This is a genomic window from Kitasatospora sp. NPDC057904, from assembly GCF_042887925.1.
Classification (GTDB): Bacteria; Actinomycetota; Actinomycetes; order Streptomycetales; family Streptomycetaceae; genus Kitasatospora.
Genome location: NZ_JBHVOL010000014.1, coordinates 43,402 through 101,072 on the forward strand (window position 1 = coordinate 43,402; position 57,671 = coordinate 101,072).

General features: G+C 70.5%; 41 protein-coding genes and 1 pseudogene (1 of these 42 running past the window's edge). 12 read left to right on the forward strand and 30 right to left on the reverse strand.

All coding sequences use genetic code 11. The annotated features are described in order from the left end of the window. A partial coding sequence (locus ACFVSN_RS30235) for a WD40 repeat domain-containing protein (protein WP_387956918.1) occupies positions 1-1,079 on the reverse strand: 1,079 nt, incomplete at its 3' end. A gap of 67 nt (positions 1,080-1,146) precedes the next feature. Next, the gene (locus ACFVSN_RS30240) at positions 1,147-1,461 is read right to left on the reverse strand and encodes a serine hydrolase (protein WP_387956919.1); all 315 of its coding nucleotides are present in this window, start codon (positions 1,459-1,461) and stop codon (positions 1,147-1,149) included. Positions 1,462-1,896: 435 nt separating this feature from the next. Here ACFVSN_RS30240 and ACFVSN_RS30245 point away from each other — a divergent pair, with 435 nt between their 5' ends. From ACFVSN_RS30245 to ACFVSN_RS30255, 3 genes are read left to right on the forward strand one after another with little or no spacing between them, the layout of a single operon-like run. Beyond that, positions 1,897-2,988, forward strand: a complete 1,092-nt coding sequence (locus ACFVSN_RS30245) for a GNAT family N-acetyltransferase (RefSeq protein WP_387956920.1) — start codon at positions 1,897-1,899, stop codon at positions 2,986-2,988. After that, positions 2,985-4,160: an acyl-protein synthase gene (locus ACFVSN_RS30250; protein ID WP_387956921.1), complete on the forward strand. Its 1,176-nt coding sequence runs from the start codon at positions 2,985-2,987 to the stop codon at positions 4,158-4,160. Before ACFVSN_RS30245 ends, ACFVSN_RS30250 begins: the two co-directional genes overlap by 4 nt. Next, positions 4,157-6,658, forward strand: coding sequence for an acyl-CoA reductase (locus tag ACFVSN_RS30255; RefSeq protein WP_387956922.1), 2,502 nt, complete (start codon positions 4,157-4,159; stop codon positions 6,656-6,658). The genes ACFVSN_RS30250 and ACFVSN_RS30255 overlap by 4 nt, the downstream gene beginning before the upstream one ends. A gap of 108 nt (positions 6,659-6,766) precedes the next feature. Here ACFVSN_RS30255 and ACFVSN_RS30260 read toward each other — a convergent pair whose 3' ends face one another. Together ACFVSN_RS30260 and ACFVSN_RS30265 are read right to left on the reverse strand one after the other, a co-directional pair. Next, positions 6,767-8,020 (reverse strand): phenylacetate--CoA ligase family protein, encoded by a 1,254-nt coding sequence (locus ACFVSN_RS30260; RefSeq protein WP_387956923.1) that lies wholly within the window; start codon positions 8,018-8,020, stop codon positions 6,767-6,769. A 68-nt stretch (positions 8,021-8,088) separates the two neighbouring features. Further along, entirely contained in the window at positions 8,089-8,379 is a 291-nt protein-coding gene (locus ACFVSN_RS30265; protein WP_387956924.1) for a YciI family protein, read from the reverse strand. Between the two features lie 287 nt (positions 8,380-8,666). Here ACFVSN_RS30265 and ACFVSN_RS30270 point away from each other — a divergent pair, with 287 nt between their 5' ends. Beyond that, entirely contained in the window at positions 8,667-9,878 is a 1,212-nt protein-coding gene (locus ACFVSN_RS30270; protein WP_387956925.1) for a hypothetical protein, read from the forward strand. A gap of 303 nt (positions 9,879-10,181) precedes the next feature. Here the strand turns inward: ACFVSN_RS30270 and ACFVSN_RS30275 are convergent, their stop codons facing one another. Continuing rightward, entirely contained in the window at positions 10,182-11,894 is a 1,713-nt protein-coding gene (locus ACFVSN_RS30275) for a protein kinase (protein ID WP_387956926.1), read from the reverse strand. Between the two features lie 1,267 nt (positions 11,895-13,161). On the opposite strand from ACFVSN_RS30275, the gene ACFVSN_RS30280 reads away from it, so the two are divergent. The 4 genes from ACFVSN_RS30280 to ACFVSN_RS30295 are packed head-to-tail and all read left to right on the forward strand — an operon-like array spanning position 13,162 to position 16,211. Next, entirely contained in the window at positions 13,162-13,809 is a 648-nt protein-coding gene (locus ACFVSN_RS30280; protein WP_380506171.1) for a 2OG-Fe(II) oxygenase, read from the forward strand. After that, complete coding sequence (locus ACFVSN_RS30285) at positions 13,806-14,567, forward strand: hypothetical protein (protein WP_387594093.1); 762 nt, start codon at positions 13,806-13,808, stop codon at positions 14,565-14,567. Before ACFVSN_RS30280 ends, ACFVSN_RS30285 begins: the two co-directional genes overlap by 4 nt. Further along, entirely contained in the window at positions 14,564-15,325 is a 762-nt protein-coding gene (locus ACFVSN_RS30290; RefSeq protein WP_387594095.1) for a hypothetical protein, read from the forward strand. Before ACFVSN_RS30285 ends, ACFVSN_RS30290 begins: the two co-directional genes overlap by 4 nt. Before the next feature lie 19 nt (positions 15,326-15,344). Further along, entirely contained in the window at positions 15,345-16,211 is an 867-nt protein-coding gene (locus ACFVSN_RS30295; protein ID WP_387594097.1) for a glycosyltransferase family 2 protein, read from the forward strand. A gap of 249 nt (positions 16,212-16,460) precedes the next feature. On the opposite strand, the gene ACFVSN_RS30300 is transcribed toward ACFVSN_RS30295, so the two are convergent. From ACFVSN_RS30300 to ACFVSN_RS30350, 11 genes are all read right to left on the reverse strand, one after another. Next, complete coding sequence (locus ACFVSN_RS30300) at positions 16,461-16,931, reverse strand: hypothetical protein (RefSeq protein ID WP_387594099.1); 471 nt, start codon at positions 16,929-16,931, stop codon at positions 16,461-16,463. Between the two features lie 46 nt (positions 16,932-16,977). Further along, a complete protein-coding gene (locus tag ACFVSN_RS30305) occupies positions 16,978-17,199 on the reverse strand; it encodes a hypothetical protein (protein ID WP_387594101.1) in 222 nt (73 codons plus the stop codon). Positions 17,200-17,435: 236 nt separating this feature from the next. Then, entirely contained in the window at positions 17,436-18,851 is a 1,416-nt protein-coding gene (locus ACFVSN_RS30310) for a S8 family serine peptidase (RefSeq protein ID WP_387594102.1), read from the reverse strand. A 504-nt stretch (positions 18,852-19,355) separates the two neighbouring features. After that, complete coding sequence (locus ACFVSN_RS30315; protein WP_387594104.1) at positions 19,356-19,883, reverse strand: hypothetical protein; 528 nt, start codon at positions 19,881-19,883, stop codon at positions 19,356-19,358. A gap of 198 nt (positions 19,884-20,081) precedes the next feature. Next, positions 20,082-21,563, reverse strand: a complete 1,482-nt coding sequence (locus ACFVSN_RS30320) for a hypothetical protein (RefSeq protein WP_387594106.1) — start codon at positions 21,561-21,563, stop codon at positions 20,082-20,084. A 95-nt stretch (positions 21,564-21,658) separates the two neighbouring features. Then, on the reverse strand, positions 21,659-23,080 hold the full coding sequence (locus ACFVSN_RS30325) for a hypothetical protein (protein WP_387594108.1): 1,422 nt from the start codon (positions 23,078-23,080) through the stop codon (positions 21,659-21,661). A 13-nt stretch (positions 23,081-23,093) separates the two neighbouring features. Beyond that, positions 23,094-24,494: a hypothetical protein gene (locus ACFVSN_RS30330; protein WP_387594110.1), complete on the reverse strand. Its 1,401-nt coding sequence runs from the start codon at positions 24,492-24,494 to the stop codon at positions 23,094-23,096. After that, positions 24,491-29,455 (reverse strand): hemopexin repeat-containing protein, encoded by a 4,965-nt coding sequence (locus ACFVSN_RS30335; protein ID WP_387956927.1) that lies wholly within the window; start codon positions 29,453-29,455, stop codon positions 24,491-24,493. The genes ACFVSN_RS30330 and ACFVSN_RS30335 overlap by 4 nt, the downstream gene beginning before the upstream one ends. After that, positions 29,452-31,917, reverse strand: coding sequence for a hypothetical protein (locus tag ACFVSN_RS30340; RefSeq protein ID WP_387594113.1), 2,466 nt, complete (start codon positions 31,915-31,917; stop codon positions 29,452-29,454). The genes ACFVSN_RS30335 and ACFVSN_RS30340 overlap by 4 nt, the downstream gene beginning before the upstream one ends. Next, positions 31,917-37,487 carry a DUF6603 domain-containing protein gene (locus tag ACFVSN_RS30345; protein WP_387956928.1) on the reverse strand — a complete coding sequence of 1,857 codons (5,571 nt, stop codon included), beginning with the start codon at positions 37,485-37,487 and terminating at the stop codon, positions 31,917-31,919. Before ACFVSN_RS30345 ends, ACFVSN_RS30340 begins: the two co-directional genes overlap by 1 nt. A gap of 109 nt (positions 37,488-37,596) precedes the next feature. Then, the gene (locus ACFVSN_RS30350) at positions 37,597-39,657 is read right to left on the reverse strand and encodes a hypothetical protein (protein ID WP_387594116.1); all 2,061 of its coding nucleotides are present in this window, start codon (positions 39,655-39,657) and stop codon (positions 37,597-37,599) included. A 364-nt stretch (positions 39,658-40,021) separates the two neighbouring features. Here ACFVSN_RS30350 and ACFVSN_RS30355 point away from each other — a divergent pair, with 364 nt between their 5' ends. Further along, complete coding sequence (locus ACFVSN_RS30355) at positions 40,022-43,891, forward strand: discoidin domain-containing protein (protein ID WP_387594118.1); 3,870 nt, start codon at positions 40,022-40,024, stop codon at positions 43,889-43,891. Positions 43,892-43,955: 64 nt separating this feature from the next. Here ACFVSN_RS30355 and ACFVSN_RS30360 read toward each other — a convergent pair whose 3' ends face one another. From ACFVSN_RS30360 to ACFVSN_RS30375, 4 genes are all read right to left on the reverse strand, one after another. After that, positions 43,956-44,414 carry a hypothetical protein gene (locus tag ACFVSN_RS30360; protein ID WP_387594120.1) on the reverse strand — a complete coding sequence of 153 codons (459 nt, stop codon included), beginning with the start codon at positions 44,412-44,414 and terminating at the stop codon, positions 43,956-43,958. Between the two features lie 134 nt (positions 44,415-44,548). Next, positions 44,549-44,812: a helix-turn-helix domain-containing protein gene (locus ACFVSN_RS30365; RefSeq protein ID WP_387594122.1), complete on the reverse strand. Its 264-nt coding sequence runs from the start codon at positions 44,810-44,812 to the stop codon at positions 44,549-44,551. Between the two features lie 1,447 nt (positions 44,813-46,259). Then, on the reverse strand, positions 46,260-47,138 hold the full coding sequence (locus ACFVSN_RS30370; protein WP_387594124.1) for a GNAT family N-acetyltransferase: 879 nt from the start codon (positions 47,136-47,138) through the stop codon (positions 46,260-46,262). Positions 47,139-47,228: 90 nt separating this feature from the next. Further along, positions 47,229-47,843 (reverse strand): LuxR C-terminal-related transcriptional regulator, encoded by a 615-nt coding sequence (locus ACFVSN_RS30375; protein ID WP_387594126.1) that lies wholly within the window; start codon positions 47,841-47,843, stop codon positions 47,229-47,231. An 830-nt stretch (positions 47,844-48,673) separates the two neighbouring features. On the opposite strand from ACFVSN_RS30375, the pseudogene ACFVSN_RS30380 reads away from it, so the two are divergent. Together ACFVSN_RS30380 and ACFVSN_RS30385 are read left to right on the forward strand one after the other, a co-directional pair. Further along, positions 48,674-48,847, forward strand: a pseudogene (locus tag ACFVSN_RS30380) (ATP-binding cassette domain-containing protein); the annotation flags it as partial. Between the two features lie 13 nt (positions 48,848-48,860). After that, a complete protein-coding gene (locus ACFVSN_RS30385) occupies positions 48,861-49,343 on the forward strand; it encodes an ATP-binding cassette domain-containing protein (protein ID WP_387594128.1) in 483 nt (160 codons plus the stop codon). Between the two features lie 75 nt (positions 49,344-49,418). Here ACFVSN_RS30385 and ACFVSN_RS30390 read toward each other — a convergent pair whose 3' ends face one another. Genes ACFVSN_RS30390 through ACFVSN_RS30400 form a run of 3 tightly spaced genes read right to left on the reverse strand, consistent with a single transcriptional unit; the run spans position 49,419 to position 50,502 of the window. Further along, positions 49,419-50,216: an IS3 family transposase gene (locus tag ACFVSN_RS30390; protein ID WP_387594130.1), complete on the reverse strand. Its 798-nt coding sequence runs from the start codon at positions 50,214-50,216 to the stop codon at positions 49,419-49,421. Continuing rightward, positions 50,213-50,377: a hypothetical protein gene (locus tag ACFVSN_RS30395; RefSeq protein WP_387594132.1), complete on the reverse strand. Its 165-nt coding sequence runs from the start codon at positions 50,375-50,377 to the stop codon at positions 50,213-50,215. Before ACFVSN_RS30395 ends, ACFVSN_RS30390 begins: the two co-directional genes overlap by 4 nt. Further along, positions 50,374-50,502: a transposase gene (locus ACFVSN_RS30400; RefSeq protein WP_387594220.1), complete on the reverse strand. Its 129-nt coding sequence runs from the start codon at positions 50,500-50,502 to the stop codon at positions 50,374-50,376. Before ACFVSN_RS30400 ends, ACFVSN_RS30395 begins: the two co-directional genes overlap by 4 nt. Before the next feature lie 273 nt (positions 50,503-50,775). Here ACFVSN_RS30400 and ACFVSN_RS30405 point away from each other — a divergent pair, with 273 nt between their 5' ends. Beyond that, on the forward strand, positions 50,776-51,549 hold the full coding sequence (locus tag ACFVSN_RS30405; protein WP_387594134.1) for a hypothetical protein: 774 nt from the start codon (positions 50,776-50,778) through the stop codon (positions 51,547-51,549). 77 nt (positions 51,550-51,626) lie between these two features. Here the strand turns inward: ACFVSN_RS30405 and ACFVSN_RS30410 are convergent, their stop codons facing one another. The 7 genes in view from ACFVSN_RS30410 to ACFVSN_RS30440 are tightly spaced (at most 27 nt apart) and all read right to left on the reverse strand, a layout consistent with a single transcriptional unit that may run on beyond the window. Next, positions 51,627-52,355 carry a prepilin peptidase gene (locus ACFVSN_RS30410; protein WP_387594136.1) on the reverse strand — a complete coding sequence of 243 codons (729 nt, stop codon included), beginning with the start codon at positions 52,353-52,355 and terminating at the stop codon, positions 51,627-51,629. 13 nt (positions 52,356-52,368) lie between these two features. Continuing rightward, complete coding sequence (locus ACFVSN_RS30415) at positions 52,369-55,977, reverse strand: LysM peptidoglycan-binding domain-containing protein (RefSeq protein ID WP_387956929.1); 3,609 nt, start codon at positions 55,975-55,977, stop codon at positions 52,369-52,371. Positions 55,978-55,984: 7 nt separating this feature from the next. Further along, positions 55,985-56,434, reverse strand: coding sequence for a pilus assembly protein TadG-related protein (locus ACFVSN_RS30420; RefSeq protein ID WP_387594139.1), 450 nt, complete (start codon positions 56,432-56,434; stop codon positions 55,985-55,987). Further along, entirely contained in the window at positions 56,434-56,898 is a 465-nt protein-coding gene (locus tag ACFVSN_RS30425) for a TadE/TadG family type IV pilus assembly protein (protein WP_387956930.1), read from the reverse strand. The genes ACFVSN_RS30420 and ACFVSN_RS30425 overlap by 1 nt, the downstream gene beginning before the upstream one ends. Continuing rightward, the gene (locus ACFVSN_RS30430) at positions 56,895-57,314 is read right to left on the reverse strand and encodes a TadE/TadG family type IV pilus assembly protein (protein WP_387594143.1); all 420 of its coding nucleotides are present in this window, start codon (positions 57,312-57,314) and stop codon (positions 56,895-56,897) included. The genes ACFVSN_RS30425 and ACFVSN_RS30430 overlap by 4 nt, the downstream gene beginning before the upstream one ends. Positions 57,315-57,320: 6 nt before the next feature. After that, on the reverse strand, positions 57,321-57,545 hold the full coding sequence (locus ACFVSN_RS30435) for a hypothetical protein (RefSeq protein ID WP_387594144.1): 225 nt from the start codon (positions 57,543-57,545) through the stop codon (positions 57,321-57,323). Positions 57,546-57,572: 27 nt separating this feature from the next. Continuing rightward, positions 57,573-57,671, reverse strand: the end of a protein-coding gene (locus ACFVSN_RS30440) for a hypothetical protein (RefSeq protein WP_387594146.1). It continues 789 nt past the right edge of the window; only the last 99 of its 888 coding nucleotides appear in the window; its start codon lies beyond the right edge, outside the window — the gene reads right to left on this strand; it ends in the stop codon at positions 57,573-57,575.

The window sequence follows — 57,671 nt, forward strand, 5'->3', positions numbered from 1 at the left end:
CTCGTCGCCATGGCAGACACTGTGCGGTCGTGGCCGTGCAGGAGGGCGCCGATCTGCTCGCCGGTGGCCAGATCCCATACCCGTACTGTCTCGTCGTAGCTGCCGGTGACGGCGACCGGCCGGCCGTCCACCACGCTCGTCGCCATGGCAGACACTGTGCGGTCGTGGCCGTGCAGGAGGGCGCCGATCTGCTCGCCGGTGGCCAGATCCCATACCCGTACTGTCTCGTCGGCGCCGCCGGTGACGACGGCCGGCCGGCCCTCCACCACCGCCGTCGCCACCGCCCGCACCACGCCGTCGTGGCCGTGCAGGAGGGCGCTGGTCTGCTCGCCGGTGGCCAGATCCCATACCCGCACCGTCTCGTCGTCGCCGACGGTGACGGCGACCGGCCGGCCTTCCACCGCCCCGGTGGCCACCGCCCGCACCACGCCGTCGTGGCCCCGCAGCGGCTCGCCGACCTGCTCCCCGGTGGCCAGGTCCCACACCTGTACCGCGTTCCCGCCGGTGACGGCGACCGACCGGCCGTCCACCAGCGCCGTTGCCACCGCGTACACCACGCCGTCGTGGTCTATCAGGGGGTCGCCGATCTGGTCACCGGTGATCAGGTCCCACACATGTACCTCATCGGCCTCACAGATCTCGAGGGCGACCGGCCGGCCGTCCACCACCGCCGTCGCCACCGCGCACACACCCCCGCCGAACCCGGGGTCGTTGGAGGTCATGACGTGCCGGACCCGGGCGTCAACCTGGCTACCGGTCGACCACTCCACCTGCCACCGCGGCGCAGGCTCGCCCACCACCGGAACGGCACTGATTCGCGCCGCCAGCTCCATGTCCCCGTACCGAGCCGCGTCCAGCGCCAGCAACTGCCGACGCACTCCCGCCGTCTCATCCCGGTGAACATACGCCGACGCCCGGTACACCGCCGCCATCAAGCGAGCCTCCCGACCCGCTCCCGAATCCAGCAACCCCCACACCCGCGCCGGATCGCCATTCACCAACAACCCCAGGTCCGTCCACCACTCACCCGCCACCACCGGACCGGTACCCGAACCACCCTCACGCGCATCACCATTCATGACTGGCACCGTAGACGCACCCGCTGACAACCACTCAGGCACACCCCCGGGCCCGACATCACGAACATCACGTCGTTCCACCCACACCGGCAACCCCGCATCCCACCCCCGGGACACGTACCACAGTCGCGGCGCCGGACGGCTGACGCGCGGTGGCCGGGGGCGTGGTGGTCAGGACCTTGGTGACGGAACCGAAGAGGAAGCCAGTGTCCTCGCGCATCGGTGCGCCGGTGGCCGCGTTCGCGCAACCGTGGGCGACGACGACCTGCTCGCCCGCGTGGTAGACGCCGGCGACGAACCCGGGGACGTTGTTGGACTCGCAGTAGGCGGCGGCCTGCTCGCGGATCCGGGCTTCGACGGTGCTGAACGAGTTGTTGGTCATGCGGACCATCGTCGAACCCTGCCCCTGGGACAAGGTCAAGCCCGGAACCCGGAAAGCCTGCGCCTGGCCCGGCCACACCCCTCCGTGCCGCCTGGTCCGGCAAGGCCGGGCCGACGCTGCGGGAGCCCTGACGATCAGTCGGCGAATGGTCCGACAACGTTCAGCGGAAGTTCATTGGTTCAATTTCGTACACATTTCGCGTGCCTGTGATTCTCGTCGCATCCACGCCTCCTGACGGTCTTTTAGCACGGTTGCGGTCCGGTGCACCGATGCGTGAGCGTTACTGTGGTGGAGCGGCAACGTGGCTGCTCGGACCGGGCACGCCTACTTGCGACCTAAGTTTCTTTCGTGGTGCGCACGCGATGAACCGTGTTCGCGCCGCCTTTTGGGAGAGGCGACTTGGCCCTCGAATTCATTCCGGCCCGTCTTGATGACGTGGACGCTCTGTTGACGCTCTACCGCCAGGTGTACGGGCGGAGCTACGCGCTGCCGCTCGGCACCGACCCCGAGGTGATGGCCCGTGAGATCACGGCCCCGGACACCACCTGGCTGGTGGCACGGGAGCCCGGCGGCGACCGGTTGCTCGGGTCCATCCTCGGCACGGTCGACCCGGCCGCGCGGATCGGCAAGCTGCAGGGCCTGGTGATCCATCCCGATGCCCGTGGGCTCGGCCTGGCCAACCTCGCCGTACAGCAGCTCGCCGACCAGCTGCTGACGGGCGACCACCCGGTCGACTCCGTGTACGCGACCGCCCGGACCGACACCACCGCCCCGCAGCGCATCTGCCTGAAGTCCGGCTTCCGCGCGCTCGGCGTCCTGCCGAACCTGCGCAAGGCCGCCTGGCACGAGACCATGGTGCTGCTGGCCAAGCACCGCGCGGGCGTACTGGAGCAGCGGCTTCCGGTGTACAAGGTCCCGTCCGCGCTCGACGGGCTGGTACGGGCGCTGGCGGACCTGCCGGGGCCCGCGCAGCGACCGGAGCGCGTGGACGAGCCGCTGCCCAGGCCGAGGAAGGGCGGGCGCGCCGTCCGGGAGCTGGAGTTCATCGACGCGCCGGCCTTCGTGAGCCGCCGGTTCGACGGGCTGGGGGAGTGCTTCTACCCGTTCCACGAGCCGAACGTCATGCTCTCCGCCGCCGACGGCGCCTACGAGGTGTACGCGCACCTCAGCCCCGCCGACGGGTACTGCACGCTGATCGGCATCGAGCTCGCGGAGATCGGCGAGGAGCTGGACACCATCACCGACCGGCTGGCCGCGCACGGCGCCCGGTACATCGAGGCCCTGGTGCCGCTCGACAGTTACCACTCGCTGCGCCGGCTGCTCGGGCACGGCTTCCTGCCGGTGGCGGCCTACCCCGCGATGCGCCGGGAGGCCGAGGGCTTCCGCGACTACGTGGTGCTGGCCCGGATCCTGCAGCCGCTGGACTTCCGGGGCCTGGCCATCGACGCCGCGTTCCAGCCGTTCACCGAGCAGTACATCGAGCTGTGGAAGCAGCAGCACCTCGACACCCACGGGATATTCCAATGAACAAGTACCTCCAACCGGTCTCGGTACCGGACCCCGAAGCACTCGCCCGCGTACAGCAGCTGGCAGACCTGGCCGAGCCGTACCGCGCCGGGGACGACGTGGACGCCCTGTTCACCGCGGCGATGAACGAGATCAACGCCTGGCACGCCGAGCGTTCGCCCTACTTCGGCAAGCTGTGGGCGGCCGAGGGGCACACCCTGGAGTCCATCGAGGACCTCCACCGACTGCCGTTCGTACACGCCAACTTCTTCAAGCTGCACGAGGTGCTGTCGCTGCCGCGCGAGGAGACGCTGCTGACCCTGACCTCGTCCGGCACGACCGGCCAGAAGTCGCAGATGGCCTTCGACGACTTCACCCTGCGGGGCGGCCAGCGGATGGTCGCCCGGGTCTTCGACCACTACGGCTGGATCAAGTCCGAAGGCGACGAGCCGGTCAACTACCTGCTCTCCAACTACCAGCCCCGGCCGGGCCTGAACCTCGGCACCTCGTTCACCGACGAGTACCTGTGCCACTTCGCTCCCGTCCGCTCGGTCGAGTACGCGCTCAAGCACACCGGCAGCGGCCACGAGTTCGACCCGTTCGGCTGCGTCCGCGCGCTGATCCGCTTCGCCGAGGAGGGCGCGCCGGTCCGGATCCTCGGCTTCCCCGCCTTCCTCTCCTTCACACTGGACCGGATGCGCGAACTCGGGCTGCCGCCCCTGCGGTTGAACCCGGAGTCGCTGGTGGTCTTCGGCGGCGGCTGGAAGGGCAACGCGGACAAGCAGGTCGCCAAGCCGGAGCTGTACCGGCGCATCCACGAGCAGCTCGGCATCCCGGACGAGCGGATCCGCGACGGCTACGGCGCCGTGGAGCACTCCGTCCTGCACATGGAGTGCCCCAACCACCGTCTGCACGTCCCGGTCTGGGCCCGCCAGCTGGTCCGCGACGTGCGCACGCTCCAGCCGCTGCCGTACGGCCAGAGCGGCTACCCCCAGTTCATCTCGCCGTACATCACCTCGGTGCCGGCCCAGTCCGTGCTGATGGGCGACCTGGTCACCCAGCACGCACCGGAGGAGTGCGGCTGCGGCCTGCCCACGCCCTGGTTCGAGGTGCACGGGCGGGCCGGGATCAGCCGCAACCGCAGCTGCGCCGTCGCCGCCGCCGAACTGCTCAAGACCGAGGGGAAGAAGTGACTCAGCACTACTGGCAGGGCGCGTGGGTGGACGACGCGGAGGCGGCGGCCCGCCTGGAACGCCTCGACGAGTACGCCGCCGGCGCGCTGACCGAGCGGCTCAGCCCGATCACCGTGCTCGCCGCCTGCGACCGCCTGGCCGGCGCGCTGGCCGACCCGGCGAGCGAGCACTCCGTCCGGCTGGCGGGTCTGCTGCGCGAGGCGGGCGTGCCCGAGGACGAGACCTCGCGGACGATGCACGACCTGACCGAGGCGCTGTCCCGGGAGGAGCTGGAGGTCAAGCTGACCCGCGAGCTCGGCGGCATCGACCCCGGGCGGCTGGCGCGCTTCGACTTCCGCCGGGAGGTCTTCGAGGGCTGGCTGCCGGTCGGCCTGCTGGTGCACATCGCGCCGGGCAACGCACCCGCCGCCGGGGCGCTCACCGTGGTCGAGGGCCTGCTCGCGGGCAACCTCAATGTCGTCAAGACCAGCGGCGAGGGGCGGTTCACCCATGAACTGCTCGCCGCCCTGGCGCAGTTCGACGCCACCGGAGCGATCGCCCGGCAGGTCGTGGTGCTCGGCTTCCCGTCCTCGCGCACCGACTGGCTCGAGCGCCTGTGCGCGGCCGCCGACGCCGTCGCCGCCTGGGGCGGCGAGGAGGCCATCGCCTCGATCGCCGCGCTGATACCCGCCGGCTGCCGACTGGTCGACTGGGGACCGAAGCTCTCCTTCGCGTACCTGACGGCCGATGCCTGGTCCGCCCCCGAGACGCTGGACGGCATCGCCGACGACATCTGCCGCCTCGAACAGCAGGCCTGCGCCAGCCCGCAGGTGGTGTACCTGGACACCGAGGACCAGGACGAACTCTTCGCCTTCGCCGAGCGGTTCGCCGCCGTGCTCGCCGCCCGCGCACCCGCACCGCACGACCGCGAGCCGCTGGAGAGCGCCGAGATCACCAACACCGTCCTGGTGGCCCGGCTGGAGGAGCACCTCGGGCTCACCAAGGTGCACGCCGCTCCCGACGCGAGCTGGCACGTGCTCGCCGACACCCGCAGCGCGCTGCGTGCCTCGCCGCTGCACCGCACGGTCTGGGTCAAGCCGCTGCCGCGCAAGCGGATCGCCGAGGTGCTGCGCCCGATGCGCCGCTACCTGCAGACCGCCGGGATCGGCGCGAGCCGCACCGACACCGCGGAGCTGGCCGGTGCCGTGCTGGCGGCGGGCGTGCAGCGGGTGACGGTGCCGGGCGGAATGCTCGGCAGCTATGACGGCGAGCCGCACGACGGCGTGTACGCGCTGCAGCGCTACAGCCGCCGGGTGGACGTCCAGCTGGACGGGCGGTTCACCGGCGACGCCTGCCTGGACGACCTGGTCGGTGCGCGTGAACTCGCGCCCCCGGCGGTCGCGGTGACCGGCAAGACGGAGTTCGAGAAGCTGCAGAGCGACCTCAGCCGTGCGGAGGTCTTCTTCCGCAGCGGCGGCAGCTCCGGCGCGCCCAAGCTCTCCGCGTTCAGCTGGGACGACTACCACGAGCACATGCGGTCCGGCGCGGAGGGCCTGCTGGCGGCCGGGTTCGACCCGCGGACCGACCGGGCGATGAACCTCTTCTTCGGCGGGCAGCTGTACGGCGGGTTCTCCAGCTTCTTCTCGGTGCTGGAGACGCTCGGGGCGGTCCAGTTCCCGATGATGGCGCAGGACGACCACGCGGCGGTCGCCCGGTCGGTGGTCGAGCACGGGGTCAACACCCTGTTCGGCATGCCGAACTACCTGCTGCGGGTCTTCACCGAGGGCGCGGACCTGCTGCGCGAGTACCGAGGGGTTCGCAAGCTGTTCTACGGCGGCGAGCACTTCCCGGCACGCCAGCGTGAGTGGCTGCGCGAGGAGTTCGGGGTCGAGCTGGTGCGCGCCGGCGCGTACGGCAGCGTCGACGCGGGCCCGCTCGGCTACCAGTGCCCCACGGCGCCGGACCGGGTGTACCACCTGTTCAGCGGACTGCACACGCTGGAGATCCTCGACCGCGAGGCGGACCGGCCGGTGCCGGCGGGTGAGGCCGGGCGGCTGGTGTTCACCGCGCACACCCGGCGCGGGCAGCGGCTGGAGCGGTACGAGATCGGTGACCTCGGGCGCTGGCTGACCGAGGACTGCCCGTGCGGTCGGCGCACCCCGCGTTTCGAGCTGCTGGGGCGCTTCGGCGACATCTTCCGCAGCGGCAGCCACTTCCTGAACTACCGGCGGTTCGTCCAGGTCGCGGAGGAACGGCTGGAGCACCACGGTGCGCTGCAGATCCTGCTGGACGAGGACGACGCCGCCAACGAGACGCTGACCGTCCGGCTGGAGGGCCGGCCGCAGGACGGGCCGGACATCCGGGAATTCCTGGACGGGTACCCGGATCTCGCGGCGGCGGTGGAGCGGGACCGGCTGGTGGAGCTGCGCGTGGAGCGCGTACCGGCCGCGGACTTCGCGCAGACGGCGGCGAGCGGGAAGCTGCTGGCCGTCGTGGACCGACGGTCCAGGAACCGCTGACGTTCCGAAAGACGCGGAGGGACCGCGCGACCGGCCATGCGGCTTGGGATGCCGCATGGCCGGTCGCGCGGTCCCCGCGTTCCTGCCGGTCCGCCGCGAGCCCGGACGTCAGTTCGCGCGCTGGTCGACGAGACGGATCAGCTTGCCCGTGCGCGGGTTGATGTCCAGTCCGTCCGGGCCGACCCACTCGAAGGCGAGCGGGTGGATGTTCCCCTTCCGCACTTCCGCGCCGAACATCGGCCGGGCTTCGTCCAGCACGGCGAGCAACTCCCGCTCGAAGTCGGCCGACCGGGCCGGGCCGGCCAGCCGCAGGAGCAGTTCGTCCCTGGCCTCGCGGTGCCGGAGCACGACCTGCAGGTCGCCGACCGCACCCTGCCGGTCGGCCCGGGCGGCCATGGCGCGCAGGTCCTCCAGGTAGACGGTGACCACGCCGACCCGGGCACCCTCCTCGGAACGGCCGAGCAGCCGGAAGCGGCGTCGCGGGTAGTCGACCCACTCGGCGACGTCGCCGACCGGGTAGCGGATCACCGGCATCAGGCGACGCACCAGGTCGGTGGCGATGACCCGGCCCGCACGGCCCTCCTCGGTGATCGGCTCGCCGCTCTCGGGGTCGAGCAGCTCGATCACCTTGTCGGTGCCGAACACCTCGTGCACCCGGGTGTCCGGCTCGTCCGCCACCGGCCCGGCCAGGATACCCGCGTCCACGCTGGCGTAGCCGATCGAGCGGACCCGCGCGTTCGGGAAGGCGGCGGCCATGAGCGCCAACTGGTCGCCGTAGAAGGCCTCTCCGGCGAACAGCGCCAGCCGGACCTGCGGCAGCGTCCCCACGGTCTCGGCCACCTGACGGGCCAGCCGGCACAGCGAGGTCGGCGGCGCGGAGATCACCGTGGCGCGGAAGTCGCGCAGGGCCTCGATGGTGAAGTCCAGCGGCGCCGCACCGCCGATCGGCAGCTGCACCACCGGGACCGGCGCCTCCTGGAAGGCGTTGAGGGTGAAGACGAAGCTGGAGTACAGCTCCCCGGCGTAGAACAGATTGGCCACCCGGTCGCCCGCGCGCACCCCGGCGGCGGGCAGCCCACCGCCGAAGCGCCGGGCCATCGCACGCCACTCGTCGCGCGTGTAGACCGAGACGCGCGGTGCGCCGGTGGTGCCGCCGGTCTTGAAAACGATGCCGTCCTGGTGCGGGCCGGTGAGCAGATCGCTGCGCTCGATGCCGTGGGCGCCCCAGTAGGCGGTGTGGTCGATCAGCGGCAGCGCCGACAGGTCGGCGACGTCGCCGGGCAGTCCGGCGTAGAGGTCGCGGTAGAAGGGCGAGTGCTCGCGTACATGGGCCAGGAGATCAGCCAGCTGAGGGTCAGTCATGTCATCCAAACCTGCGATGGGATTACCAGTTGATCGTAGTCGCATCGTCGCGGGTCGGGCCGCCGCGGTCACCCGTCGAGGTGTCCGATCAGCGAGCCGATCACCGGGTACCACTCCTCGACGCGGACGCCGTCGATCACGCCCTCCCGCATGTACGGGTCGCCGTCCACCAGTTCCCGCACCTCCGCCTCGCTCCCGGCGCGGAAGATCAGCAGCCCGCCGGTGTCGCTTGCCAGCGGTCCGCACAATGCGATGCTGCCCCGTTCCGCCAGGTCGGCCAGGTACTCGCGGTGCGTGGGCCGTACCCGAAGGTGGCGGCGATCGGGAGTGAAGGTGTATTCGACGGCGTAGTAGGCCATGGCGTCCTCCGCACGGTTTCGTCCGACAACGCGTCACCCCCATGGTGTGAGGCGGGCGCGCCAGGTGAAACGCCGGCATGGCGGCGGCTATGCCCCGCAGGGACCGCCACCCTCGGGCGTTGCCGTCTCCCCGGCAGCGGATCGGCCGGCTGTGGGCAGATCGGCGATCGGGCTGCGGGGTGTGCCCGCGATGCCCGAGACTGATGTTCGGTCCGAGGACGGACAGTTGACACACAGTCAACTTGACGGTGTCTCCGTGATGCCGATTGAGACAGGAGCTGCCCATCATGAGCAAGCGCACCTCGCGATCGACCCCTCTCGCCACCGCCGTCGCCGCCACCGTCGTGGTCCTGGCCGTCGGCCCTGCGGCCGCGGTGGCCCCGGCGGCGGTGGCCGATACCGCTCCGGCGGCCCCGGCGCCCCTGGTGCTGGCGACCCCGGCCGGCACGCAGTTCAGCGAGCCCACCGGGGTCAACAACAACGGTGTCGTCGTCGGGTGGCTGTACGGAGAAGGCACCAACTCGGCGCGCCGCGCGATTCGGTGGAACGCGGACCTCACGCCCACCGTGCTCGCCCCACTGGAGGGTGACACCGAGGACCAGGCCTTCGGTGTCAACGACGCGGGCACCGTGGTCGGGTCCTCCCGCCGGCAGTCCGGGACGCACGCGGTGACCTGGGCCCCCGACGGCACGGCCACCGCCCTGGATCCGCTGCCCGGTGACACCAACGCCCGGGCCGCCGCGGTCAGCAGCACCGGCGTGGTGATCGGTTCCTCGTGGGCGGACGCCGAACAGCAGCACGCCGTGGCCTGGACTCCGGACGGGATGGCGGTCGAGCTGGAGCCGCTGGGCGACGACGTCCGCACCGTCGTGTCCGGGATCAACAGCTCGGGCGTGGCCGTCGGGTACTCCCAGGGCGCCGACAGCGTGGGTCCGCGGCACGCGGTGCTCTGGAGCCCGGACGGGACCCCCACCGCCCTGAACTCCCCGACGGGCTGGGCCGACAGCGGGGCCGTCGGGATCAACGACGCCGGTGTCGTGATCGGCTTCGGCGGGCCCAGCCCCGCGGCCACGCTCGGCCTGATCTGGCATGCCGACGGTTCCATCACGCAGGTGGCCGACTTCGGCTGGGTGACGGCGGTCAACGGCTCGGGCACGGTGGCGGGCACGGCCGCCTCGGTCGGCACGCTGGGGAGCGCCACGAAGTGGGCCCCGGACGGTACGGCGACGCTGCTCGGGCCGAAGGCGTCGGGCCCGGTTTCCAGCTCCGCCACCGCGATCAACGACGACGGCACCGTCGTCGGGTACTCCTGGACCGGCGACCCCGCCCGCGAGTTCCAGACGGCGCTGCGCTGGAACCCCGACGGGACGACCACCGTGCTGTCCCAGCCGGACGTCGCGTCGGCCAGGTTCGTCAACAACCCGGGACTCGTCGTGGGAGTCTCCCTGGTCCACGGCATGCGCGGCTACGCCGCGCACTTCGCAGCGGTCTGGAAGTAGCCCGCCCCGCCCGCCCCGCCCGGGCCGGCCCGCCCTACCGGCGCGGCACCGACAACCCCGACGGCTGGGACCACCACGGCGCGCGCCGACGCCCTCGCCGCGTTCGGCGATCTCGCACCGCACGGCCTGGTCGCCCCGGGACGCACCAAAAGACGCGGCGGCGGGAAGGCGCCGCCGGGCCGCCCGGACTGCCGGCCGGCCCGGAGGCGGTGGCGAAACGGGCTGTGGAGCCGATGACGGACTTCGATATCGCCGAGCTGCGGCGTCCGCGCGCCGCTCGGTGGCCGCAGAGGTGACCGGGTCTCAGCCGATCCGGAAGGTGGCCGACACGATCTGGAAGTAGCGGTTGGCCTCGTCGAGGCGACCGGTCGGTGCGGAGACCCAGAAGTCGTAGCTGCGGCCCTGCTCGGTCCAGGAGATGTCCTGCACGCGCCGGGCACCGAATCCGTCCTCCGGGTAGCCGTCCCAGGTCCACAGCCACAGGGCGGCGTCGGCGGTGCCGTGGAAGACCGTAGGCTGGACGCTGCCGCCGCGGTAGCCCGGGTTGGTCCGCGGGCCGGCGGCGTCCTGCTTCTGGAGTTCGGCCAGCATGCCCTGACCGCTCGGGGTGGTGGGGTGGACGCCGATCCGGAAGGCGTGGTCCGGCGAGAGGTAGAAGACCCGGCCGGCGGCGTCGGTGTCGCGCACCCAGCCGTCGGGGACGGCCAGCGAGAAGCCGGCCGGGTCCCGGCGGATGCTGGACCCGGCGGGGACGGCCACCGGGCCGGTGCCGCCCGGGACGGCCGCGGAGGACGCGGCCGGGGACGGCCCGGCCGGGCTCACGGACGACGCGCCGGCCGCGCCTGCCGGGGACGACGTCGCCGGGGACGGCACCGGTTCGGCCTGTGCCTCGTGCTTCCCGGGGCGCAGGCCGGGGTCCAGGACGAGGACACCGCCGGCTGCGGCGGCCGTTGCCAACGCGGCGGCGACGCTCCAGCGCAGTCCGGTTCGGCGGCGGGTCCGCCGCACGGCGGGGCGGGCTGCGGGCGCGGCAGGCAGCTGATCCCCGGCGAGGGCGCCGGGTGTGACGAGCGTGCCGGGAGGCTGCGCCACGGTGTGCGCGCCACTTGCGGCTGCGGGCCCGGGCACGGCGTGAACGGGGGCTCCACCGTTCCTGACGGTCAGGCCCGGGCCGTGCTCCGTCCCGTCTGCCGGCTTCGCGCACCCCGCCGCGGTGTCGTCGAGCAGCAGCTCCGCGACCTCGGCCGTGGGCCGCTCCAACGGTTCCTTCTCCAGCAGCGACCCGATCAGCGGCGTGAGCGGACCGGCGCGCAGCGGCGGCTCCGGCGGGTCGGCGGCGATCGCCATGACGGTCTCGATCGCGGTCGCCCTGCGGAACGGAGACAGCCCCTCCACGGCCTGGTACAGGGTGACGCCCAGCGCCCACAGGTCGGAGGCGGGGGTCGGGGTGCCGCCGCGGACCAGCTCCGGTGCCAGGTAGTCGACGGATCCCACCAGTTCGCCGGTCCTGGTCAGGCTGGAGGTGCCCGCGATGGTGGCGATGCCGAAGTCCGTCAGCACGACCCGGCCGTCGAGCGCGAGCAGGACGTTGCCGGGCTTGACGTCGCGGTGCACGACGCCGGCGGCGTGGGCGGCCCGCAGCCCGGCCAGGATCTCACGCCCGATCCGGGCGGCGTCCGCCGCGGGTAGCGGCCCGTCCTCGGCGAGGACCGCGGCAAGGGTGCGGGAGGGGACGTACTCCATCACCACGCAGGGGAGCCCCTCGTGCTCCACGACGTCGTGCACCACCACGACGTTGCGCTGGCTGATCCGGGCGGCGCTGCGCGCCTCGCGGAGGGTCCGCTCCAGCAGGGTCGCGGTCTCCTCGGGCGACAGCTCCGGGCGGATCCGCAGCTCCTTCACGGCCACGTCGCGGCCCAGCAGCTCGTCCTCGGCCCGCCACACGGTTCCCATGCCGCCGCTGCCGATCCGCTCCAGCAGCCGGTACCGGCCGGTGATCAACCGGTCCTCGCCCACCTGGGCACCTCTTTCGTCCTCTGCCCGCCCGCCGCGGTGATCCGCCCGTGACGGGTGATCCCCGAGATTCTCGGCCGCCGGGGGCGCGGACGCCAATTCCCGGGGAGATCCCACCTTGTTCCCGTGCGCGCCCGGGCCGGCGTCCCGCAGCGTCGTGCCGTGCCGGCACGCCAAGGAACCGACCAGCGACGCCGGTGACACCGTCGGGGCGGAGCCCGGTACTCAGATCTCCGGCGCAAACGAGCCCGAGCACGGCGAGCCGCCGGCCGGCCGTCAGGAAGCGGTGCCTGCCCGGCCGCGGCCCCCTACGCGCCTGACCTCACCCGCCCGCCGCCGAGCCGCCCTGCCGCGTCGGCGCCGCCTGCCTGCTGCTCGTCGGTCTCGTGCCGCGTCGTCGCCGTACCCGTCGGGCTCCTCGTCGCCGCACGCCGTCTGGGGCACTGTCGTTCGGCTGCGCATGACGATCAGCCCCGGTCGGGCGGTGCCGTCCTGGTGACGCCCGCGCAGCGTGAGGGCCCGCACGCTGGTGGTGATCTGCTCCAGGGCCGGGGTGCGCACGACGACGAACCGGGAGCGGTAGGCCAGGCGTTGGGCAGCGCCGCGCCGGGGTCGTTCGGGTGAGGGCGGCGCGGGCCGTTTGCGGTCGACGAAGCGTCGCCATTTCTCCCAGGTGGCGGGCGTTGCGTCCCCTGTCCGAGCCGCGGGCTGACGGACGTCCGGCGCCGGCCGGGTCCGGCCCACCGGGCCCGCTGCGCCGTGCCTACTGGTCGAAGCGCTCGGCCTCGGCGCTGTGCCCGGTGGTCCGGCGGCTGGGCTTCTGGGGAACGGCCGTGGCCTCGACCACCCGCTCGCAGGCCATCGGCTGGGCCGGGGTGCGGTCAGGACTCAGGGACGATGGCGAGTTCGGCTTCGGTGGCGCGGGTCAAGGCTCCGTGGCATGAACTGCTGGCGCATCCTGGGCATTGCGGTGTCGATGTCGTGGCTGTCGCCGGCGCCGCGAGATTCGGCGCGCGCCTCCGACAGCGGTCGGGGGCAGTGGGCCGGTGGTCGCCCGAACGCCTGCGGCGACCTGCCGCTGCCGGACGGCCGTGCGGCCCGTCCTGTCGGCGGTGGGCCCGGCCGGTCCCGGAAGGGGATGCGTGAGCCGACGACGGAGACACGGCACACTCCCGGACGATCACCTTCCATGACGATGCCATCACTGTTGGTTAACTTATCGCGCGGGTTTCCCGTTGCCGTCGCACGACCAACCGAGAGCGGGAGAAGGATGCGGACCGGTACTCCCAGCCGTGAAGAGCGCAACGAGGCGCAGCCGAGAATCTGGCGCAACGCGCTGTCACCGCAGGACTGCCGCGCCGCCGTCGAGGCCATGGCCCGGTCCGCCGCCATCACCGGCCCGGTGCTGCGCCGCAGCGAGGACGTGGTCGACCTGAGCATGCGCAGCTGCTCGGAGCACCTGCTGGCGCCCGAGCGGTCGAAGCCCGTCGTCGCCGCGATGCGGGAGGTGGCACGGAAGACGATCGAGGACGAGGGATGGCGACGGGCCGCACTGGACGGCCCGAAGTTCTGCAGCTATGCCGAGCGCGGACTCTTCCGCGCCCACCGGGACAGCTCCGACGACCCACTGGATCCCGCCGTCGTCCGCCATCGACGGCTGTCGATCGTCTGCCTGCTGAACGACGCGACACCGCACGACGGCCTCCCCTCCTTCGATGGCGGAGCGCTGGTCCTCTACGTTCCGCGGCCCGACGGCACCGTGGCGCCCGAGAACATCCGGCTGGAAGCCGGCTCCATCGTCACCTTCCGCTCCGATGTGCTGCACGAGGTGCGCCCGGTGCGTACCGGCGTGCGGTACTCGGCGGTGGCGTGGCTCTACGACGTGGACGACAGCAGTACCAGTGAGGAGAAGCGATGAACAACCTTCACGACGAGCTGAACGACCGTCTGGAACTGCGGATCACCACCGATCTCCTCGGCGAGTACCGGCCGGAGCTGGCCCACTTCCTCAGACGGCTCGGCCTCGGGCACCTGCTCGACGAGGTCCTCGCCCCGCTCACGGTGAGGGCCCGCACCAGGATCGCCGTGGCCTTCGAAGAGCGTCCGTGGCCGCCGTCCGGCATCGGCGCGAGGACCCTGCGCGGCATGGCGGTAGCGGTGGTCAGCGACAACGGGCAGTCGCTGCTCACCCCGGCGTTCCTCTCCGTGCGGGACGCCACCAATGTGGGGCTGGCGGCGGCGATGACGAAGTTCCTCTTCGAGGACCTGGCGGGCGCGGGCGTGGACTGGGTGTCCCTGTTCGTCAACGAGCAGTCGGCGGTCGTCTCCGGTGAGCTCGCCGACGTCGGCTTCGTGCCCCGGCAGGCCCGGATCCTGACCGGCGGGGCCGAGTTCACGGCGTATTCGGCGAGCCCGCCCGCGGTGCTGAAGGAGCTCGGCCTGGACGCCACCCGTCTCGGCGATGCGTTGGCCCTCAACCTCGACCGGGCCCGGATCTCCCGGCTCACGGGATTCCACCTCGCACTCGCGGCGGGGATCGCGCCGCACTGGGCCGGCGACACGCGGTGGGCCGAGGTGTTCCCCGGGTTCGACGAACTCCTGATGACGTTGCCGCCCGGCGGCATCACGGGCACTCCGGGACCCACGATCGGCATCGGGGACGAGCCCGTCGAGTGACCCCGAGCATCGACGTCTTCATCCGGTCCTACCACCGGGACCGGCAGTGGCTGGCCCTGGCGCTGCGCTCCATCGCCCTGCTCGCGTCGGGCCACCGCCAGGTCGTCGTGGTCGTGCCGCGGTCGAGTCTGGAACGTATGGAGCCGTCGGCGATCGAGTCGACGGGCGTGCGTCTGTCCACGTGCCGCGACTACGCCGACGACTACCTCGGCCAGCAGATCACCAAGCTCAACGCGGACCGCTACACGGACGCGGACATGATCCTGCACCTGGACTCGGACCAGGTGTTCACGGCGCCGTGCGAGCTGACGGACCGTCTGTTCGACTGCGGCCGGCCACGGATGGCCTTCGACTCGGGCGGTGCCCGGCCGGAGTCGGACGGCTGGCGGCGGTGCCCGGCCGCATTCTTCGGTGAACCGGTGCGGCCGGACGTGACCGAGCCGCCGCCCCTGGTCGTCCCCCGGCACGTGTACGCCGGGCTCCGTGCCCACTGCCGGGACGCACACGGCCAGTCGATCAGCGACTACGCGCACGCCGCCGGGTTCGGCAGGTTCTGCGAGTTCGCGCTGCTGCGCGGGTTCGCCCTGACCCGGGAACCGGAGCGGTACACCTGGGTGGACACCGCCCGGCACGGCCGTCTGCTGCCGGAGTGCCGAAGCTTCTGGAGCCGGGCCCGGACGCCCGCCTCGGTGGTCGGCGACCTGCCGCCGGAGCTTGCCGCCGCCGGTCCGCAACCCGCCGTTCCACCGCATCGGTGACGCCGGCATGCGCTCCTCGGTGCCCGTTTCCGTCGTCGTCTGCGCCTACCAGGAGGGTGACCGCGTCACCGAGACCATCCGGTCGGTGGCGAGCGCGTGCGTGCGGCCGCGGCAACTCGTCCTCGTCGACGACGGCAGCACGGACGGCGGCTGCGAGCGGGACTGGCCGTCGTGGGTGCGGACGCTGCGCGGGGACCATGTCGGCGTGGCCGCGGCCCGCAACCGCGGCGCGCGGGCTGCGGACCAACCGGTCCTCGTCTTCCTCGACGCCCACTGCGCGGTGGACGACCGGTGGCTGACACCGCTCGTGGCCGCGCTCGAGCGCACGCCGGACGCGCTGGTCGGACCCGCGGTGCGGGACGCCTCCGACAGCCGGTTCGTGGGCTGCGGGGCCGAACTCGTGGACGCCCTGCTGACCTACCGCTGGCGCCCGGTGGCCGGGCCCGGACCCATCGAGGTCGGTCTCCTCCCCGGCGGCTGCCTGGCGGTCGTCCGGGACCGCTTCCTCATGGAAGGAGGCTTCGCGGCCTTCAGCGGATTCGGGCTGGAGGACGTGGAGCTGGCACTGCGGTGGTGGCGGGCGGGGCGTCCCTCGCTCGGCATCCCCGGGGCCGTCGTCACCCACCGCTTCCGGACACTTCCGCCGTACCGGCCGGAGCAGCAGCCGTGGCTCCAGAACATCCTGCGCACCGGGCTCTTGCACCTGCCCGGTCCGCAGCTGCGGGCTTCCGCCCTGGCCTGCGCACGCTTTTCCACCTTCCCCGGCGCGATCGCCACCGTCCTCGCCGAGCCGTGGGTGGCGGCGCAGCAACGGCTCCTCATCACCGAGCTGCGGCCGATCGCCGACTACCTCGACCAGTGGGCACCCCGGGCCTTCGGCCCCTGAGGCCGGATCCACCTCGTCGCGTCCGTGTCGGCCGTGCCCGGGGTTCGACCGGCGGGAAGGCGGGCTCGGAGCCGGAGCTGCGAGGAGGTCGTCGCCGCCACGCCCGGAGAGCGGGCCGCCTCCTGCCGCCCGCCCCGACGAAGCGGGATCGCCGCAGCCGCCGAGCCGATCGCCGCGCGCTCCCGCCCGTGCAGCGGATGCGGGCTCAGCTGCCCGACAACGTCCTGCGTTTCCCCCCAGCCCTCACCTCTAGCAGGTGACGGTGGTGTACCAGCCGTTCTTGGTGGTTTGTTCGTAGTGCCAGTCGACGCCGTAGTCGACCGTCGGCTTGGCGTGCAGGTAGACGGCGTGGTCGATGAACACGTACAGCGGGCCGACGCCGTTGATGCGCACCGCCGGGCACACGGTGGTGACGTAGGAGCCGCAGTTCTCGTAGTAATGGTTCATCGCACGCCCGCCGGGGCTGGACGGGTCGAAGCTGGTCCAGCACGAGCTCGCCTGCGGCCAGTTCGACGGGTATTCGCCGACCGGCCCGTAGATGACCTCATTCGTCTGCGTCGCGTTGCCGTGGACGTAGATGACCCTGGTGCCGGTACTCGGGGCCCCCGTCGGAGCTGCCTGGGCAGGTGCGGCCCCGGCCGCGAACACCGGGGCACTGGCCAGGACGATCGAGGCCATCGTGACGGCACCGACCGCGAGTGCATTGAGTCCCTTGCGCATGCTCCCCCTCCAAATGCCGCTCCCTGCGGCACGGTTGCCCATGCTGTCAGGGATGCGTCATGATCACCATGGGGGCGGGGCCCGGTCCGCCGCCATCACCGGCCCGGTGCTGCGCTGCAGCAAGGACGTGGTTGGTCGATCCGGTCGCTGCACTGGTGACCTGCTTGACGCCAGCGGCGCACAGGCCACGCCAGCCGCCCCACCGGCCCGCCGAGTAGTCGCCCTCGACGTCGTGTAGACAGCCATCGGGGGTGATGTTCACCAGCACGGCCAGCAGGATGCGTGCCTGACCGTAACTCAGCGATCATATGGAGAACGTTCATTTGGTGGAGGAGAATGACCGAGCGGGTCACAGTGGTTCCGGCGACGGCCCGGACGCCGCAGAGCTCCGTCGGAAACGACCTCTGGCGGTAGGCGGACGGTCGCTCAGGGGAGCCCGTCACCGCCTCGTGCCAGGTTTTCCCGTGGCCCGGAACGAGGCGGCTCGGTCCTTCCGGCCGGCGGTCAGGGCGTGCCGGAGGATCCGGGACGGGTCTTGGGAGAAGCCGGTTCCGGTGAGGCCGGGGAGGCGATGGCCGGGGTCCGTAGTCCGAGCGCGGTGGGAGCGTCCGGCAAGCCGGCACCGGTGCGCCGCATCGGGTCGAGGGGAATCGGCTGGCAACTGGCGTGCAGCACGGTCCACAACGCCGTTGTGCGGGCGCTGTGGCGGGGGAGCGCGCGCAACTGCTCGTGATGGGCGAGGAGGACGGCTGCGAGGCCGGCGATGTGGGCGGCGGCCAGCGCGGTGCCGTCCGCGGGGGTGTAGCCGTAGGTGGGGGCGGTGGTGATCACTGCCACGCCGGGCGCGGCGAGGTCGACGCCGGGGCCGGGCGGGGTGAAGCTCGGGGCGTAGGAGCCGGGCCGGGTCGGCAGGGGACCGGCGTCGCGGGCTCGCGGGTCCGCGGGGTGGGCGACGGTGTGGCCGATGGCGCCCACGACGAGAACGGTGGACAGGCTCGCCGGGAAGGCCGGCGAGACGCCGTTGTCCCCTGCGGGGACGATGACGGCCGTTCCTGCGGTATGGGTGTCGAGGATCTTGAGCGCGAGCAACTGCGAGGCCGCCGCGCAACCGAGGTTGAGCTGGGCGATGTCGATGCCGTGGCCGATGCAGTAGTCCAGGGCCTGGAGCAGGTGGCTGACCCGCCCGCCCGGGTACAGCTTGCAGGCGTGCAGTTCGGCATCGGCGGCGACACCGGTGATCCCCGTGCCGTTGTCGGCCGCTGCGATGACCCCGGCGCACCACGTGCCGTGTCCGGTCGGATCGGACGCCCAGGTCTGATCGGAGCCGGCGACGAAGTCATACCCCGTCCGCGCAGCGTCCTTCAGGTCGGGGTGTTCCCGGCTGATGCCGGAGTCCAGCAGAGCGATCCTGATTCCGTCGCCCCGCTGGGACCGGGGGAGCTGGTGCGTCCGCATGGCCTGCTGGCCCCAGCCTGTCAGTGGTCGGTCCGGGAACTCGGCGGCCAGATCGCTGAGGGGCTGTACCTCCACAAGGACGGCCAGGTCTCCATCGTCCGAAATCGTGGGCCACTCGATCCGGGCGGGCCAGTAGCCGTTCCGCGGCCGGACGTGCAGGGCCCGCAGCGTCGTCGCCGTATCGGTGGGAAGAGCCAGCAGGGCGTTGCCGTAGGCATCGCTAACCGCGTGCGTCGGCGCGGTGGACCCAACCGCCCACACGTGGACGCCTTCCAGGGCCGGACCGTCGGCCCCCCTGACTTGGACCGTCAGGCGCACGCTCTCCGCGAGCGGAACGGCCACGGCCGGGTCGGTCGCCGGTACGGCCTGGACGAGCGGGCTGACGACGTCGTAGACGAGCGGCTGGTCGGGTTCGAGGAACACCTGCGGGTTCGCGGCCAGGGCTGCCGCGTGTGCCTTCGTCATCTCCGCCACCATCACGGGCGGGCACAACGGGCGCGGCCCGTCGGTCGCCTGCGCCTGGTCGGCGCTTGTGGCATGCACCCGGGCGAGCACCCTGACCTCGGGATCCTCCTCCAACTGTGCGAACAGCCTGGCCGATTCGGGTGGCGCCACTCCGGCCGGGAGGAAGAGCGGGGGGCGAGGAGCGAGGAGGTACCGGCCTCGGCCCGATGCGGCCAGGAGCGTGTCGGACTCCGGCTGCCGGGCGGTGGGAGACGCGGTGGGAGAGGCGGGGGGCGAAGGCGCCTGGGCATCTCGTGTTCCGGGTTCGGCCCCGTTGGGCTTGTTGCCGGAAGTCCTCGGGGAGACCTTTCCCGTGCTGTCACTCATGTACTTGACCAACCTTCGGATCTGGAGACGGGACGCGTGCCGTCCCGTGCGAGGCCCTGCGCCTCGCACGGGACAGCAGGTGTGATCAGGGGAGCTGGCCGGCCGTGCCTCGGTCAGGCCACGCCGCGCACCGGTACGTCAGATCGTGAGGCCGGAGAACCCCGTCGCCGAGGCGGGCCATGACTGTCCTGCCACCGGGCGGCCGTTCAGCTGGGCCAGCGTGAGGTGGATGACGGGGGCCACCCGGCGTGCGCACTCCACCAGCACGCTCGACACCAGGTGCGCCGGAATCTGTCCCTGCGTCTGGATCCCGACCAGTGCCTGGGGCTCGATCCGCAGCTGCTCGATGACCGCGGCGGCCGTGGCGGCCGCGCACTTCAGCGCGAGGTCCGTCACGATCTGCGGCAACAGGCCCTGGAGCGGGGCCTCCTGGAGCAGCGGCAGGCCCGGGAGGCCGTGTCCCCAGGCCTTGGTGTCCCACGGGAGGGTCGACGGCAGCGGCTGGGTGAACGGCATGCCGCCCAGTCCCGGAGAGGCCGTCGGGAACTGCCCGAACAGGTCCTGCTGCTGGAGGTACGACGGCTGGACGAACGGGTGGGCGTATCCATTGGACTGCTGCGGGTACTGCTGCCCCAGTTGCGGTGACATGGTGGTGTAGACGGACATCGAGGATTCTCCTGGGTCTTGTTGGGTCACGTCACGAGAGGGTTTGTTCACGACCCCCTATGCGTACGCCAATCCTGCGCAGCAGTCGTCCGGATCGCCACGGGGAAAACGCCAACTGGATGGCTTTTCTCCGAGATTCCCCAGTTGCTGCTCGCAATTCCCCAGTCGGTTTCATCGTCAACCTCGCGGGAGCACGGCTCAGGATTCTAAGTCCGCGTCTCCGGAAGGTGCTTGTCCGGTGGCCGGTTCGGACGGCGGTTCCCTGTCCCGCGTTGTCGCGGGGAGTGGGCCGATCCCTATCGGGATCCAGTAGCAGGGGGTATTCTGTGCTGTTTCGGCAGCACACTGGTAGCCCTCATTGACCGGCAGGCAAACCGATCCTTTGAGATCCCGGTAGTCCCGTTCGATCGCGGAGGTGAGCTCCAGATTGCCGGAGCTGGTGACCCATCCGGTGTTGGATTCCTCCTGGAAGAATCCGTTGGTGGGGGCCATGGCCCAGTCGGCCGTTCCACGGCGGTTCTGGACGGGGCCGAGGATCTGCACGTGCCCGCCGTCCTTGATGGACAGCAGCTCCTCGGTGGTGAGTTCGCCCGCCACCTCCAGTGCGCTGGCCTCGACGGTGGAAGAAGAGCCGGCCGACAGTTCCGTGGTCGTGCCGGTTCCGGTCTGGACCGTTTCGGTGTGGCCCGCGGTGATGCTCTTGTCGGGTGGCACGACGAACGAGTTCCGTGCCGTCAGCGTGCCCATGACGTCGAGGGCGTGCTCCTCGACGACCGGAGCGCCGATGGTGAGCTCGGGAACACCGGTGAGGGTGTCGAGGGTGAGGGCCGGCAGGACCGGGGCGTCGACGGTGACGGTGAGCGTGGCGAAGTAGTGTTCGCGTCCGAGTGCGGTGTCCAGGGTGAAGGTGGTGTCGCGGGTCAGCCGTGGCGTCTCGTACGGGAAGGACACGGGGAACCCTTCGGGACTGCCGTCATGGTAGAGCCGATGAGTGGCCCCAGCGGGTCCGAGCCAGTCGAGGACGACCGGGGTGTTCACCGGGACGAGGGTGGCCGGTTCAGGGTTGGTCCCACTGTCGGCGGTGGGCAGGTGGGCGGAGAAGTTCCCGGCGATCTTCTTGCCGGACCCTTCGCGTTCCGAGGGGAACGTGCCGATGGGGATCTCCAGATGGCGCGGGCCCATCTGGTCCCCCGAATCCTCACCTGCCTCGAAGCTGAACTCCTCGATCTCCACGTTGGCGATTCCCGCCATGCGGCTGACCCGGACCCCACTGAGGCGCAGCGTCAGGCTCGATGTCTCCAGGGTCGCGTCGTCCTCCCCGATCGGGGTGAAGTAGCCGCCACCGCTGTCGGCGAGGGAGGGTGGGGAGAAGGTGGCTGTGTTGCTCTGGGGGCGCAGGACGAGGACGTCGTCCTGGACCATCACCGCGGTCCACGTGTCCGGGCTGATCCTGGGGGTGATGCCGGCGGCCGATGCCGCAAGGTCCTGGGGCAGTTTGCCGATCGGGATGATCATCCGGATCTCCGCGCAGCAGACGGGGGCGTCCCGGCTGTCGGAGATGACCATGTCGATGGTGACGCTGTCGAGTTCACCGACGATCGGGCTCGTTCGCAGGATGGTAGGAACGGACTGGACCGTGTAGTCGAGGAGAGCCGGAGGGTTGGCGGTCAGGGCGGCCATGTGGGGCTCCTCACGGGTGTGCTGTACGGGTGTGCTGGGTCGGCGCTGCAGCCGGAAGCGGCCAACAGCGGTGGCGGATCCGGGAGGTGCGAGGTCTAGACACCGAAGGGGATCCACCAGAACTCTTTGGTGAGGCCGGCGGAGAAGGAGGTCGCCCAGGACTCGCCTCGTCTGACGAGGAGGCAGAAGCTGGTGCGTCTCTCGTTGCCCAGTGCGCGCACCGTGCTGTGGCACTTGCGGAAGCCGCCTGTGGAGCCTTCCGGGATATCGGTTTCCGCCGAAATGGTTCCACCGCGGGCATCACTGCGCTTGGCGAATCCGATGATGAATCCGTCGGTCGAAGCCGTGCCCCTGGTATCCGTGAGCCTGGAAGGAGTGCCGAGGAGCCTGACCTTGCCGGTCGCGGTCAGATCACCGGTACAGCTGAGGTCGGTGGCGATGGTGTTGGCCGTGGATTTCAAGTGCCCGGTCGCCGTGAGCCTTTCGCCGATCTCGATGGTTGTGGCCCGGAGATTCGCTGTCGCCGTGATCGACAGATCGGTGATGGTGGCGCCTTGAGCCGCGTCGACCGTGCTGGTGACCCGCAGGTCTTTCTCCGCGACGACGGGGCCGATGACGCTCAGACCGGACGGGGACGCTGTGATGGCGCCGTCCTGGACCGTCAGGCCGGGATATGTCGGTTCGGTGACGGCGACGGTGAGCGTGTCGTAACGAACAGTCGGATCGCCTCCGTGCTGGGAGACCGTCTGGAGGGTGAAGGTGGTGTCGCTGACCAGGGGTTCGGGGCACTTCCAGGTGCCACGCGTTCCGGGATCGGGCATGATCCCCTCGTCCTGGTCGCGGTAGTGCATGTTGTAGGCGACGTCGCGGATGGCGTCCCAGCGCAGGAGGACATCGCTGCCCGGAGCGACGCTGGTCACCGGTGCGTCGCCCGGGGTGTAGGGGAACAGATAGGCGCGCAGGTCGGAGCCGGTGCCTGAGTCCGCGCCCGAGCCCGTTCCGGCGGCGAACTTGGTGATCTTGATGTTCGCGCGGCGCAGCTCGTACTCCGGCTCGTCCCCGACCGGATGGCCGTACTCCGCCCACTCGCGCAGCTGGAGATAGGCGATTCCCGGCGCGGTGTTGATGGGGACATCGGTGAGCCTGATGGCCGCGTAGTCGATGGTGATCCCGCCGGCCAGCGGGTCCTCGTCCGCGTTCGGGGTGAAGGTGATGATGTTGTCCGCGGGCGGATTCCCTACCCGGTGGAGCCAGTTGCTGCCGTCGACGAAGATCCTCTCGGCTGGTACCGCGGCGGTGGCGAGGTCCTGCGGGCTGCCGCCGATAGAGAACTCGACTTCGAGCTTGTCGACGCGCACCATCCTGCTGGTGGTGTTGGAGACCACGAGGATGACGTCGGCGAGCGTCTGGGGACGGTCCGGGTCGCTTTCCAGGATCTCGGGATAGGTGATCGCGGAGTAGGTGAGCAGGGTTCCTTCGCCCGCCGGGGCCCGGGTTTCGATGACTGGGGCGGTCACGGCTTCCTCCTCGCTAGTTTCCGAGCGGAACGAAGTGGTAGGTGTACGTCGCGCCGAGGTAGCTGTTGGAGTTCAGGTAGCCGTTGGGGCAGAGCTCGCTCTTCTTGACGGGCAGGAAGAGGGAGTCCGAGGGGACGATGTCCTTGTCCACGTTGATGCCGCCCTCCCGCGCCCCCGCGGTGAAGCGAGCCCGGTAGTCGTACGAGATCGGCGGCATGTCGACCTGGGAACACCCGCAGAAGAATCCGTCCGTCACCGCCCGGGGCTGGCGGGCGGCCGAGTCCGAGTACAGACCGCGGGTCAGCGCGACCGGGGTGCCGAGCATGTCGGCCCGCTTCCTCGCGGTCAGCGCAGCCGTTCTGGTGTCGCCCATGACCGCCTTGCCCCGCGTGGTGATCCTGGTCGCGTCGATCGAGCCGTTCACCGACATCGTCGTGGAGGCCAGCAGCCGGCCGGGGTTGACGGGACCCTGCGCGACGGCCGTCCGGGCCGTCAGGGGTCCGGCGAGGTCGAGCTTCTGCCCGAGGGTGGCGTCGCTGGTGATGGTGAGCGTGGGTCTGCCACCCAGCGGGCCGGTGAGCAGGAGGTTGTTGAGGACCGGCTTGTCGACGGTCACCGTGGCGGTGTCGTAGGAACATATTCCGGTGACGTCGTCGCAGGTCATCAGGGTGAACGTGGTCGTGCGGTAGAGGCGTTCGACGGTGTAGGTGGACCGGTCGCTGACGTCCGTGTCGACCCTCACGTCGGGGCCGGTGTGGGTCCCGCCGGGGCGCTGGTAGTACAGCCGGCGCTTCTTGTCGTGATCGTCCTTCCATTCCAGCAGGACCGTTTCACCGGCCGAGATCCGTGTGGCGGGTTGCCGGCTGCCGTTGTTGCGGAGCGCCCTGAACCGGTTGGCAGTGCCAGCGACGAGCTCCGGGGCGTACTGGTGCTTGGTGATGACCAGGTACGCCACGCTGTCCGGATCCCGGCCGCCCTCCGATGAGTACTCCTGCACCAGGATTTGGGCGTGGCCGGGGAAACGGTTGACCCGGATGTCGTCCAGACGCAGGGAAAGCGCATCGATGGTCGCCGAGCCGCCGGCCTTGGGAGCGATGGTGAACCTGACGGCGGTGTCCGACGCCACTTCGGTCACCTCCCAGATGGTGTCGGGAGTGAGCACGGCGCTGATGCCCTCACCTATGGCCGCGATGTCGTGCGTGCCGCCGCCGACTGGCACCACCACGACGATTCTGGTCAGCCGGCCCTCCTCGTTCGGCGGTGTGCACGCGACCAGGTCGAGGGCCGTGGTGCTGTAGGGAGCGCCGGTGTCGAGCGGACTGGCCTGCAAGGGCGACGGTGAGCTGGCCACCGAGTAGTCCAGCAGGGTCGGCCCGACCGACGCCGCTGGGGTGCTGCCGACGGGGGTAGTCATGAGGAGGGCCTTTCCTGGTGGGCCGCGTCGGGGGACTCCTGCGTGGTGCGTGCGGGGCGCAGTTGCAGTGCCCCCGTGTGCAGGGTGGGGCGCGGGTGCGGGTAGCGGGCCTTGGGGTCGGCCGGGACGGTGGCCGCCTCGGCCCAGGCATCGGCGCTCCGCTCGGTCCAGGTCCACAGGCCGTGGCGGTCCGAGGGGCGGGGGAGCAGGAGGCCGGGGGGTTCGTCCGTGGCGGTTTCGGCGACGGACTCCTGCGGCACGGTGAGCATCGGCGCGAACTGGAAGGAGGCGAAGAGCGTATTCAGGCTCTCCTCGACCAGGTGGCCGGGCAGGCGGGCCTTGGTGACCGGCAGGATGTCGGTCGTGGCGTGAACGCTGCCCAGCGGGTCCGCGATGAGCGTCAGGTGACCCATGCTGGCGCGTTCGTGCAAGGGAGTGTTCCTGGCCGGCAGAGACAGGTTCTCTCCGCTGCCGATGGGCTCGAAGTAGTCCATGGCCGCCTCGTTCCCGGCGATCAGCTCGACGAGATCGTCCGAGGTCAGGACGGTGTACAGCCGCTCGTAGGTCCCGCCGCGGCCGAGGCTGTCGCGGTAGTAGCCGATGAGGGAGTCGCCGAGCCTGTCGCGTTCGCCCAGGCGAACGGGCCAGCGCTCGTTCAACAGGTAGTGAGGGTCGGGCAGGTCCTCGATCAGGTGCAACCAGGACGGGCTGCGGTACGCGGGGCCGTCCAGGTCGATCTGGGCGCGCAGCCGGATCAGCGCCAGCGGCCGGCCGATCAGGGCGCAGGGGGAGGTTAGGTCCATCTCACCCCGCGGGGAGATCGTCTCCAGGGCGCGGTCGAGGACCTTCAGCATGACCGTCAGGCCCGGGGACCCCTGGGCCAGGAGGTCCTGCACGAAGCCATGCAGGTGGACGTAGTCGGGCCTGAGGTCGTCCACCTTCTCGTACCCGGAGAAGGGCAGTGGCTGCCAGACCGGGCGCCGCTCTCCGCCGGGAGGGAGCATGTCGCGCAGGTAGCCCAGCGGGGCACCCTCAGGGGCGAAGCACAGAAGTGACTGGTCGAGGTAGTTGGGGATCAGCCAGGCACAGATCGCCCGATCCGCCTCGTCGGGGTCCAGAGTGTGGGTGTCGTCGCGGGCGGACAGGAAGGTGAGCCGCATCCGGGCCGGCTGGTTGATCCGGGGCGTCAGCTGCACGAATCGGCCGGCGTTTTGCCTGATCACGGTGACGGGTTCGTCGTGATCGTCGAGGCCCGGGGCGAGGTCGGGGGTCAGGACCGGGCGGAACTGGTACGCGGGCACGCCCAGGCCGATGGTGTCGCGGATCTTGACCTCGTCCGGGATGACCACCGGAAGGACGTGGCCGAAGCGGTCGACGACGTTCAGTCGCGTGAACGCGAATTGCCCGCAGCGCAGTTCACGGAACCGGACACCGTAGTCGTAGGCATCGGCCCAGCCGAGGAACGGCCGTGGCAGCGGACCCGGGTCGGCGGGAGCGGTCTCCAGCATCTGCTGTTCCAGCGCGGTGCGCAGGGTGTGGCTGCCGGTCAGCGGGGCCACGGCCCGGCTGGAACTGCGGCTCAGGAGCTGAGCGCTGAAGCCGTCCAGGGACTGGGAGATGCAGTCCGAGTGCCTGATCTCGTCCGCCAGGGCGTGCAGCGCCTCTGCGTGCGGCCCCGGGTGGTCGTCGGCGTAGTCGTGCAGCCGGGCGGCACCGGTCTCGGAGGGTGTGGGGGTGAGGAACTGACGCCCCCGCAGGGTCTGGGGCTCCGTGCTGCTGTAGCCACCGCGCCAGCGGTACTCGGTGCCGTCGAAGTCCCAGTGGTTCTGCAGGCCCTCGGCGGGGTCGCCCTCCTGGAAGGGGATGGCGTAGTACTCCACCTCCCACTGGAAGAACAGCGGTGACCACGGCTGTTCCCAGGGGCGGGCACCGAGGGCGGGCACAGGCCCGTCCGCATGCTCCTTGGGGAGGCGCATGGCCCGGACCAGACGGGCGGTCTGATCGGCGTTGAGCGGCGGGACGGTGAGCCTGGCCAGGGCAGGGGCGTTCGCCGGGTCGAGGTGGAAGAACTCCTTCAGGAGTGCGGGCAGCACCGCTGTGCCCAGCCCCGGCGGGACGGGCAGGTTGCTCGGCAGCGGGACCCTGTTCCCGGCGGACACGGGTTCGGTGCTGTTGGCCGGGGAGAGGAAGAGCGTGGTGATGAGTTCGGCGGGCCAGCGGCACCGCAGCCCCTCGTCGGCCTCCAGCCGCGCGACCTGGTCGGCCTTGGTGCCGTGGAGCACAACGATGGGGTCGTTGGTCCGGTGGAAGTCGGGTTGGACCGCGCACTTGAGTTCCGCGCCCTCGGGCAGTTCCAGGCCGTTGCGGTCGATGTAGTCGGCGATCGAGTCCTGGAGCTCCTCCGCGGTCCGGCCCCACGGGATGTGCCGGCGTGCCTCGGCGAGCAGGCCCTCCAGGTCGGAGGCCTCGGCTTCGGCATCCGCCAGGCACGTGGCGAGCACGTCGCGGTAGCGCGGCCTTCGGGGGCCCGGGATCAGCGTGCCCACCGTTCCGGTCGTCTCCAGCGCGGAGGTGAACAGGAAGAGGAACGGTTCGACCACCACGGCGGCGTCGATGCCCCGTCTCATGGCGATGGGCAGTTCGGGCATGTCGTCGAGGTAGGGACGCGGGTAGCCCTCCTCCACGGTGTCGTTCTGCCAGTCGTAGATCAGGTACTGCATGCCCTTGAAGAAGAACACCAGGCCGGACGCGTGATCGACGGCGTCCAGGTCACTCCAGAAGTGCTCGAATCGGTTCTCCTGCAGCCCGCGGAACATCTCCTTGATCGGCTTGACGGTCTTCGTGTTGCCGGCTGTCACGCGGTGGCAGCACTGGTCGCCCTTGAAGAACCACTGGTCGGTGTCCGCCATGGCGAACGCCGCATCGAGGTCCGCCGTGAAGGGAGCGGGCAGGCTCCACAGGGCCGCGATGGTGGAATCGCTTTCCATCTGGTCGGTTTCGAGGTTGCCGCGGCCGACCGTGCTCCCGCTCTTGTGGACGAAGTGTACGGGCGAGCCGTAGCACAGGACATCGGCGAGGTGCTGGGGCCGGGGCGGTACCCCGGGCCCCCCTTGCGGCTTGAAGATGTTGGGGACCGGCGTGGCGATCCAGGACGCGCCCGGGAACTCGGGGATGCGCGGCAGGCCGGAGCACCACCACAGGTCGTACACCCGGCGCTGCGCCGCGGCCAGGCGGTGGGCGGTGGCGTCGTGGTCCGCCTGGTGCCAGTTGAGCTCGTTCAGCCACGTCATCTCGCCGTCGAGGGCGACCCCTGTGGTGTCCCCGTCCTTGAACAGGTAGAGGAACCGGCCGATGAAAGCTGCCGCGTCGATCCCGTCGGTGAAGGCAGACGGCAGTGAGGGGAAGTCGGCACCGAGCAAACGGGGAAAGCCCGGCCGGGTCCGGTCGGTGGCGATGTCATGGACCACGTATCGCGGTCCCTTGAACAGGAACAGCAGACCCTCGTGGACGGCGCCGGCGTCGAGGTCTGCCTGGAAGTCCGTGGGCAGGCCCGGCCACCGTCGGGCGATCGGTGAGGCCTGTTCCCACGGAGCCTGCGACCAGCACTGGTCACCCGCCAGGATCAGCCGGAGGCCGTGCTCGTCCAGGAATGCGGTGTCCAGGTCCTGGCCGAAAGGTTCCGGCGCACCCCAGGCGCCGGCGATCGTGGCCGTACCACGGCGACCGGTGCCCACCGTGTGGACGCGGCCCGCCTCGACGAACTGCACGCGCTCACCGGAGTCGTGGACGAGCACCGCGTCCACTGTCGTGGGCCGCCGGGGTGGCAACAGCTGACCGGGGACGGGGACGGCGGCGGTCCGCAGGGATTCCTCGGCGGGCACCCCTTCGAGCACCCAGGTGGTGGCGGCGGGCGAGGGGGTGAACCGGGCGGCGTGCCTCGCATCCGCGGCGGTGTACTCGCCGTCGGCGTCGTCCAGGTCGTCCAGGACGCCGTGGTGGCAGGCACCGAGCAGGGCCGGCAGCTCGTCGTCATCGCCAGGGGCGGCGCCGAGCAGGCTCTCGAAGGCGTCGGTACTGGTGTGGCCGATCGCCACGTCGGTCCGGTCGGGACGCGGAGAGTCCGGGAGGTCTCCGTCCAGCTGCCAGCTGACGTCCAGGGCGATGCCGTGGTAGACCGTGCGGGTGACCGGTCCGGCCGCGGGTGGATCGCTCGCCGTCCACTCCAGCGCCTCCAGCGCCGCGGCCAGGTCATCGCCCGCACCGGCCAGGAGGTCCTTGGCGGGATCGCTGTACCAGCCCGTGACCAGGTAGCTGACGATCCATTCCCCGGTGTCGTTCTCCTGCGGATCACCGGCCAGGTCGCGCATCAGGTCGTGGAGGGAGAAGACATTGGTGTTGTAGGGCTGATAGGTGGCGAAGGTCGCCACGCCGGGGCCGATCGCGGTCAGGAAGAGATCGCGGGCGGCGGGCTCGGGTTCGGACCAGCCGTCGGCCAGATCGACGCGGCGCCCGATCCGGGTGAGCTCCCTGCCGGGTGTCAGGTAGGCGCTGGTACCCTCGGCGGGATCGAGGAAGTCGCTCTCGACCATCCACGCCGTCTGGATCCGCGTCTCGGAGTCGGCCCTGCCGTGGGTGCGCACCACCAGCCACCGGTTGGGGACCAGCGGGAACTCGGTCACGCCCGTCTCCTGGTCCTGACTCCCGGACACCAGGGCCTGCGGCAGCTGCCAGTCCAGATAGATCCCGCAACTATCCGGATCAGCAGCGAAGTTGATACCGATGTTGCTGAACGGTTGCGGCTCGGGGGAGACCCGGTTCGCCTTGGTGAGGTGGTAGTTCGCCTGCCAGCGGTGGAAGTTCTCCGCCCACCGCACCTGATTGTTGACCACCAGGGCATCGACGTGAATGGGCACCAGCAGCGGCGTCGGTCCGTCGGCCGCAAGGGGCGGGGTAACGGTCATGGCGTGTCTTGCCCTTCACTCGTCCCGAGGCCGCTCGAAGGTTCGAGATCGGCCCGCCACGGGGTGAAATACTGGGTATACGGAGCGTTGGCCAGCTGCACAGCCAGGGCCGCCGGACCCGGCCCGGCGGCCGGCACCGGCTGCTGGGCCTGCCCCAAGCGGACGCCGAGGTCCCTCAGCAGACCCCCGGTCGTGCCTGGACGCAGGTCCAGCACGCGCGGCCGGCCCGCCGGGTCCGTCCGCAGGTACGCCTCGACCCCGGACTCCCCGACCGGAGTGGGGAAGTAGGCCCCCTGGATGGTCTGGCCGGTCCCGGACGCGGTCAGGCGGCGCAGGTTGATCACCGGCTTGTCCCTGTCGTCACCCGGGCCGGGGTGGACGTCGATCCCGAAGGACAGGCCCTCCGGCGGCTCGGTGATCTCCAGCGTGTCGGGAACCTCACCGAACAGGCAGAGCAGGATGTCCGGTGCCAGGTACTCCCAGCGCAACAGCCGCACCGGCCGGTCCCCCTCCTCGGGGCGTGCCGGACGACCGACCTGCTCCCGCCGGTACGCGCGGATGATCAGCCCGGGGCAGTCGGTGACCAGGGAGGAATGCACGAGCACTCCGGCTCTCGGCCACGAGTCGTCCTCGGGCAGCCCCTCGGCCCACGGCGCGGCCAGGGCCTCCAGCTGCTCATCGGTGCTCCCGGTCAGACCGACACTCACCGCTCCGGCCTCCAGAGCCGTCAGCCAGCCCCGGTCGACGTAGAAGAACCGCAAGGACTCCGGCGGCAGCATCTCGGGGTCGGGGACCAGATGCGCGAACGGCACCGGGTGGAGCAGCCTCAGCCGCTCCAGCCAGCCGGTGACGGGCTCGGCCGGCTCCTCCATCCGATCACGCAGCACCTCGCCCAGCACCGCGCGCTTGTCGGCGTCCTCCAGCACGGTGCGCAGCGCCGGCCCACGCCCGCCGCCCCGTACGGCGGTGCCACGCGGCGGCACGGCCCGGAGCGGGTCGGGGGAGGCCAGCGCCCGGACCATGGAGCCAGCGGCTCCGTCGGCGACGAGCTGCACGAACCGCTTGCCCTGGGGGCAGGGTGCCATCAGGCGCCCGAGCGCGTCATGGCCCGCGGCGCCATCGACGCCGGCCAGACGCTGCGCGAGCATGCCCGCGCGGAACCGGGCGCGGGTACGCCAGTGCGACAGGGAGGCCGAGAAATCGGCGTCGGCCAGGGCCAGGGCCCGTCCCAGGGACCAGGCCACCGACCACGAGGTGTCGAAGACACCCCAGGTGTGCAGGTAGACCTGCAACTGGGACGCATCCGTCCAGCGCTCCGGCGCGGGCTCGTCTCCCACCCTCGCACGTGCCCCCGTCCCCGCCCGCGCGGGTGCCGACTCCGGCAGCTTCCGCGCCGGCTCCGCGGTCAATGGCCCCCGGTACCAGGCGAACGTTCCCTCCCCCGACTCCACCCGGTACGGCAAGGGCACCCAACCGCCCTCCAGGCGCTCCCGCACCTCGGTCCCGGCCGCCCCGCCACCGCCGCCGGGCTCCGGCAGGCGCAGCATCAGGTCCTTCTGCCGCGCGTCGGGTCCGTAGAGCATGTCGCTCATCCGGCTGGGGAAGGCGACGCCGGTGGACGGCAGGCAGTCGAACGACCAGCGATGCAGAGACACCACCCGCACGTCCCGCGGATCGTCCGGCCCCGTGACGGGACCCGCCCGCAGCGCCTCCAGACAGCCCTCCAGCGACACCAGGTGCGCCACGTAGCGGCCGCCGAGCGGATCGGGCAGCCGACTGGCCAGCAGCACCGCGAACTCGCCCTCCGCGTAGTCCTCCCCGCGCAGGAGCCGGTCCTCCTCGACCGTTCGCGTGTGCGCGAGGTAGCGCAGCTCGTCCTCGTGCGGACAGACGAGGGAGAACACCCACCGGGGGACGCGGATCGTCGCGCACTCACGGCGAAGGTCGTCCTCCGGTACCTGGGTGAGCGGGATCTTGGGGGTGATGACGCCCGGCTCCGGCCGGGTCAGCAGGTCCTCGACGATCTTGGTGTCGACCGCGCCCAACGCACCCGGGTCATTGGGAAGTTCCTCCTCGGCGAATACCAGCAGGGCCAGCCACGGTGCTGGAACCGTCGCCGAGACGTCCAGCGCCCCGGGCTCCAGGGTCCGTTCCCACGGCAGCAGCCGGTCGGCCAGGGTGATGTGTGGCAGCGTGCCGGCGAAGGCGCCGAGCTCGTGCGGCACCGGATTGACCGCGGTCACCATGTCCTCGGGGAGGGCGAACTGCGGAGCGCGGATCTCGAACTCCTGCACCTTCTCGTCGAAGTAGGGCCCGGTGGACTCGCCCAGGTTCGGGAGCCCCTGCTTGGCCACGATCCGGTACGAGCCACCCGGCAGGGCGGGAACCAGGTGATCACGCAGATCCAGTCTGAAGCTGACGTCCCGGCGCCCCGTCATGGGGCCGCTGTTGTGCGTAGCCATCACGCCTCTCCTTCGACCGGCGAGGTGCCGGCATCGCGCTGCGGTCCATTCGATGACGAGGAAGGGGGAGCCGACTCGCGTTGCTCCCGAAGGATGGAACCCGACTCCGTGATGGGAACGGTGACGACGAAGCGCCAGAGGTTCTCGCTGCCCAGATCGATGCTCCCCAGCCGGCGCGGTGGTACGGCCGTGGCGTCCACGACGTGCAGCTGCCGGTTCGCTCCCGCGCGCACGCCGTAGGCGCGCGCCCCGTCCGGGGAGAAGCGCAGGAGGTCCGCCTGGCCGGCGTTGATCAGGCTGCTCGTGTCGAACGAGGAGTAGATCCCCCAGTTCGGTCCCGCACCGTCGACGGCCCAGATGCGGCCGTCAGGGGACTGCTCCGCGGTGACGAGGGTCATGAGGTTGAAGGTGCCCAGCTGGACGGTGCGGGGCTGGCCGCCGCCGTCCGTCTCCGCGCGCAGGGCACGGAGCAGGAACCCCTCCCGGGCGAAGACGCAGGGCGCCCCGTCCCAGGAACCCGCGAACAGTCTGGTCACGTTCCCGACGTCGAGCGGCGCGTAGTCGCGTCCGGTATCCGGGTCGAGAGCCTGCACCGAGCCGGGCTGGCCGGAGAACGAGGACGACGTGACGAACACGAACAGCTGTCCGGCGGACGTCACGGCCGCCTGGTAGGGGTAGTGCCGCGCGAGGGGCCAGCTGTTCAGCAGCTGTCCGGTCTCGGTGGCGTACACGTCGACCGTCGACGGTGTCGCCCGCAGGGCGAACAGCCGGCCCTGCTCGGGATCGATGGCCACGGTCCGGGAGCCCTGATGGACGAAGTCGAAGGCCCGGGGTCCCCAGGCTCCTCCCGGATCGACCACCACCGCGCGGTTGCGGGGGATGGAGGCGGCCAACACGCGCTGCCCGTCGGCGCGCACCGCCATGACGAACGGCTGCGTGCCGACGATCTCCGAGGACCTGATGGTCCTGCTCGCCGTGTCGATGACCCACATGCCGTTGTTGGAACAGGTGTAGATCCTGGAACCGTCGGGTGTCGCCACTGCCGCGTTTGCATCGAAGCCCGAGGGCACCGGCAGCGGTTCGAGCTGTTCCATGGTCTCCAGGTCGACGACGCCGACCTCCCGTCCGAGTACGTGGAACAGCCACGCCATCGCCGGCCGCGGCTCCGGCACGGGCTCGGGCTCCAGGGCACCTTCCACGAGGAGCGGATCGGACGGCAGGCCGATCTCGGCTGCGTGCGCGGCGAGACCCGAAAGCCGGTCATTGGGCAGCTCTGCCCACAGCGTGTCCAGCAGTTGGTGCAGGTTGCCGCGGGCCGTCACCGTCTCCGGCCGGGCGATCCGTTCGGCGACGAGCGCGACGCCCGCGCCGGACTCCTCGACGGGCTCGACGACGACTCCCGCAGGCGGCCGGTGCCGACTGACCGGCGTCACCGCATCCAGCATCTCCTCGTTGCCCAGCGCCTGCTCGGTGATCTTCGGCAGGGCATCGCCTTCGGTGGGCGGTGGGACGGTGACCGTCACCCCGGTGAGCTGGTGAGGCACCAGTTCCCTGTCGTCGACGGAACGCGGCTTTCCCCAGAGCGCTGACGGGACGTTGCCGCGGATCGCCTCCCGTGGCCAGGTGTCGGGGTCGGCCAGCGTCCCCCACTGGGCGGCGGCGCCGCGGGCGGCCTTGTTGTACTGGACGGTCACCGTCACTGGGGACTGCTGCTGCTGCTTGCGCATCGGCCGGATGTCGAGGGCGTCGCCGCTGATCGGCCTGCCTTCGAAGGTGACGGTGGAGGCCGGAACGGCCGTGCTGACGCGGAAGGTGAAACCGTCGAACCCGACCAGCCACCGTTCGGTGTCGGACTCGCTGCCCGCGATCCGTTCCGCCTCCTCCTCGGCGTCCACCAGCAGGCCCTCGGTGGCCGCGATCTGCACCGGCTCTTCCGGGAGCTGCTTGACGAACTCCGGCCAGGTGATGTCCTTCGGACCACCGATCCCGGAGGAGCCGAAGTTGATCTTGACGGTGACGAAGACGAATTTCGCCTCGACCCGGCCACCGGTGGGCGGTCCCCAGAGCTGGAGTCTCGCACTCAGCTCGCCACTGGGCTTGGTCAGCCAGAGGTCGATGGACGCCCCGATGACGACCCCGATCTCCGCTCGGAAGGTCACCGGTGCCCAGGTGATCCACAGGTTGGCCTTGGCATCCAGCCACGCCTTCACGTTCGCGACCTTGTAGCGCACGGCCAGCACCCCGCCCGCCATGATCTCGCGCGGGGTGAGGGCGAAGTAGGCGCCACCGGTGATGCTGATGTTGGAGCCCAGCGACCAGGAGAAGCCGAGCCGTGGCACCACCGGATAGTGGTCCGGCTTCTGGTCCCGGTAATCCGGGTGGTACCCGCCGATGGTGAGTACGAATTCCCCGGGGTGCGCGCTGTTCCCGAACCACGAGGAGAAGGCGAACCCACCTGTCAGGACACAGGAGCGGTCGATCACGAAGGAGTCGTACAGCTCCGCGCTCGCGGCCAACAGCCCCTGCGCGTACGAGTACACGACCCGCAGCTGCAGCTTGACCTGTGCGTAGGCCGTGCCTTCCGGGGGGAAGGCGGCCGCCGCGGTGCCGAGCAGCGCGACCGTCAGGCCGTCGCCGATCTCCAGGAGCAGGAGCACCCGCGCGCGGATGAACTCGACGATGCTGAAGTCCATGCCGGCGGCCAGCCACACCTGCCCGGGTCTGGCAGAGACCGTCCTGCGGGCGATGAGGTCCTGCAGGACCGCCATCGGGTTGTCCGGCAGGCCGCCCTCGTCCAGACCCGCCACCAGGGGGAAGGAGGCCACCTGGCTCTGCCCCGGGATCGCGACGGTGCTGTTGTAGCCGAAGCCCGCGGCGAAGCCCGTCACGACGAACGGAGGCAGGCCCAGCGTCAGGCCGATCACCCGTCCGAACAGGAACAGGGACGGACTCCCGCCGTTCTCGCGACGCTGGTAGGCACCGACCACGAACAGGCCGAGCTGCGGCAGCTCCACCAGCGCGGAGCCGGCCAGCATCAGGTCGTAGTCCGGCGGCGGGTCCAGGCGCAGGAAGGCGCCGCCGATGTGCAGGGGCGGCTGGTTGAAGTCCAGGCCCACACCGTCGATGCGTGGCTTGACGGGCAGCGGCCAAATCTGTTTCGCATTGAGATCCAGTCCGAGGCCCATGCCTTCGACGCTCAGCGTCATCCCCATCGCCGACAGGGAGCCTTCGACCATGAGGTAGACCACGCCGCGCCGGTAGTTCAGGCCGATCCGCTGGATCAGCAGGGGACCGAACTCGGCACCCACGTCGACCCAGCAGGAGGCGCCGCCGGCGACCGATCCGGCCCGGCTGTCCAGAGCGGCGTGTTCGTCGGTCTCGCCCGAGTCGTCGGACCCGGCCGGCAGGAGGAAGCGCGATCCGGGCCAGATCATGGCGGGGCGCTGGTCGGGGTCCTCCTCGTCGGTGTCCGTGTCCGTGGGCATGACCAGGATGAGCGGATCCGGCTCCACGCCCGGCAGCGTGTAGTCCAGGATGAGCATCGGGCCTTCGAGCAGGCCGCCGTCCTCACCGATCATCGGGAACGGCGTGGCCTCCTCCACCCCTTCCGCGAGCGCCGTGTTCACGGCCTCCAGTTGTTCGGCGTCCAGAAGGCCCGAACAGGTCAGGATCCGGACACCGGTGACGGAGAGGTCGGTCTGCCAGGGAATGAGCCCGCCGACCAGCGGGATCTGCTTCAGACTGGCCGTGACCCGCACCGCCAACTGGAACGCCCAGACAGTCTCGTCGTCACTCAGGGGGTCGGGGACGGACACGACGGTCAGGTTCAGCCGCTCGGTGGAGACGGACACCACGATCTGGCCTGCGCGGTAGCTGAAGGAGACGGCGCTGACGGTCGGCTTCAGTGCTTCGGGCCATCGGTCCTGCCAGTCGCCACCCGGCAGGCCCAGGGCGCGCAGCACGTCGAGCACGGGCAGCGGCTCCCGCTCGGCGGCCCAACTGGCCGTCCAGAACGACTCGTCGTCGCTGTCGCCGAAGCTCACCGCGAACACCATCGGGTAGGGTTCCGGCTCGTCTCCGAGGGTGACCTCGATCGAGAGTTCGGCATCGAAGCGCCAGCCGTTTGGGCCGACCGAGGCGTGCAGGACGAACTCGGCGTCGTTGGACCGGTCCCCCAGCGGCAGCGATCCCCGGCAATGGAACGCGCCGGCGGACTGACTGTCGAACTCGACGTGGACGACGCTCAGTTGCATGTCCCTGATCGACGCCGGTATGTGCGTCCTGAAGGTGTCGTAGAACCAGTCGCAGAATCCGTCGAACTGGATGTCGCGGGCCGTTCCGGAGAACCCCCAGCCGGCTTCGGACTTGCGGGCCATGACGACGATGGGCGTGTCTCCGGAGTTGATCTTCGCGACGAGCGTGCCACCGGTCTCCCGGTCCGGGGCGGAGGAGATCTCCAGAAGGACCTCCGACAGCTCCAGACCCAGGCCGAAGTCCCAGTCGAGTGCGGTGGCGCAGCCGAGCGAATAGGCTCCGCTGGCGGCGTCGAACTGGATGTAGGCGTACTCCAGTTGGAGGTCGGCCCGCTGTCGCAGATCCTCCGGCAGGTAGGGACGGAAGAGCTCGCTGCCGCTGTCGGGCTTGGCGATCGTGGCTGTCACCCAGAGATCGGGCAGCGTCAGAGCGGCATCGAGGACCAGGTCCTTGTTGCTGCCCACGCTCAGGCGGGCGGCCAGCCCGGCGGCCAACTCGCTCTCCTCCTCGGCTGGTTCCTCGTCCTCGTCGGTCCTGTTGTAGTAGAACCAGGCGGAGAACTCCTCAAGTGCCAGGAAGCCGGGGATGACGTCCCAGCCGCCGTCGGTGTCCAGGCGCAGGTCCCCGCAGACGTGGAAGAACTCCCGTGAGCCCCAGTCGAACTCCGCACTCACGTCCATGAGCAGGACGGCTTCCAGCGCGCCCTGAACGGGGCCGGGCAGTTCCACGCCGTCCAGTGCCCCTTCGGGGAGCAGGGGAATCCTCCGCGCCAGCTCCGCCAGCGACCCGAAGGAGATCCCACCGGGGAAGACCCCCAGGATGGTGCTGCGCTCCGGCCAAGGCTGCTCGACCAGCGCCAGGTACCCCATGTCGTCGGCCAGGTCGACGGCTGCCATCGCCTCCGGCACGACCCGCTCGAAACCGTCCGGAATTGCGGAGAACACCAGCAGGGGGGAGGTGAAGTAGGAGGAGAAGTCCTCCTTCAGCGGGAGCAGGTCCACATCGACGCCGTGCATGTCGATGTGCCAGTCCTCCCAGGTCACCGCCACCTGCAAGCCGCTCACCGCCTCGTCGTCTGCGGTGAAGCGGACCTGGGCCGATTGGGCACCCACCCCCGGAAGATCGATCTCCCCGTGCGCGGTGAGCCTTAGCGGATCTCCTCGTGCCCCCGTGAGGACCAGGGGCCCACCGCCGAAATAGTCGGTGAACAGGCCGTCGGCACCCTCGATATCAAGGGTTTCGGCATCCATCTCGAAATACTGCTGCTGAGAGGCATCCCGCAGCATCCTTCTCAGCTCTTGCACGGAGAGACTCATAATGTCTCCAGGTCGATCACGTGGCTGGAAAACGGCGGGCCAGGGGCGGTTGGCCGAAATGTCATGGCAACCGGCATCAGGATTTCGTGATTCGCTTCCCGCGGCCCCCCTACCCGCTGAAGTACTTGGCCGTCCGTTCGAGGGTCTTCTCGAAATCCGCTGCCGGATCGAGGAACGCCGCCTCGGCCATGCTCGGGTACTCGTGCACGAAGAGCGCCCGGTGTTCCATCAGGCGGCGGCGGACCCGTGCCGTGAAGGCGTTGTCGCCCTTCGTCTTGGTCGCGAGCTTGTGAAAGACGATCTTGGCCTGGTCGAACGACACGAAGGAGATCTTGTCGATCTTTCCGAGTGCGAACGCCGCGCCTCCCTCGACGAGCTTCTTGAGTTCCTGGAGGGCTTCGTCCTCCTCCTCCGCCGGCTTGATCCCCTTCGACGCGGCCCGCGCGGTGGGCGTGTCCGGCTCCTCCTTCGACAGGACCAGGTCCTTCGCGTAGTCGAGTATCCCGACGTCGGAGGCGAGCCTGAAGTACTTCTGGACGTCGTTCTTCGCTTCGCCGCTGTCAATGAATTCGCTGGCGAACTGGTACATGTCCTTGCCGGCCTGGGCGGCCACCGCGAACTTGTCCTTCACGGTTCCGTGGTAGCCGGCCGCAGGCACGTAGGTGGTGACCCAGCGTGCCATGTTCCGGTACGCCCAGATGTTCCGGGGCATGAGAAGCTTGACCTTCGATCCCAGCCCGAGGACGTTCAGGCCGAACATCGGGACGACGACATCGGTGAGGATGTCCCCGACCGTCGCACCGATCATCCAGGCGATGTCGCTCTTTTCCTGCGGGTTGTAGTACAACTCGGCGTCCCAGCCGACGAGGTTCAGGGCGGCCGCGGTCTTGGGATTCTTGACCTCCACCTCCCCCAGCTGCGTGGGCTCCTTGATGACCCTGCGCTGCCAGTACATGTCCGGGCCGACCTTCTGGGCAGCCAGCCGGTAGGGCAGGCTCCGTTCCTCGCTCAGTTCGCGCTCGTTCACCTCCCAGGCCTTCTCGCGCGCCGCCTGGGTGCCCTCGATGCTCCGGTAGAGCTCCCTCAGATAATCGCTGTTCTGGTTCCCGTACAGTTCGATCCTGAAGTCCCTGGCGAGCTCGGCGGCTCTCCTCACCTTCGCCGGTGCTTCGATCTTGGCCTCCCCCAGGGCGGCCAGGTACTTGACGTCCTCCTGGTCGGAGGTGGTCTGGGCGAAGCGCAGCGCGGCGGGTGCGCCGATCGAGTAGGCGTCGTCCATCGTCATCTCGACGGTTTCGAACTGCGTCATCGAGCAGGACACCGGCACATGGACCCGGGAATGGTCGCTGACGCCGGCGAGGATCAGCCCGGCCCGGTGGAGACAGTTGCCCAGCATGACGTCCGGGCGCAGCAGGAAACCTTCGGCCTGGAGGATCCTGGCCCACGGGAACGAGATGATGACCCAGGATCCCTTGCCGTCGCCGGCGTGGACCTCGCTGCCGGCCTTGACCCACATGTTCCGCATGTCCGTTCCGCCGTTGAGTATGAGGACACGGATTCCGCTGTCCTTGCCCATTTCTCCCGGCAGCAGGCTCAGGTCCGCGCTCTCGATCCGCTGCACGCCGTACAGCGAGTACGGATCGCGTGCGTATGATGCCTCGGTCTTGGTGAAGTCGAATCCGGTTCCTGGTGTGTATCCGGCGGGAATCGGCACCAGGTTCTTGATGTCGTCGAGCAGCAACTGCCCCAGGGTTCCCTCCTGCTTGAGCATTTCCAGGAGAAACGTGATGTAGCCGATGAATCCCGCCTTGACCGGGAAGTCCTTCACCTCGTCCCGCTTCGGAATCTTGATGCGCCCGATGCGCCCGATGCCCGGCAGGGAGATTTCCTTCTCGGTGGGGAACGCCCATTTGCTCAGCCCTTGGAGGGAGGTCTGGGCCTCTCTTTTCGACGCCAGTCCCCAGCCGTACCCCACCTGGACCGAGTCGACCGTCGCCTGCGGGGTGGGGCTCGCCGGATCGAACGCCGTCTGGATGGCGATGCCGGGTATGCCGTCGATCTCATAGGCCTCCAGTTCCCTTTTCTTAGGCGGGGAGGTGTCGTCGACCCCGAAATTCAGGATCTTGCGATGCCACTGGATGGTGGGCCCGTCGGATGCTGGGTGTGGCATGGGTGGCTCCGTGCACATGAGGTGGGTGGTCGTAGTCGGCAGGAATGCGGGCCTGCGCGCTCACCGGACGCGGGAACACGACTGCTGTCCCTGGTTGAAGTCTCCCGGCCTGCCCGGGGGGCGGTATTCCCCTTCCGGTTCCCGGACGGACAGCGCCACCGCCTCCTGGGGTACCGCTTCCGGGCTCTTCATCGCCCGGTTCCCGAACGGGTCGCGTGCTTCCCGTCCGGGCGCCGGTGCGGGCCGATCGGACCCGCACCGGCGCGGGCAGGCTGTTCTGCGGGCCGCCCCGGCGACGAGTGCCGGGCCGCGGGCCCGGTGAACTGGATCGCCTGTGATCCAGGCAGCGACCAGGAGGGTTTCGATGTCCCACGTTGCCTTTTCAAATGTTCCGGCCAGTCGCGGATATCCACTGGAGAATCTCTTCGACGGCGACCGCCTGACGTACTTCCGCACCGACCGGGAGGTAGTGCGCGGGGACTACGTCACGGTGGACCTCCAGACCGTCGAGTACGTCACGAACATCACGCTGAGGTTCGGCGGAGACCTGCTGAACCGCTACCGACCCCCGGCGGCCGAGCTGGAGGTGTCCGCCGACGGCGAGACGTGGAAGAGGGTCGGAGGCGTTTCCTGGGATGTGCTGGACGCGGGAGCCAGCCCCCCGCCGGGAACGGCTCTGGCACGATATGTGCGTCTGCGCTTCACCGGAGCCAGTTCCAACATGGTCGGTGTGAACTCCTTCCGGGTGGAACACGAGCCCGGTCCGCATCAGCCCGAGCGGGTCGACGTCTCGGTGACCCTGGATCAGGATCTCGACTTCTCCGAGCAGGTCCGCTGCTCTCCCGGTTCCGGGAACAAGGTCGCGGCGTTCCACGGACCGGGCGGGCAGCAGGAGGACTCGGGAGAAGAGATGTCCGACCGGCGCGCCCTGGTGCTCGGCCCGGGTGAGCGGATATCGGACATCGCCTCGGTGGAGCGGGCCGAGGGCGAGGTGACCGGCTGGAGATCCGTTCGTCCCTTCACCCTGGCTGCCGAGCAGGACGATCGCGTGTTCCAGCTCCTGGTGGCCGAGACCGGGCGGAAGAACGCGGCCAGGGTGCTGGGGTTCCTGAACTGCTACAACCGCGGCCTGCTTTTCTCGCAGATGTCCGACGCGGACGGCGGCTGGACCGAGCCCCAGCACCTGTTCGACCCGTTCCACTCGGTACGGTTGGCCCACGGCGAGCAGGTCGGCTCGGTCCTGCACGCCCTCCGGGAGAGGGCCGACGACCAGGGCCTGGAGCTGGTGCTCGCCTTCCTGCGGGACGACTTCGAGGACGGTCGGCCCCGTTGTTCCGCTCTCGACGTCTCCGGGCTCGGGATCGTCAGCGACGACTACGACCTGATTCCCCTCCTGGACGGACGCTGTCTCCTGCTGGCGGCGGCGGACCGCACGCTGAAGTCATGGACGATCGAGCGCGACGGGCCGAACAGCGCACCGCGTCTCGTCGAGGAAGAACCGTTCTCCTCGGCCGACTGGGACGTCCACTCGGTCATGGGCGGCTTCGAGACGGGCTACGACACGGACGCGGCCCGGCTCCTGTACACCGATGTCGATTCGGCGCTGTGGACGTGCACGTACGAATATGATCCGGAGAGCGGTTCGGGCCTCCGCTTCTACGGCAAGGAACTGCTCAACGGCGGTGGCGAGAGCCTGCTCAACGGCAATGGCAACAAGGTGGAAGCGGTTTTCCACCAGCCGGACCTCGACGACGGAAGAGCTGTCTACTCGCTGGGAACCTCCGCGGACGATGCCCCCGGAACGCAGGTCTGGGTGTCCCGGCACCTGGTGCCCTCGGGGGAGGGGCGTCCTCCCGAGGAGTGGACGCGTCCCGTGCCGCTGAGATCAGGGTCGATCCGGATGTCCGTGGCCGACACGGACCACTCCTCGTACTTTCTGTGGGACGGGGACGGCGGCAACCTGCGCCTGCACCACCAGGACTTCAGGACCGGACTGTGGCAGCAGTCCCGGGTGGCGGTGGCCGGACAGGACGCCACCGAGGTCGCCCGCTACCGGTTGGCGGCGACGGTGGTCGACGCGGCGGGGGCGCCCGTCCCGGACTTCCCGGTCGCACTGGCCGTTCCCGCGGACGGGCCGGCCTGCGAGGCCGTCGTCCAGGGCCGGACGCGGTGGGTCACCGGGAAGGCCGCGCCGGTGTGGACCGACGGCCTGGGGAAGGTGACGGTCAGCGTCGCCCCCGAGGGGCTGGTGGCTCCCGAATTCCGGCTGGAGGTGCCGGGCCTGTCCGATGATGTTCCGCTCAAGCCGGCCGAGGAGGTCCAGCAGTACCTCGCCGGGGAGAAGGACGACCTCAACCCCACCAACCCCGGGGGACCGCTGCCGCGGTTCGACGAACAGGGCAGCGCCCTCAAGACCCTGGCTCCCGACCTGAGCGACGAACAGGCCGCGCAGGCCGCCCAGTGCATCCGGTACGCCATGCTCGGCTCGGACGCGCCCTGCGAGGCCTTCGAGGTGAATCTGGTGCGGGGGACGGACGGGACGATCGTCCCCGTCCTGACGCCGCATACCCTCGACAGTCTGAACGAGGCGAGGCGTGCCGCCGGCGTGGCGGCACCGGGGCAGGCACAGAGCTGGCTGCGGCGCATGGCGGGGGACCTCTGGGAAGGCATCGCCAGCGGCGTGCTCGTCGTCAGGACGTTCCTCGTCGACACCGTCAACAAGGTCATCGACATCGTGGCCGCTGCGGGGGAGGAGATCATCCGCCTCGCCGGCGTCGCGTGGAACGGCATTCTGGGACTCGGTCGCCTGGCCGAGAGCGTGGTCGCCGGGATCGGTGTCGCCGTGACCGCTGCCGTCGACTGGCTGAAGGCGGTCTTCGATCTCGACCACGTCCGCAACACCCAGAAGGCGCTCCAGGAGGCCCTTACCCGCTCGTTCGCGAGCCTGCAGACAGCGATCGCCTACTACGGCAGGCTGGGTGACGAATGGTTCGAGGAGCAGGAGGCGGAGATTCGTCAGTCCTTCGCCGAGGCGCGTGAGAAGTGGGGCGACAAGTCCGTCGGTGAGCCCGAACCCACGGACGAGGTCGGGCCGGGGGAGCGTGGCATCGGTTCCGACACCCATGCGAACTGGATGGCCGAGAAGACGGAGTCCCACCGGCCCGAAACGCCCCTGCTCCGGCTTCCCGAGGACATCCTGCGGGAGTTCGCGGAGAAGATCACGGAAGCGGTCGGCGACATCGCCGGAGGAATCGTCGATGCCTTCGACGCTCTCGCGGACGCCTTCACCAGCCCGGAAGGCTTCGGTGCGCTCACGGTCACCGCGCTGCTGGACGCGCTGGAGCAGATCGTGACCGCCGCGTTCCGCGCCGGTGCCGCCACCATGCGAGCGGTTCTTTCCCTCCTCTCGTACCTCGTCGAGCAGCTGGATCTGTACCTGAAGGCCCCGCTCTACCTTCCCTGGCCGCTGGACAAGGTCTGGACGTGGGCCGCGGGACCCGGGCTGAGTCCCAGCATCGGCGCGCTGGTGAGCCTGGTGGCCGCGTTCCCCGCGACGATCGGGTACAAGATCGCCGTCGGCGATCCCAGCAGGCAGCCCTTCCCCGGCGGCAGACTCGTCGCCCCCGCGCGGGCCGGCCGACAGGGTGCGCTGGGCAGCCCGGAGAGCGGCATCGTACTGGGCGTCCTCCAGATCGCCGACGCGCTGGTGTCCTCCGGGTGCGACGCCTACGAGGTGAAGCAGACCTGGCTGGATCCTACCGACCCCGGCCCCGCCATGAAGGTGGGCCTGGCCGAACTCGGGTACTACATGCCGCAGTTCGGGTTGCTGCTCGCTGCCGAATGGGGAAGCGAGGACGCCTGGGACCAGGGGATGCTGGCGTTCGACCTCGTCACCACCGCCCTTTCCCTCGGCAGTCGCACGATCAAGCGGTGCACCGTGGGTGCCTTGGACTGGGCGGCTTCGCTGGCCGAGACCATCGCCGGGCTGGTCAGCTGCGGCTGCAGCGTCAAGCTGCTGCTGGCGGCGGAGAGCGACGATGCGACCTATCTCGCCTGGGCGGGTGTCGTCGGAGCGATCCCCGACATCTTCGGCCACCTCACCAGCGTGGCCGGGTCGCTTCCCGGACCGAAGGGAGGGGTCGTCCTCGCGGGGAAGGCGGGGATCAACGTCCTCAGCTCGGTCGCGGAAGGCGCGCTGAGCATCAGCGGATACAACGCTCGCCTCGCCACCTGACGATGCGTTCCGGTCCGGCTGCCCGCGATGACGTGCCATCGCGGGCAGCCGGACCTGCGGGCTGCTACGAGCGGCCGCAGAAGACGCCGATGGATCTCACGCCGGCAAGGTCGAGGTTGCTCACGCCGAGCGTGGTGACTCGCTGTTCGCTTCCCTCGAAGGAGGGCCCGTCGTTGAGGACCCAGCCGCACTTGAAGGTCTCGTAGCGGAGGGGATTGCGCACCGACTTGGGCTTTCCGGGCAGTTTGACGTCGAGTTCGATTCGGGGGGTGAACGAATTCATCTGGACACCCTCGTCCACGGCGTAAAGGACCTCTCCGGTACCTCCCGCGCCGGAGAACAGGCACAGCTGGCCAGGTCGGCAGAGCAGGTCGTTGGTGGTGCTGTCGGCAAAGCTGGTGGCAGGGCTTGCGGAAGCTGAGAGGCCGAGAGCGGCCACGGCCACAAGGACAGTTCGAGTGACGCGATTACGCATGGGGAAACTCCATTCGTCGGGCCATGTGATCTCGTGGATCAATGTCATGGTTCTTGAAGGCTAGCGATGTCATTCCGGCTGGTTGCCTGCAGCTGGGGAATTTCGTTCACCACGGGCCCGGCCATCCGGATGGAGCAAACCCCAATCCCGTCGCGGCATGCTCGAACCGGTGCGTCAGGCAGTCACGCGCCGGGGTGGGTGAGGTGGACGCCGCCCCCGGGTGGCCCGGTCCGCCGCGTGGGGAGGCGGTCGGAGAACAGTTCCTCCGTCCGTACGCCCAGAGCGGTGGCGATCCTCCACGCGGTGATCGGCTTCGCCCCGCGCTGGCCGCGCAGAAGCTGTGAGAGGAACGCCTGGGACGTCTGCGCCCGCACCGCGAGGCTGCGCTGCGACAGTCCTTGAAGATTCATCAGATCTTTGATCTGGTCAACGTTGTGCACGTACATGATGCAGTCCTTGGACAGAGGTGGGCCGCGGACGGGTGGGCGTCGTCGCGGACGTGCAGCAGGATAGCTCTCGGTGATTCGCACGCACGATCGATTGCGGTGCGGACTTTCCGTGGCGGTACCGCTGCTCGCTGAAATGGGAGGGGCCTCGGGCCGACTGTCCATCGGAGCCCGCGGCATATGCCATCAGTTCGGTCGGCAGAGGTGGCGAGGCGCCTCTGCCGCTGGGCAGGTCGGCGTGCGAATCGCTTCCTTCCTGGGAGGTAGCGTGGGGGTGGCGTCCCGGTGGCGCGCCGCGCTACCACGGCGCCACCCCGCGGCCCCCCCCGAGGCTCATCCGATGGGTCGACCCATCGGCGACTTTCGGAAAATGTCGATGGAAATCGCTCATGACACTTTTTTGGAAATGAATATCAGCTGGGGTGATGATCGCGCGACGCGTTGACGTGCGCGTTCGAGTCCCGGCTGCCGGTCGAACCGGTTCCTTGCTCCGCCGCCCGGTCCCACCGGCAGCCCTTGCCGGGGAGAGGGCGAGGGCCGTCCCACTGCACGGCAAGCCGGTCGAGAGCGGCCTGCGTGGCCCAGAGGCTGGCCTCGCCCGGAACACCGTGCCACCAGCGCTGGACGGTCGAGTGAAGACGCTCGTCCAACACGCCGTCACCGACAGCCCGCTCGTCAGGGGAGGCTCCGGCAGTCCGGCCGTACTGTCTCGCCACGCTCGTGAAGACGGGCGCGGCCCGGGCGGTCGCCGGGCAGCAATCGGCAGGCGTTCCGCCCCATCGCCAGCGCGGAGCGGCGCAGCTGAGTCGCCTCATCACCCGGTCGATGGCTGTGACGAGTTATGGGGACTGCTCGTTCCTCGCCAGTACTCCGCGCAAGCGTCCCAAACCATCGAGCAGGCCCGCCAGGAGGTGGGCGCGGTCCGCGTGTCCCCACGTGGCCGGCGGGTCCTCCAGTTCCAGCCAGTGGCAACCGCGCCTCTTCGATCGCCGCCCGCCGTGCGGGTGTTCCGTCGCCGTAACAGGTCGTGCAGTGCGGTCGCACCTGGTGTTTGCGCAGGGCACGGGTGAAACTGGAGTAGACGCCCGGGTATCCCAGCTTGATGGTCTCCTTGAACAGCACGGTCGCTGGCAGGTGCGGATCATCTGCGAGCCGTTGACGACAGTACGGGACGAACCGGAGGAATACGTCCCGGTTGCTCCTGCGGACCCCGGCGACCCGCTCTCCTCGCAGATAGGTTCTCACCGTTTTTCGGTCGCGGCCGAGGTGTCGGGCAATCGCCGAGATCGACCATCCCAGGCCGCAGAGTTCTAGCACGTCATCGTATTCCTTCTCGGTGAGCAATCCACACCCCTCATTAGCCCGGACGCGATGCCCGTCATGTACATTCGGATTTGATCGGTGTTCACTTCGGCGGAGCCCTCGCCTCCGAAGTTTCGAGAGCGGGTCAGGGGCAGCGGACCAGCGAATAGAGGCAGTCGACCCACGCGAAGCCGGCGTTGTCGAGCAACCGCTGAAGGGAGACGAGGCCGTCGGGATCCTCCAGGTGGCCTTCGGAGATCCTGGCGATCACCTCGACTGCGCCGCACGAGCGCATTTCCGCGAGGCACTGCTGGAGCAATTCGCGGCCCAGACCGTGTCCTCGGTGTCCGGGCGTGACCCTCAGGAACCACAGTTCGGCGGTGTCTTCGAGCGGTGCGGTGATGTAGGCCTCTCCGGTGAGTTCTCCGTCGGTGTGCGTCATCTCGAGCCGCCAGCCGGGCGGGCTGGTCCACGGTACTTTCTGCGCCACCGGATATGCCTGACCCGCGGGTCTGGCATGGGGGGCATGCCAGTAGTAGTTCTTGTCGAGCGAGCTGAAGCCCGCGCTTTCCAGCGCCCGGAACGTGACGATCCTCCTGCGGATCGGGATGCCGTTCATCGCCAGCGGCGATCGCGTCCCGAACGGGAACGCCGTGAGTCGTCGGCCGGACCCGAAGTGGCAGCGAACGTGATCGAGCAGTGCGGCGGTGATCTCCGGGTCCTCCTCGGAGTGCATCCACAGCAGGGTTCCCGTGCCGTTCGATCTGTTCGTGGCGTAGGAGGCTACTCCGGTGACGGTTCCGGTCGCGTCGGTGGTGACCACCGTGTACGGGTCGGTGAATCCTTCCGCGGCGACCAGGTGAGCCGCTCCGGATCGGGTTGCGTGCCTCAGGTCCGAGACGTGCACGGCCGGCTGGCCCGGCAGGCGGTCGGCGTGGACCAGGTTCAGCACCGACGACTCGTCCTCGTCCCGGTACAGGCGAAGTGCTTCCCTGTTGCGAAATCTGGACCGAAGCAGATTCATGCTCTCTTCCTCCCGATGACGTCGATCCGCCTGAGGCGAATGCCATGTACGAATTTCATGGATGTCGGAACGGCCTGGCGGCCTGGGGCCTCAGATGTGCCCCTCTCTGATGGCCCAGGCCACGGCCTGGACCCTGTTGTTAAGACCGAGCCTGGTGATGAGAACGCTGAAGACACTCTTGACGGTTCGCTCCGAGAAACCGACCTTGAGGGCGATCTCGGTGTTGGAGAGGCCGTCCGCGGACAGAGACAGGAAGAGCCTTTCGCGTTCCGTCAGGACGTCGATCGCCGGTCTCCGCTGGGACTGCGAGTTCATCCTGGAGACCTGGTTGAGCAAATGACTGAGCAGATCGCCGGGGATGTCCGCCTCACCACGGGACACCGCGCTGATGACGCCGGCGAGCCTGTCCGGATCGGCCTGTGTGCGCGGGAGGAGGGCCAGAACTCCCGTGGCGGCGGCCAGGGCGAGATCGGCGTCGTCGAACCGGTCGAGCAGGAGGGCTGTGTGCGGGGGAGCGGCCTGGTTCAGCTTCCTGAGCAGCCTGGCTGTCGACTCGTCGAGGGTGGCGGACACCACGAGATTCACACCGACGGGTTGTGACCCGCCATCCGTGACGCAGATGTGGGGAAAGCGGAGGAGCTCGCTCGACACCCCGGCCCGAACGATCGGATCATTGGTGTGGATCCGTACCGAGATGAGATCCATGGCTGCCTCGTACCCTCCCTGGTGGACAACCTGACTCCCTTGCGAATTGATTCAGCGGCAATCAAAGATCTTTGACGATCTGTCACGAGAGAAGCGCACGCCATGAGAGTGTCGGTGCGGCGGTGCGATCTCGCACCGAAATGGAGTTGGCTTCTCCGCCGCGGCAGGCCTGTGCGCATGGGCCGGAACGCGGCGGAGGCGCTGGAACGCCGAGCATTCCAGCCCCTCATAGTCATCACAACCGGGCTTCGCTCGCAAGGCTGTTGCCGTTTCGAACCACCGTCGGTTATCACCCGCGCCAGCGCGACGTCGGCTTGCCGGAGCGCCGCGGCACGGCCCGTGGGTCGGCTGGACAGGGCATGAAAGTTATAGGCCTGCCGCCGCGTTATCGGCGTGGTGTGCGTATGGCACAGGGGACGCGCCCCCGGTCGGAGAACGGCCACATGCCGTGGTTCGCACACAGCTACGCCGCCGACCCGGACTCGGTCCTCGATGTCGTGCTGCGCATGACCGGGTCGCGCGGTCAGATCACCGTGCCTGACCAGCGGTTCGTCAGGTGGCGGGGAGCACGGCTGTGTGAGGACCCTGGCAGGGGCGCGGTGCTCCAGGGCCTCCAAGGAGGGCCTGACGGGCGATAGCCTTGGGCAGCCCGGGGAGCGAGCAGCCCGGGCGCCCCGGGAGAACGAGCGTGATGGAAGAAGGACAGGGCCCGGCCGCTCCAGGACCTGGCCGCCACCCAGGAGGCGGCTACGCGTCTCGGCCCGCTCGCCGCGACCACCGCCGACCGGCAGCCGCCCGCGCCGATCCGCGGCGACCCGGTGCTCAGCGCCGTGGACCTGCCCACCGCCAACGATGGCCGGCCCCTCTCGTTCACTGTCCGCGTGCCCCGGCTGGTCGTCGTCACCGGCCCGAATGGCAGTGGGAAGTCCACCCTCCTCGCCCAGTTGGCCGGACGGCTACCGACCGCCTCGGGCCGGGCGCTGCTGGGCGCCGCCCCCGTCGCGGACCTGCCCGCCGATGCGGTCGCCGAGGCGCTCACCCTGGTCGAGGCCCGACGGCCGGCTCGCCGACACCACCATTGCGGCGAACCTGTGCCCGGCCGCACCCCTCGCCGACCCGGAGCAGTTGTGTGCCGCCCTGGCCGTGGTCGGCCTCGCCGTTCTGCCCCGGGACACCCCGGTCGGCCCCGCCGGCCGCGCGCTCTCCCAAGGACAGCGCCGCCGCCTCGCCAACGCCCGCGCGGTCCTGCGCCGGCCCCGCATCCCGCTCTTCGACGAACCCACCGCCGCCCTCGGCAACCCGACCGCTGACGCCCTCCTGCGCGCCATACGCAAAGCCCTGCCCGACTCGGCACCCGTTCTCGCCCTACAGGACCAAGACCTCACCCTGCTCCCTGGCACCCGGACAACTACCATCGACCTGACCGGCACGACGACCCCTCAGCCGGCTGAAGTTCCACCCCGCGGCTGGACACGTTGTCTCTACGCCGCGAGGCTGTGACCTTGCCGGAGCCGCTGGCGGGTCTCGAGCGGCGTGAGGTAGCCCCACTCGGGGTGTTTGCGTAGCCGCCTGCGGTTATAGAAGGTCTCGATGAAGGAGAAGGCCTCCGCCCGGGCGGTGGCGCGGTCGGGCCAGACCCGGGTGCCGATCTCCCTCCTTCAGTATGGCGAAGAAGCTCTCGGCGGCGGCGTTATCGTAACAGGATCCGACTCGTCCCATCGACTGCCTCATGTTCAACTTGGTTATTTCAGAGAGGAATTCACTCGACGTATATTCGCTGCCGTGGTCCGTGTGGAAGACGCATCCGCGTTCCGGAGCACCTCGACCGGCGGCCATCCCCAGTGTGGCCACCGGCAGTTCGGCGCGGCGGTGGTCGGCCATTGCGTAACCGACCACCTCACGGGTGGCCAGGTCGATGCAGGTCGCCAGGTAGAGCCAGCCCTCCTCGGTCGGCAGGAACGTCATGTCGCCGACCAGCCGCATGCCCGGGCGCGGTGCGATGAAGTCGCGCCCGATCAGGTCCGGTGCGAACGCCGGTTTGCGAGCCTGACGGGTCAGACCGCGTCGACGGCGGCGGGTGACGCCGGCGATGCCACGCTCGCGCATGATCCGCTCCACTTTCTTCCGGTTCACCGCTCGGCCCTGGCGGCGAAGTTCCGCGTGGGTGCGCGGGACGCCGTAAGCGCCCCGGGAGGCGAGATGGATCACCGTGATCTCGGTGGCGAGCAGGTCCTCGGCCCGTTCGCGGACGCGTCGGGCCTGCTCGCCAGCCCGCCACGCATAGAACGAGGAGCGGGCGATCCCCAGTGCTCGGAAGATCCGCTTGACGCCGAAGGCGCCGTGGTGGTCCTCAACGAAACGGAAGCGGATCACCGATTCGTCTCGGCCGCGAAATAGGCGGCCGCCTTGCGGAGGATCTCGATCGTCTTCTGCTGCTCGAGGTTCTGCCGATGCAGCCGGGCGAGTTCCTTGCGCTCGGGGCTCGTCAGCTCGCCGGGCCGGCCCTCGCCCCGGTCCGTGCGGTCCTGCTTCACCAGCCCCGCAGCCCCTCCGGGCTGACCCCCAGCTCCCGGGCTATCTCGGTGACATTCCGGTGCGGAGAAGAGCGGACAAGCGCGACTGCGTCCCGCTTGAACTCCGCTGTGTACCGCTTACTCATGTTGCTGTTGCTTCCCACGTGAAACTGCTTCCCCCAGGCTCACACGTCCCAGTCTCCAGGTGTCCAGCTGCAGGGTGGAACTTCACTGCGGGGCGGGCCGTGGCGGGGGACATGGGCGCCCTGCGCGAGACCGCCTATGTCCTGTGGGCGACAGGGGATGTGGCCTGAGCCGTCACCTTCTACTCACAGGCCGGGGTCGCCGGTGATGTAGGGGCCTGGAGGGAGGGCGGGGAACGGCTCCAGTCGCTGGGCCACGACGACGAGGCGATCCTGATGTACCGGGCGGCGGTGCAGAAGGGCGACGGCCTGAGCGCGAGGCCGCTGGCCGATCTACTGCTGTCGGAGGGCCGGCGGGAAGAGCCGCTGGGGTTCTATCTTCAGGCGGCGGAGCAGGGCGACACGGTGGCGATGCATCAGGCTGCGGCCCTGTTCTGGATGGCGGACTGTGTGGAGGAGACACTGCTGGGGTACGGGAAGGCAACCGACCAGGGCGACGCGGCGTCGCTGGTGCACATCGGGGTGCTGCACCCGGGCAGGGGCGAGGTCGAGGCAGCCCTGGTTGCGTTCACGAAGGCCGCCGATCTTCGGGAGCGCGACGCCTACCGGGAGGCTGAGTGGATGCTGTGGGACTGCGGCCGTCTGGACCGGGCATTCAGCTGGCTCGGTCAACGGGTGGAGAGAGGAGACCGACGAGCGGTGCGGGAGATGGCCGACCTTCTCCGCGAAGTGCGGCGGCTACCCGAAGCCCTGGAGCGGTACCTGCGGTCGGGGCCGACCTGGGAAACCTGTACGCAGCACGCCACGCTGCGCAGCTTCAGTCGCAGCTGGCCTCGCCGACAGCAAGCTAACAAGGGGACGGACTGTGAACCACAGCACACGCCCGCAGCCTCAAGACCTACGCATCCCCATCACCCGGGCCTCCAGCAAGAGGTTAGCGTCACCGACCGGTCCTGTAAGCAGATCAGCGGGGCAGTCGAGCGCTGGGCGATTGTGGTTTACGAGCCAGCCGCCTGGGGCGTGCCCGTGGAGCCGGAATATGACGAATGATCCGACCTTGATCAACTTGATCAAGGTCGACGGCCTGGGGCCTGGCTGCGGTGGGTAATCCTGGAGGCGGTCGCTGCTCAGTAGATGGCAGTGACGGCAAGAGTGCCGATGATCAGTGCGGGGCCGAATGCGATCCGCCGTTGTCGCATGTTGTTGCCCAGCACGACAGCGGCGTGGGCAGCACCGAGTGTGAAAGCTGCGACGAGGCCCCAGAACACAGAACTCCAGCTATGCCAGCCCAGGACGGTGGCCAGCGGCGGGGCTACTTTCAGGTCGCCCATGCTGAGGCCGCCGGCGAGGAGGAGCATGAAGAAGACCGCGCTGGTAATAGCGGCTGCCTCGGCGGCGCGGATCGGCGAGCCGTTGGCACCGCTGGCGGTGGCGGCCCCGAGGGACAGCGCGGTGCCGACGGACGCGGCCGCGGTGAGGTGGTCTGGCAGGCGTCGGACGGAGGCGTCGGTGATGACGAGTACCGCTCCGATGGTCGCCAGCCACAGCTGCGCGGCGGTCACCCACGGCCCGCCGCCGCCATGGAGGGCGGCGGCGAAGCCGACGGCGGCGAGGGCTTCGGGGAGCAGCGGGGCGGGGCCGATGCGGGTGGTGCAGTGGGGGCAGCGGCGGGTGAGGCTGATGGCTCGCAGGTCGCGGGGGCGGGTGGCGTTCAGGGGGTGGTCGCAGTGGGGGCAGGTGCGGCGGGGCAGTGGGTGGCTGGTGGGGGCGGTGTAGTGGAAGGCGAGGGGGCGGACGGCCAGGGCGCCGGTGAGGGCGCCGGCCGCGGCGCCGGTGGCGAGGTGGGTGAGGGGCATGCGGGTCCGTTGGTCAGCGGGTCGTGAGGGGGTGGGGGAGCAGCTGGTGGAGGAGGGCGGCGGTTTCGGCTTCCATGTCGAGGTCGCCGAGTTTGCTGTTGATCCGGGCGAGGGTGGCGGCGGCGGTGCGCAGGGCGTCGGTGTCGCCTGCGGCATGGTGGGCGCGGAAGAGGCAGCGGTGGAGGGTCTCGTTCTCCTCGCCGGCGAGGAGGCCCTGTCGGGCGGCCCAGAGTGCGCCGGGGACGTCCGCGGCGTCGAGGCGGCGGGTGGAGAGCTCGTGGGCGGCGTGGGTGATGGCGGAGACCATGGTCTGGATGGTGGGTTCGGCCCAGGCGTAGCGGGTGGGGTCGATGGCGGCGAAGGGGCGGCCGCGGACGAGGGCGAGGGCGCGGCGCAGGGCGAGGTCGCCGTCCTCGCCGGTGTCGGCCAGGCCGGTGCGGTAGTGGTGGAGGAAGCGGTTCCAGTCGCAGTCGACGGTGTCGGCGAGGCGGTAGCGGTTGTCGTCGGTGTCCTGGACGCGGGGCAGGTGGAGGCCGGTGCCGGGGGTGGTGCCGAGCCAGGAGCGGGCGCGGGAGATGGCGGCGTTGCGGACCTGTTTGCTGACGAGTTGTCCGGGCCACAGGGCGGCGTCGATGGCGTGGTGGTCGGCGCCGGGGTTGATCGCGAGGTAGGCGATGAGCTCGGTGGCGGTGCGGCGGCGGTTGGAGTCGACCTGGCCGGCGGCGTTCTCGATGGCGACGGGGCCCAGCAGCAGGACGGACGGCCCGTCGGGAGCCGGCTCGGGTTCGGGGGCGGGAAGGGAACGCCGGGAGGGGGCCGGGCTCGGGGGCGGGGCCGGGTGGTCGTCCTCGCCGGAGAGGATGTCGGCGAGCGTCGGCCCGGCGGGGACCGGTGGGGCGGGTGTGTGCGGGCGCGGGACCGGTGCGCGGAAGGGCTGCGCGGGTTCGTGCTCTGCGGGCTCGGGGTGTTCGTCGGTGTCGGCGAGTTCGTCTTCCATCTCGGCGTACTCGGCGGGCAGCGCGTCGCAGGCCCCCTCGACGGCGGGGAGAGCCAGCGGTTGTCCGCCGGCTTCGCCGGGGTCGGTGAGCCAGCCGGGCGCAGGGACGTCGGCGGGGTCGGCGGCGAGGGCGAGGATACCGACGGCGTCGGCGAAGTGCTCGTCGGTCAGGCCCTGGAGGGTGACGGGGAGCTGGGAGCCCGGCAGGACGACTGCGGACGCGTCGGGCGGGCAGTGCAGCGTCCAGCCGCGGCCCGGCAGGGGCGGGGCGGATGCGGTGACGACCGCCGCAGCGGTGCGGGGCCGGTCGGTGAGGGCGGTGAGCAGCCGGTCGCCGTTCTCGCCGTCGGGCAGGGCGGCGGCCAGGAGGATCCGAGGGGACCAGGAGTCGGAGGCGTCGGCCAGCCGCGCGGCCCGCAGGGACCCGGCGCCGACGGCGGCCAGGGCGCGGTGCTGGCCGGCGGCGTGGTCGAGCAGCCGCTCGACGGCCTGCGCCGGGTCGGCGGCGCGGTGGACCCGCTCCGGGACCGCCCGTTCCAGGCCGGGGGCCGAAGCGTCGAGGATCTCGACGTCCAGGTGCGCGGGCAGCGGGCTGGTGGCGAGCTCGACGGCGACGGCCTGCAGCATGTACCGGGCCGTGGCCGGGTCGCCGTCCAGGTGGAGGACGCCGACGTGCTCCAGGTCGACGAGGACCAGGCGCTCGCGGGCGTCACGGCCGATGGAGACCAGGGCCGGGTAGGGGGCGTCGGCCTCCGCGAGGCGCTCGTCGTCGGCGAGGCCGGCGCTGGTGGCCGGGCAGGTCCACAGCCGCTCGGCGGTGGCGGTGAACGGCTCCGCCGGGACGGTGTGGTCGGCCAGGTGGAGGTCGACACGCGACTCGCTCAGTACGACGGCGTCCAGGGCGGGCAGGGCGCGGCCCTGGGCCGCGAGGTTGAGCGCGAGGCTGCGTAGGGCCCGGTCGAGCAGGTCGAATCCGCCCGGGCGCTGGGCGGCGCGCAGGGACTGCTCGGTGGCGGCGGCACGGCCGGTGGGCAGGGGGATGTGGCGCCCGGGGCGCAGGCGGCGCTGCTGGAGGCGGCGGCGCAGCGCGAGGACGCCGATGAAGGCAGCGGCCAGGGCGCCGGCGCCGGCGAAGGCCGCGGCGGGGACGAGCAGGTGCTGCCGGCTCTCCTGCGTGGGCATGGCGGAGGCGCTCGGTCCGGGATCGCCGGGGGCGCTGGTCGCGGGTGCCGGGCGGTCGGGCACGGACGGCGCCTGGCCGGTGGGAGCCGCAGAGGCTGAGGTGGCCGGTGCGGGCCGGCCCTGGGCCGCGGGGGCGTCCTGGCGGCGGCCGGTATCGGCACCCGGGGCCGTCGGAGCGGGCGCGGGTGCGGGCGTGGCGGAGGCCTCCGGGACGGTCGCGGAGGGCTCGGCGTCCGCGGGCGGGGCCGACGCGGCCGGGGGGAGGTCGAGGACCTGGCCGGGGTAGACGAGGTCGGGGTCGGTGAAGTGCCCGCCGCCGGGCTGAGGCGTGCCCTCGTTGGCGGTGAAGACCCGGGGCCACTGGGTGCCGTCGCCCAGTTCGTGTTCGGCGATCGACCACAGGCTGTCGCCCTTCCGCACGGTGACGTGGGCGGTCCCGGCCGGAGCGGGGCCGGGGGCGGGCTGCGCCGGGACGGCGGCGGGCGTGGTGGCGGTGGGGCCGGCGGGGCGGGCGTCGGCGGGGAGGTTGAGGACGGTGCCGTCCGGGAGGGCCTGGTCGGGCGGGGTGGTGGCGAGCGTGGGGTTGAGGGCGGTGATGTCCGGCCAGCGCTGTCCGTCGCCGAGGTGGCGCACCGCCAGGTCCCACAGCGTCTCGGAGGGGCCCTGGACGGTGTGGGTCGGCCAGCCGGACTCCTGCGTGGCGGTGGTGGTGCCGGTGTTCGGAGCGGCCTGGGCCGGGCCGGCGTTGGTGGCCGGCGCGGGGGCGGGGGTGGCGTTCTCGGGCAGCAGGAGGGTCCAGCCCGGCTGGATGACGTCCGGGCTGAACACGGTGCCGTCGGCCATGGTGCGGCCGGTGTTGAGGGCGGCGATCTCCCGCCAGCGGGTGCCGTCGCCGAGCCGGTCCTCGGCGATCGACCACAGGCTGTCGCGGTCCTGGACGGTGTGGACGGAGCCGTGCGGGGGCGTGGTGTTCTCGGCCGGTGAGGGCACGGCCGCCGCGGGGGCCGGGGCCTGGGAGGCGGTGGCGGCGACGAGGGGGCGGGCGGCGGCGTGCGCGGGGGTGGGGGAGGCGAGCGCGTTGCCGGTGGGCAGGGCGACGAGCACGGCGCCGACGAGGAAGGCGGCCAGGCGCTGCGGGCCGCCGAGGGCGGGCAGCCGCAGGGCGGGGCGGCCGGAGAGCTGGCCGGGGATCTCCAGCAGGACGCACACCGTGAACGCGGCCCAGGCGGTCCAGCCGGCGGCGAGGAGCACGGCGAGCAGGGGGGTGCCGACGTTCTGGTGCCGGGTCAGCAGTCCGGTGAGCTCGGAGGGGCTGACGCCGTGGGGCAGGAGGGTGGTGGTGAACAGCCACAGCAGGGCGGGCAGTCCGGCGAGCAGGGCGAGCAGGACCAGCAGGGCGGCGAGGGCGCGCAGGACGGTGGCCAGGCGGCGCAGGGTATTCATCGGTCGGTCAGCCTTCGGGTGCGGTGACGCCGTGCAGGAGGGTGGCGCCGGCGTGGCCGTCGGCCTGGAGGGTGTCGATGCCGAGGGCCTGGAGGAAGAGGGTCTTGTGCCGGACGGTGACGTGGACGGTGATGCTGGTGCCGTCGGTCCCGGGGGTGACGGTGCTGGCGACGCCGGCGCGGGCGAGGTAGTCGGTGGCGGCGGCGACGGCCCGGGCGGGGTCGATGACGATGTCCTGGCCGGAGACCGCCTTGCCGGGGTCGACGGCCTGGGCGCCGGCGCGTGCGGCCTCGGCCGCGAGGGAGTCGGCGTACTCGATCGAGCGGAGCTTGCCGCCGAGGTCGACGACCAGGCCGATCATGATGAGGGCCCCGGCCAGGGTGATGACCCACCACAGGGTGATGCTGCCTTCGTCCCTGCGGTCGTCGGCGGGCCGGCTGCGGAGTGGGCGGGGCATCAGCGGGCCCTCCAGCGGTCGATGACGGAGGTGAAGGAGGACTTCATGTCCTTGCCGCCGCCGGTCGGGATGCCGAGGTCGGACAGGTTCACGCGGCAGTGCACGGTGGCGGTGACGGCGCCGTACTGGCCGACGGGGGAGGCGAAGCCGGAGGTGTCGACGCGGATGTCGACGGCGGCGCAGTGCAGGTGCTGGTCGCCGAGGGTCTGGCGGGCGGCGGCGGTGGCGCGGTCGGCGGCCTCGGAGGCGTTGCGGGCCAGGGAGGCCTCGCGGGCGGCGTCGGCTGCTGCGGCGTCGACGGCATTGCCGGCCATGATGATGCGCCCGCCGGCGAGGGCGACGGCCAGCAGCAGGAGGGCCACCGGCACCCAGAGGGTGAACTCGATCGCGGCGCTTCCCTCGTCGCCCCTGTTGCGTCGCCGACGTGTTGCCGTCCTGTCCGTCGCGGGAGCAGTGCCTGTCACGGGGTCGTCCACTTCTCGACCGGTCCGCTTGCCTGCTCGGTGATGTTGATGGTGAGTCCGAGCAGGGACGGCGCCTGGCCGCGGATGGTGATGCGGACCTGGTCGGGGGTGGAGCCCTCGCGGCTGGCGGTGCCGTGGTTGAGGGTGCCGTCCAGGCGAGCCAGGACGGTGGTGGCGCGTTGGACGCCGGCGTCGGGGCCGGCGCCGTAGCCGCGGGCGCTTGCGACGCCTTCGCGGGCGGCGGTCGTCGCGGCCTCCTTGGCCAGGTACACGTTGCAGCCCTCGACGACCATGAGCAGCAGGAAGAGGACAGCGGGGAAGCAGATGACCATCTGGAGGCTGGCGTCGCCCGTATCGCCCAGTGCGGCGCGGCGGTGCACCAGCCGGGCGAGTGCGTGGACGGGCGTCAGTATCACCGGTACCTACAGTCCCTTCAGGTCGCCCAGGTGTTTGTCGGCGAGGGCTTTGAACGCGGCGACGGCGGCGACGGCGAAGATCACCCCGGCGACGATCCACATGACGGTGGGGATGTTGACGTCTCCGCGGTCGGGCTCGGCGCGGGCGGCCTCCAGGCGTGCGCGCAGGCGTCGAGCGGTGGTGGCGGTCCAGATCGAGGCGCGCAGGGGGATGTGCTGCAGGCGGTGCATCGGTCGAGGGTTTCCCTTCGGGCGTGGCTACATGAGGAACATGCGGATCAGGGCGGGGAAGGCGAAGAAGCACAGGAGGACCATGGAGAGCAGGGTCAGGGGCACGGCCATGCTCTCGGTGGCGGC

Bases quoted from the DNA above. Each gene is read 5' to 3' on its own strand.
- ACFVSN_RS30420 (WP_387594139.1), bottom strand. From the start codon at position 56,434: ATGCCCCGCCCACTCCGCAGCCGGCCCGCCGACGACCGCAGGGACGAA.
- ACFVSN_RS30285 (WP_387594093.1), top strand. From the start codon at position 13,806: ATGAACAACCTTCACGACGAGCTGAACGACCGTCTGGAACTGCGGATC.
- ACFVSN_RS30435 (WP_387594144.1), bottom strand. From the start codon at position 57,545: ATGCACCGCCTGCAGCACATCCCCCTGCGCGCCTCGATCTGGACCGCC.
- ACFVSN_RS30350 (WP_387594116.1), bottom strand. From the start codon at position 39,657: ATGCCACACCCAGCATCCGACGGGCCCACCATCCAGTGGCATCGCAAG.
- ACFVSN_RS30345 (WP_387956928.1), bottom strand. From the start codon at position 37,487: ATGAGTCTCTCCGTGCAAGAGCTGAGAAGGATGCTGCGGGATGCCTCT.
- ACFVSN_RS30375 (WP_387594126.1), bottom strand. From the start codon at position 47,843: ATGGATCTCATCTCGGTACGGATCCACACCAATGATCCGATCGTTCGG.
- ACFVSN_RS30335 (WP_387956927.1), bottom strand. From the start codon at position 29,455: ATGACCGTTACCCCGCCCCTTGCGGCCGACGGACCGACGCCGCTGCTG.
- ACFVSN_RS30400 (WP_387594220.1), bottom strand. From the start codon at position 50,502: ATGAGTAAGCGGTACACAGCGGAGTTCAAGCGGGACGCAGTCGCGCTT.
- ACFVSN_RS30270 (WP_387956925.1), top strand. From the start codon at position 8,667: ATGAGCAAGCGCACCTCGCGATCGACCCCTCTCGCCACCGCCGTCGCC.
- ACFVSN_RS30320 (WP_387594106.1), bottom strand. From the start codon at position 21,563: ATGGCCGCCCTGACCGCCAACCCTCCGGCTCTCCTCGACTACACGGTC.
- ACFVSN_RS30300 (WP_387594099.1), bottom strand. From the start codon at position 16,931: ATGCGCAAGGGACTCAATGCACTCGCGGTCGGTGCCGTCACGATGGCC.
- ACFVSN_RS30405 (WP_387594134.1), top strand. From the start codon at position 50,776: ATGTACCGGGCGGCGGTGCAGAAGGGCGACGGCCTGAGCGCGAGGCCG.
- ACFVSN_RS30260 (WP_387956923.1), bottom strand. From the start codon at position 8,020: ATGACTGACCCTCAGCTGGCTGATCTCCTGGCCCATGTACGCGAGCAC.
- ACFVSN_RS30240 (WP_387956919.1), bottom strand. From the start codon at position 1,461: ATGACCAACAACTCGTTCAGCACCGTCGAAGCCCGGATCCGCGAGCAG.
- ACFVSN_RS30265 (WP_387956924.1), bottom strand. From the start codon at position 8,379: ATGGCCTACTACGCCGTCGAATACACCTTCACTCCCGATCGCCGCCAC.
- ACFVSN_RS30315 (WP_387594104.1), bottom strand. From the start codon at position 19,883: ATGTCCGTCTACACCACCATGTCACCGCAACTGGGGCAGCAGTACCCG.
- ACFVSN_RS30340 (WP_387594113.1), bottom strand. From the start codon at position 31,917: ATGGCTACGCACAACAGCGGCCCCATGACGGGGCGCCGGGACGTCAGC.
- ACFVSN_RS30370 (WP_387594124.1), bottom strand. From the start codon at position 47,138: ATGAATCTGCTTCGGTCCAGATTTCGCAACAGGGAAGCACTTCGCCTG.
- ACFVSN_RS30360 (WP_387594120.1), bottom strand. From the start codon at position 44,414: ATGACATTGATCCACGAGATCACATGGCCCGACGAATGGAGTTTCCCC.
- ACFVSN_RS30250 (WP_387956921.1), top strand. From the start codon at position 2,985: ATGAACAAGTACCTCCAACCGGTCTCGGTACCGGACCCCGAAGCACTC.
- ACFVSN_RS30310 (WP_387594102.1), bottom strand. From the start codon at position 18,851: ATGACGAAGGCACACGCGGCAGCCCTGGCCGCGAACCCGCAGGTGTTC.
- ACFVSN_RS30415 (WP_387956929.1), bottom strand. From the start codon at position 55,977: ATGAATACCCTGCGCCGCCTGGCCACCGTCCTGCGCGCCCTCGCCGCC.
- ACFVSN_RS30410 (WP_387594136.1), bottom strand. From the start codon at position 52,355: ATGCCCCTCACCCACCTCGCCACCGGCGCCGCGGCCGGCGCCCTCACC.
- ACFVSN_RS30365 (WP_387594122.1), bottom strand. From the start codon at position 44,812: ATGTACGTGCACAACGTTGACCAGATCAAAGATCTGATGAATCTTCAA.
- ACFVSN_RS30355 (WP_387594118.1), top strand. From the start codon at position 40,022: ATGTCCCACGTTGCCTTTTCAAATGTTCCGGCCAGTCGCGGATATCCA.
- ACFVSN_RS30280 (WP_380506171.1), top strand. From the start codon at position 13,162: ATGCGGACCGGTACTCCCAGCCGTGAAGAGCGCAACGAGGCGCAGCCG.
- ACFVSN_RS30385 (WP_387594128.1), top strand. From the start codon at position 48,861: ATGCGGTCGCCGAGGCGCTCACCCTGGTCGAGGCCCGACGGCCGGCTC.
- ACFVSN_RS30330 (WP_387594110.1), bottom strand. From the start codon at position 24,494: ATGACTACCCCCGTCGGCAGCACCCCAGCGGCGTCGGTCGGGCCGACC.